The organism is Larkinella soli (assembly GCF_003703975.1).
GTDB classification, from domain to species: domain Bacteria; phylum Bacteroidota; class Bacteroidia; order Cytophagales; family Spirosomataceae; genus Larkinella; species Larkinella soli.
In genome coordinates, this window is sequence record NZ_ML112623.1 from 1 (window position 1) to 57,671 (window position 57,671).

Annotated in this window: 32 protein-coding genes (1 of these 32 running past the window's edge); 25 read left to right on the plus strand and 7 right to left on the minus strand. The window is 59.4% G+C overall.

Going from position 1 to position 57,671, the window contains the following annotated elements; translation table 11 throughout:
* The 6 genes from DX909_RS29425 to DX909_RS01475 all read left to right on the plus strand — a co-directional run.
* A partial coding sequence (locus DX909_RS29425; protein ID WP_164851167.1) for a fibronectin type III domain-containing protein occupies positions 1-5,228 on the plus strand: 5,228 nt, incomplete at its 5' end.
* Positions 5,229-5,230: 2 nt separating this feature from the next.
* A complete protein-coding gene (locus DX909_RS01455) occupies positions 5,231-5,851 on the plus strand; it encodes a hypothetical protein (protein ID WP_128543280.1) in 621 nt (206 codons plus the stop codon).
* A gap of 1,666 nt (positions 5,852-7,517) precedes the next feature.
* Positions 7,518-8,618 carry a hypothetical protein gene (locus tag DX909_RS01460; RefSeq protein WP_128543281.1) on the plus strand — a complete coding sequence of 367 codons (1,101 nt, stop codon included), beginning with the start codon at positions 7,518-7,520 and terminating at the stop codon, positions 8,616-8,618.
* Between the two features lie 8 nt (positions 8,619-8,626).
* Entirely contained in the window at positions 8,627-9,157 is a 531-nt protein-coding gene (locus tag DX909_RS01465; RefSeq protein ID WP_128543282.1) for a hypothetical protein, read from the plus strand.
* Positions 9,158-9,504: 347 nt separating this feature from the next.
* Positions 9,505-9,996, plus strand: coding sequence for a hypothetical protein (locus DX909_RS01470; protein WP_128543283.1), 492 nt, complete (start codon positions 9,505-9,507; stop codon positions 9,994-9,996).
* Positions 9,997-10,005: 9 nt separating this feature from the next.
* Positions 10,006-10,524 (plus strand): hypothetical protein, encoded by a 519-nt coding sequence (locus DX909_RS01475; RefSeq protein ID WP_128543284.1) that lies wholly within the window; start codon positions 10,006-10,008, stop codon positions 10,522-10,524.
* Positions 10,525-10,714: 190 nt separating this feature from the next.
* Here DX909_RS01475 and DX909_RS01480 read toward each other — a convergent pair whose 3' ends face one another.
* The 6 genes from DX909_RS01480 to DX909_RS01505 form a co-directional block, all read right to left on the minus strand.
* Positions 10,715-11,212: a vitamin K epoxide reductase family protein gene (locus tag DX909_RS01480; RefSeq protein WP_128543285.1), complete on the minus strand. Its 498-nt coding sequence runs from the start codon at positions 11,210-11,212 to the stop codon at positions 10,715-10,717.
* 79 nt (positions 11,213-11,291) lie between these two features.
* A complete protein-coding gene (locus DX909_RS29860) occupies positions 11,292-12,041 on the minus strand; it encodes an FG-GAP repeat domain-containing protein (protein ID WP_229310905.1) in 750 nt (249 codons plus the stop codon).
* An 832-nt stretch (positions 12,042-12,873) separates the two neighbouring features.
* Positions 12,874-14,679 carry a RagB/SusD family nutrient uptake outer membrane protein gene (locus DX909_RS01490; RefSeq protein WP_128543286.1) on the minus strand — a complete coding sequence of 602 codons (1,806 nt, stop codon included), beginning with the start codon at positions 14,677-14,679 and terminating at the stop codon, positions 12,874-12,876.
* Between the two features lie 20 nt (positions 14,680-14,699).
* Positions 14,700-18,338 (minus strand): SusC/RagA family TonB-linked outer membrane protein, encoded by a 3,639-nt coding sequence (locus tag DX909_RS01495; protein WP_128543287.1) that lies wholly within the window; start codon positions 18,336-18,338, stop codon positions 14,700-14,702.
* Positions 18,339-18,532: 194 nt separating this feature from the next.
* On the minus strand, positions 18,533-19,657 hold the full coding sequence (locus tag DX909_RS01500; protein WP_128543288.1) for a FecR family protein: 1,125 nt from the start codon (positions 19,655-19,657) through the stop codon (positions 18,533-18,535).
* A 1,050-nt stretch (positions 19,658-20,707) separates the two neighbouring features.
* Positions 20,708-21,274, minus strand: a complete 567-nt coding sequence (locus DX909_RS01505; RefSeq protein WP_128543289.1) for an RNA polymerase sigma factor — start codon at positions 21,272-21,274, stop codon at positions 20,708-20,710.
* A gap of 342 nt (positions 21,275-21,616) precedes the next feature.
* On the opposite strand from DX909_RS01505, the gene DX909_RS01510 reads away from it, so the two are divergent.
* The 19 genes from DX909_RS01510 to DX909_RS01600 all read left to right on the plus strand — a co-directional run bounded on the left by DX909_RS01510 (position 21,617) and on the right by DX909_RS01600 (position 57,483).
* On the plus strand, positions 21,617-22,873 hold the full coding sequence (locus DX909_RS01510; RefSeq protein ID WP_128543290.1) for a mandelate racemase/muconate lactonizing enzyme family protein: 1,257 nt from the start codon (positions 21,617-21,619) through the stop codon (positions 22,871-22,873).
* Between the two features lie 18 nt (positions 22,874-22,891).
* On the plus strand, positions 22,892-24,214 hold the full coding sequence (locus DX909_RS01515; protein WP_128543291.1) for an MFS transporter: 1,323 nt from the start codon (positions 22,892-22,894) through the stop codon (positions 24,212-24,214).
* 101 nt (positions 24,215-24,315) lie between these two features.
* Positions 24,316-26,766, plus strand: coding sequence for a TonB-dependent receptor (locus DX909_RS01520; RefSeq protein ID WP_128543292.1), 2,451 nt, complete (start codon positions 24,316-24,318; stop codon positions 26,764-26,766).
* 27 nt (positions 26,767-26,793) lie between these two features.
* Positions 26,794-27,627 carry a TspO-related membrane protein gene (locus DX909_RS01525; protein ID WP_128543293.1) on the plus strand — a complete coding sequence of 278 codons (834 nt, stop codon included), beginning with the start codon at positions 26,794-26,796 and terminating at the stop codon, positions 27,625-27,627.
* Between the two features lie 44 nt (positions 27,628-27,671).
* Positions 27,672-28,511 carry a phytoene/squalene synthase family protein gene (locus DX909_RS01530; RefSeq protein WP_128543294.1) on the plus strand — a complete coding sequence of 280 codons (840 nt, stop codon included), beginning with the start codon at positions 27,672-27,674 and terminating at the stop codon, positions 28,509-28,511.
* Between the two features lie 558 nt (positions 28,512-29,069).
* A complete protein-coding gene (locus DX909_RS01535; RefSeq protein WP_229310906.1) occupies positions 29,070-32,255 on the plus strand; it encodes a SusC/RagA family TonB-linked outer membrane protein in 3,186 nt (1,061 codons plus the stop codon).
* 18 nt (positions 32,256-32,273) lie between these two features.
* Positions 32,274-33,836, plus strand: a complete 1,563-nt coding sequence (locus tag DX909_RS01540) for a SusD/RagB family nutrient-binding outer membrane lipoprotein (protein ID WP_128543296.1) — start codon at positions 32,274-32,276, stop codon at positions 33,834-33,836.
* 9 nt (positions 33,837-33,845) lie between these two features.
* Entirely contained in the window at positions 33,846-34,271 is a 426-nt protein-coding gene (locus DX909_RS01545; RefSeq protein WP_128543297.1) for a RidA family protein, read from the plus strand.
* A 114-nt stretch (positions 34,272-34,385) separates the two neighbouring features.
* Entirely contained in the window at positions 34,386-35,606 is a 1,221-nt protein-coding gene (locus tag DX909_RS01550) for a selenocysteine synthase (RefSeq protein WP_128543298.1), read from the plus strand.
* A gap of 25 nt (positions 35,607-35,631) precedes the next feature.
* Positions 35,632-36,876: an amidohydrolase/deacetylase family metallohydrolase gene (locus DX909_RS01555; protein ID WP_128543299.1), complete on the plus strand. Its 1,245-nt coding sequence runs from the start codon at positions 35,632-35,634 to the stop codon at positions 36,874-36,876.
* A 673-nt stretch (positions 36,877-37,549) separates the two neighbouring features.
* Positions 37,550-40,747: a SusC/RagA family TonB-linked outer membrane protein gene (locus DX909_RS01560; protein ID WP_128543300.1), complete on the plus strand. Its 3,198-nt coding sequence runs from the start codon at positions 37,550-37,552 to the stop codon at positions 40,745-40,747.
* Positions 40,748-40,765: 18 nt separating this feature from the next.
* A complete protein-coding gene (locus tag DX909_RS01565) occupies positions 40,766-42,226 on the plus strand; it encodes a RagB/SusD family nutrient uptake outer membrane protein (RefSeq protein ID WP_128543301.1) in 1,461 nt (486 codons plus the stop codon).
* A gap of 6 nt (positions 42,227-42,232) precedes the next feature.
* Positions 42,233-44,002, plus strand: a complete 1,770-nt coding sequence (locus DX909_RS01570) for a tetratricopeptide repeat protein (RefSeq protein WP_128543302.1) — start codon at positions 42,233-42,235, stop codon at positions 44,000-44,002.
* 24 nt (positions 44,003-44,026) lie between these two features.
* Positions 44,027-44,905: a DUF1684 domain-containing protein gene (locus tag DX909_RS01575; RefSeq protein WP_128543303.1), complete on the plus strand. Its 879-nt coding sequence runs from the start codon at positions 44,027-44,029 to the stop codon at positions 44,903-44,905.
* A 661-nt stretch (positions 44,906-45,566) separates the two neighbouring features.
* Positions 45,567-48,734: a SusC/RagA family TonB-linked outer membrane protein gene (locus tag DX909_RS01580; RefSeq protein WP_229310907.1), complete on the plus strand. Its 3,168-nt coding sequence runs from the start codon at positions 45,567-45,569 to the stop codon at positions 48,732-48,734.
* Positions 48,735-48,742: 8 nt separating this feature from the next.
* Positions 48,743-50,356: a RagB/SusD family nutrient uptake outer membrane protein gene (locus DX909_RS01585; protein WP_229310908.1), complete on the plus strand. Its 1,614-nt coding sequence runs from the start codon at positions 48,743-48,745 to the stop codon at positions 50,354-50,356.
* 29 nt (positions 50,357-50,385) lie between these two features.
* A complete protein-coding gene (locus tag DX909_RS01590; protein ID WP_128543304.1) occupies positions 50,386-51,873 on the plus strand; it encodes an arylsulfatase in 1,488 nt (495 codons plus the stop codon).
* 223 nt (positions 51,874-52,096) lie between these two features.
* Complete coding sequence (locus tag DX909_RS01595) at positions 52,097-53,428, plus strand: sulfatase family protein (protein WP_128543305.1); 1,332 nt, start codon at positions 52,097-52,099, stop codon at positions 53,426-53,428.
* A 182-nt stretch (positions 53,429-53,610) separates the two neighbouring features.
* On the plus strand, positions 53,611-57,483 hold the full coding sequence (locus DX909_RS01600) for a PAS domain-containing protein (protein WP_128543306.1): 3,873 nt from the start codon (positions 53,611-53,613) through the stop codon (positions 57,481-57,483).
* A 12-nt stretch (positions 57,484-57,495) separates the two neighbouring features.
* Here DX909_RS01600 and DX909_RS01605 read toward each other — a convergent pair whose 3' ends face one another.
* Positions 57,496-57,671 carry the final stretch of a sugar phosphate isomerase/epimerase family protein gene (locus DX909_RS01605; protein WP_128543307.1) on the minus strand. It continues 646 nt past the right edge of the window, so only the last 176 of its 822 coding nucleotides appear in the window; its start codon lies beyond the right edge, outside the window — the gene reads right to left on this strand; the stop codon is at positions 57,496-57,498.

Below are 57,671 nucleotides of genomic sequence, written 5' to 3' on the forward strand. Positions count from 1 at the left end.
ACCGCGACCGCCAGCCCGTCTCCAATGCCGGTACGGCCCTGATGACGGTGCTGCTGCACTACCCTCCCCTTTTGACCTTCCCCGCCCCCGGCCAGACGTTGCCCCACCAGCCCCAGCCGGCGGTGCTGTTCCAGTGGACGCCCCGCAACGCCGGCACGGTGGCCTTCACGGGCCTGCCGCTGTACACCTTCCGGCTCTGGGAGCTGCGCGACGCAGGCCAGGACGCCAACGCCGTGGCGCTGAGCCAGCCGCCCCTCTATGAGGAGACGACGGCTCAGCCCAGCCTGTGGTATGGTCCGACGCTGCCGCCCCTGCAGGCGGGGATGCGTTACGGCTGGCAGGTGCAGGCTTTCGATGAGAAGGGGCAGGACCTCTACGTCAATCAGGGCCTGAGTCAGGTGGCTACCTTCACGGCCGGGCTGCCCCTTGCCGATTCGATGGCGGCTCCCTCCCCGACCCGGGTCGACTGGGCCGCCATTTTTAACCCGGAATCCTGTCCGGTCAATACCGTTTCCCCTTCTCCGGCGGACTCTACCCAAAGTCCGGCCGACCTGCTGCGCTCACCCGCCCTGACCCGGCTCCTGACCGACTCGACGCGGCTGCCCCGCTGTCCGGGCAGCGAGGTGTCCGGTTACAATTGTCAGGAAACGGTGGCGCTGCCCCCGCCCACCGGTGAACCGCAGGGCCGCCTGCAACCCGGCGAGGTGCTGATGATCGATCAGTATAAAGTATTGCTGACTCAGGTTTCGGGTGGGGCCGGGCGTTTCAGCGGGCAGGGGCTGCTGCCGTGGAACTTCGCCGGGGGCGCCTTCGTGCCGGTCGCTTTTGAAGACCTTCAGGTGGTGAAGGCGGCCAACACGACCGGCGGAGGCTGTGTAACCGGCGGCCGGATGACCAGCGCCAAAGCCGACGCCGGCCTGAGCGGACGGCTTCAGACCCTGCTGGCGAAGCCGACGGCTTTCGAGGGAACACTAGGCGAGGCCCTCGACAGCCTTCGCGGGGCAGCTCAGGGGACCGACGACCCCGCCACAAGCCGGTATCTGACGGCCGTACAAGAGGGCCTTGGGTGTTGGCAGCAGCGGCTGCAGACGGCCCGCACCGGCGTCGATTCGCTTAAAATCCGGCAAGCCCTGTCGAGCCTCGACAGCCTGCTGCGCGATCTGGGAACGGCCCAGACCTGCCTGACGGCCGGCTGTGTTCCGGACCGCACCCTGCTGACCGAGGGCACCCCGGACCGCATCGACCAGATTCTGGAAGTCCTGGAAACGAGCCTCCTGACCGACCCGCTGCCCAAGCCCGAACAACTGGCCTTTCAGCCCCTCGACAGTGCCGGGGTCCGCATCAGCTGGGCACCGCATGCCCGCCATCTGAGCTACCGGCTGACCTACCGCGATGCCCGGGGCCGGGAGCACACGCTGCTGCCGACCCGGCCGCAGGCGATTCTGAACGGTATCGAGCCCAACCAGCCTTACAACTACACGATCACCGCCTACGGCGACGGCTTCACGGTCAGCCCGCCGGCCCAGAGCGAATTTCACCTCGGCACCCGGTGTGAAGTTACCCTAACGGCTTCGGCCGCACGCATCGCGGCCGGGCAGGAGGTAACGCTGGCCGTCATCGGCTGTCGGAGCGAGCAGGGGCAGGCAGGTACGCTGCTATGGAGCGAGAACGGCCGGCCCCTGGGCACATTCACCCAGCGCAGCTTCCAGCCCCAGACGACCACCACGTACAGCGTTACCTGTCTGCTGGGCACTGATACCGGCGGCCAACCCATCGGCTGCGTCGACCAGCGGACAGTGACGGTCGAACCCGTCTGTGCGGGGGTGGTGGCCAGGGATTGTAGGCTGTTCCAGCTGGCGGCCAAGTCCATCGGGGCGGAACGGCGCCGGGATACGCAGACGCTGGTGGAGGCTGTCGGCTGTACCGGTACCGTTCAATGGGAAAAGCTGCGGGGGAATGCCAACCTACGGCTGGACGTACGCAACGACCACGTTGTCAACGTCACCAACATCCGCTACAGTTTTCAACTGGCGGTCACCTGCCCCACCACCGGATGCCGGGTGATCGGCGACTATCCGGCTCCGCCCAACGGCTCCGGTCTGAGCAATGCGCCGACACCCTACTGCAGCTACCAGCAGGTCAAGCTCGTTCTCACGAAAGAATCCAGCCAGTGGATCACCTTGGCCCTGGCTAACCCTACCCACCAGTCGATCGGCACCTTCCGCTGGGACGACCAACCCCTTGCCACAGAGCCGCTGCGTACCTTTCTCCGGCTCCGAACCCCGGCGGTCTTCCAGGCTACCTATCAGAACGGCAAATGCAAGGTGGCCTACATCTACGATCCCAAAGCCAGCGATAGTTTGGAGATCCCTTGCCCGAAGTTCGAGCTGAATCCAAAAGAACAGGTCGTACAGATCCCCTATAACCGTCCTTCCCAGGATCTGACGCTGACGGCTACCGGCTGCACCAACGGGGTTCAGTTGGCGCCCGTCACCTGGAATCTGATCGAAGGCGGGCGAATTACCGGGTTACGGACCGACACGACCGGGAAGTACACCTACCCCTTTACCGATGCGCAGGCGAACCAGAGCCTTCAGTTTCAGGCGGTTTGTAGCCTGTTTCCGACCCATCCGCAGCTGGCTACCGTTCGGGTGGAGAAAGCCCTGCCGCCCGATTATGAGCGGGCTCCGGCCGACCCCTGCAGTTTCTTTGTGAGCTGCCCCGATCCGGCTAACTTCTACCTGATGACGGCCCAGGCCCTGCAGCCGATGAGCTTCACCGTCAGCGGTGGCAGCCATATCACCGCCTACCCGCAGAACGGCGGGCCGGCTCTGGTGTCCACCCGGCCCGACGGAGCCGGGAATGTGGTCTGTCAGCTGGCGACGGCCACCGTGCCGGGCAGTTACAGCTACAGGATCGTCAATAAGCAGGACGACGGCCAGTTCTGTGTGGGCTATCTGACGCTGACGGTGGATTACCAGCGGGCCCCGCTGGTGACGGGCGTGCCCAACCAACCAACTTACGCGAAGCCGAAACAAGCCTCGAATCGCTGCGGGACGCTCTACCAGCTGGCGGGCCGGTCGGGCACCTTCGGCATTCCGCACAATGCCCCCCAGCACGCTTGGGACTATGTATTCAACAAAAATGCGCATCCGGGCCTGGGCGTGTTCGCGGCCGGATATACCCCCGGCAGTGACCAGACCTACGGCCTCTTCCGCGACCCGGATCAAATCGGGCTGGTCGACAAGGTGTGTGCCCGAACGCCGGGGGCGACCCTGAAGGTGTACAACTCGCGGGAGGTGAAAACCAAACAGACGGAGGTGGGCGCGCTGGCCGTTTCGCCCATGCAGCATGTGGCCGTCACGTTCAAAGCGCTGGATGGCATAAAACAATATTTTGGCCGCTGCACCTTCCCTGACGGCACCTACTGTGATTCGGAATTCACGATCGACCCGGGTCAGGTGGGCAGCGGGGGTGGGTCGGCGTTGGCCGATGCCACCCCCGCCGAAGCACCCGCCGATGCGGTCGGGGACGGAGGAGCGGGGGCGGGCGACGGCACGGCCTCGCAGCCGTGTGTATACGCCCGCCAGGAGGCCGTGCGGTTCCTGCTCGACGAGGTGCTGTGCCGGCGACTGAGCGCTGTCGCCGGGAGCAAGAAACCGCAACTGGAAGCGTTGCGGGCCGGTCTTGCGGAACAGGGACTGACCCTGCCCCCGGTCACCGACGCGATGGCTGCCGATCTGGACTCCGGTCGCTGCGCGCAGGTGGTGCAGGCCCTGACGGCGGGTCTGTCGGGCAACGCCCCGGTGGATTCGCTCAAAAGGCTGGTCAACCCCCAAACGGCCGAGGAGTTGGTCAGCCGGGTGCTGGAGGAGACGGAGGACGAAGTGATCGACTCGGATTTAGTAGAACGGGCCATTGAAGATTTTGGTGGATCAAGTGGGGCCCGGCTTTCTACTTTTGGGCTATGTCCTGCTTATTATTTTTCACCTGCCGGAAATCGGATTACTGTCCCAGATATACAAGGATGCGTTGTCAGCGTAAATGGAATTTTACTAAAATTTGAGCGAGCCGGAAAATCCTACGTGGCCTTGTTTAAACGGAAAGACAAAATTTTCATCGGATATCATGACGAAGCCCGGTTTCTGGCGGTAGCGAAGGCAGCGGCAGACGGTAAAGTCAAAATTGCAGCCAGGTCACAACTAAATACATGGGTTTCAGATTTAGGGTACCAGTCTGAAAAAACCGGGATCGAGCGATTTAAGGAGTTTATTAATTCAAACCGAACCGCTCCTGGACTGCTACGAAACTACTCTCCAGCGATCTATGAACAAATTCTCGTGAGTCTGAAAGATTGGCCCGAAGAGAGTTTTAGAAATGTGGAAGCAGAAGATAGTCCTTTCCGGTTTGACTTATCCAAGATCCTGGAAATGGTAAGTTCATACCTGATCAAGGACAGGATTCTCATTTCGGGCACTAAACCTTCCTATACTCCTACCGATAGCTGCGGAAATCGGAACAATTCAGCATTATATGAAATGTGCTTCGCCGATAACCCGCCGTTGTCTTGGTTAGATGAGTGTGCCAAGTATTACTATGACCAATACTCTAAAGCACCAATTGATGCAAGAAAAGACTTTGCAAGCCCATTCCGTAGCAAAGGGTTAGACTTCGTTCCAGACTATTTTTTGTCAGGATCAGGAGGTATCCTTGATCTAACTCAAGACTACAGAATTGTTGAATCTTTAAATGAATCTGCATCTTTCAACAACTTCCACCAGGCTTTATCAGAAAATATTATTAATATAATCCACCAAGACAGTCTAACTAAAATAGATGAAAGTTTATTAACACAAGGTGGTCGAAATATAAACTTTACTGAATGGGAAGTTAAGCCAGTAATTCCTACAAACCTTTATTTATGTATGGGAGGAACAAAATACCTCGAAATAAAAATTAATTTAAAAAAAGTATCTACTACCAATGAATTTTTCCTAACGCTTCATTATGAAATATGGGACACGTTTGGAGCTGATAGAGATGACATCCAATGCGAGGAACTAATTTCGGATGCAAGCCTATGGCCTCCGAGAGTAAAAGTTAACTTAAAATCTGTCATTTTGCCATTGAAAGCCTTTTTCCTTCTTCAACACTATAATAACATTGGAGGAAACTGCAGGCCGTTTATAACGAAACTTAAAGTAACAAAAATTATTAAGTTTAAATAAATATGAAAGCCTTGATCAAAAGCATTGCGGTAATTTTGACAGCTTTACCTCTATTCTGGATTGGAGGATTCTTTCTTTTACCAAGGATTGATCCCTATTATGAAGATCTAACATTGAAAAAAGATTATCGAATCTATTTCGTCACTGCAGAATCATTTGCAAAAGAATTTATTCTGAAAGAGACCTTCTCCATCTTAAATACCAAGTTCCTTGCAAAAGAGAACAAGAGGATCAAAGAAGTATACTTTAGTAGATGGCAGTCCCTTGAAGATGGTTATCCACATTCAGATATTTTCGCTATTTTCTATTTATGCCCAGGAAAAGCAAAAACACTTATTTGTAACCAATGCTGCTTTAATAGCTCACAGTATGATAAGCTTTTCAATCCTAGCGAAAAAATATTTCTAAGAAAAAATTACCTTTTACTAAAAAGTAATTATTCAAACAGCATAGGGTTCAATGAATACCAAAATTTATCATTTTTTACTTATTTATTTAGTTACCAAAAACAACATGAAGAATTTATATTTGAGTTTTATTTTCAAAAAAGGAAAAAGTCGATCATAATCCATTATTACCAATTTGGCTTAGGGTTTACTTCGGATATAATAGACAAACCTTAAAAATTCTTAATTTGTCAATTATTTAAGCTCAACAAATATCACACTTCAATGTTTTGAATTAGAAGCATTTTAACACCTAAAGGCGTAAAAACCGAGCAGAGCTGAGCGCAAAAGGAACTTCTCAGCATTTCAATAAATTAGATATCCCTAAACTGCATCATTGCTTAATTTTATAAAGCATAAAGTTCCTCCTTACTTTGATGCTTTAATTGGCGCCAATTAGCTACTCAACAAACAGGATTTAGCCAGAAACCAAGACGATTTGATATTGCCGTTTGCTGACCTAAAGCGCTTAACTACTCTTTGAAGTTCAGATCTCAACTATGTCATTCTGGTTGGCAGTCCGATTCCATCCAACAGTGAGTTGTTTAAAACGTTAAGCAATTATACCAGAGTAATCCGAATCGACATTCCAGATGATGAATTTAGCGATCCAATAATTCCCGGGACATTGTTATTTGGGGCGATCATGGCCAGATTTAAACAAGATGATCATCCTCATTTTGACTATGGGCGTCCAGGAACCCAAGCGGATTTAAATATTGAAAATCTTGTAAAGCAAGTTAAAAAGTTCTTAGACAATGAGATCATTAGATAAAAGTGCCTTAAAATATAGTTTTATTTTTTTTACATTATTACCAATAATAGAAATTTTATTGCTACCATTTGTTTCTGGATGGGAAGGAAGTGAACTAAAGTCTTATTTTTTAAGAAAAATTTATGTCACACTTCTTGGATTCCCATTTGACTATTTTGGGATAATTAAAATTTCTCTAGTATCAATTATATTAAATCACACATTCTGGACATGTCTATTTTACTTTATGATTTCTAATTTTAGAAGAACTAAAAAAAAAGAGATGCGCAATGAATAAGGATTTGAAAAAAGGTAGTATTAGTTCTGAATTACCTACCTTGTGCTCAAGCTATAAAACAGTAGCCTATTTTTAAGATTGCAAACTTTTCATCTTCTCGTTTTTAATACTACAGAACGCTAAGCGCCTATCTCAGAGTAATCCGAATCGATATTCCAGATTATGAATTTAGCGATCCTGCATTTGGGGAGATTTTAAGAGTATTTACAGCTTTATGGGATAGCAACTCCCATCACCACTTTGATTATGCCAGACCAGGCATGTCTGCAGATAAGGCAATAAAAAGTTTATCATTTACTGTTTACAATTTTTTACAAACCTTTTAAAATTTAGACGAGTTCTCCAATGAAAATTTTTAACAAGCAAGCAGTGAAGTACAGCTTAATTTTTTTTGCTTACTCCCACTTTTCGAGATATTAACGTTACCCCTTACTTTTTCTTGGGAAGGCTCCAAGCCAAAACTGTTATTTTTAAGGAATTTAGTAAAGCTAATTTTTGCCTATCCGGGGAATTATTTAGGGCAATTTAACAAAAATACTTTATGGTTTTATTTCTGCTGGCTATTGAATCATGTCATTTGGTCACTTCTTTTTTATGGATTCATCTTAATTTGGTTAGGAATGAAAGGTAGAGACAGAGGGTAACTCCAACCATGAATTGGCTAAATCCCTGCGGTTACTACGATTCAAACTCTGCTTAACCATTTAAAGGCCAGAGCCCCTCGAAATCGCCACCTCAACGACAACTGGCTGGGCACGATCAATCGCCAGCAACTGGCCGCCGACGGCACCGTGCAGCTGACGGCCCGCCGACTGATCACCGGCGATAACGCCACCTACGAAGTGACGGCCCGGCCCTACGACTACCTGCTGGTATCCTTCGAGAACGACTTCCAGATGGAAGGGACCGGTTTCGCCAAAGGAGAAGTGTATGCCCTGCCGGCCATTTACGTCTACGCCCTCTTCCACCAGTCGACGATGCAGAAGTGGAAGACCAGCGCCGAGGTCGGGGTTATGGCCGGTCTGAGTGTGCTGGGCGCGGCTGAAATCGCAGCCGCCGTGGAGAGCGGCTCGGCGGCCGGGTTCGTGACGGGGGCCATCGACCTGGGGCTGGGCATCGGCGATGTGGTGCTCAGCTCGGCCTTCCCCAACGAGGTGGCCGCGATCTATCCCAGGCTGGCCGAGAACTGGAGCAGGCTGGCGCTGTGCTGGGGAATCGGCCGGCTGGCCGGCACGGGGCTAAAATCCGCCTTTAAACAAACGTTTATCGAAAGTCAACTAGCCCGGTTTGATTTTCGACTATCGACGCAAGCCAAGGAAACTGCATCAAAAATTAAACAGGAACTTACTCGTAATGTTGCTCAATTTGCAGAATTTATTGATGAAACTGATGCCTTTGAAGAACAAGTTAGGTTACTTAAATTGTATCCATTTGTTGAGGGCAGGACATTGGATGCCGATGTCCTCAATTATGCTTATGTTGAGAGAAATGGTTTAGCACCATATCTTAAAAATTCTCAGGTTGTAGACCAAGAAGCTAAGATTGGAGGAAAAATATACTGTGTTGAATATCGGAGTCAGGCTGGACCTGGCAACTTTTTTACAGATAAGATATTCTCCAATGAAGCAGAAGCCAGAGAAGAACTTGCCTTAATTTGGGATTTCAAAAAATCCCATGATTTGGTTATCAGGGAGTATACTATTAAAAGTCCATTCATTTTTCATAAAGGTATAATCGGCCCACAATTTGATCCAACAATAAATAAAACATACAAAGGAAGTGGAATACAATTTGAAATCCCGGATGAAGTGAAAAATAATTGGCCAAACTATTTCGTAACACAAGATTTAAATCCTGAGAAGATAAGGGATTTTATTATTGAATTAAAATAAGCAAATAAATGAAGAATTTCACTGAAGTTGCAATTAAGGATAACGTAAGATTCAGATTTTCTGATACATTATCAGGAGAATCAAACATTAATCCAGCCAAAAACCCACTCAATTGGGAAGCAATTGAGTGGGAGGAAGCAGAACATATAGTCGAAATAAAGTTCGAAAAAGGTACTTTACTAAAGGCAATGATTGACGAAAATAAAGAAAAATGTTTAGCCGTTTATGAAAGAAGTAAAACGTATCCAATACCAAAAAATGGCGTTATATATAACTCAGACGGAAGTCTATTCAAAATCTTAGAACCTCCAGTTCTAGTTGGCAATATTGCACTAAGTATATCCGAAAATATTAAAGGAAATGGTTTTGGCGGCTTATATCCAACTTGGCTTTCTAACAGTAAAGGAGATAAAGTAATTGGAATTAGTATAATGTTTCCCCCTAAGTATCGAAACAGATATGGCGACTTTTTTGAAGTTAGAGAATTAGATCTGGAAACGGGTGAGTTTGGCGAAGTGCTTCAGGAGGGAGCAATTTAATTTTCGAAAACTGAAAAGAAATCTTTCCATTACTTTTGAAAATTTTTATCAACAATCATTACTATATATTTACAAGTTCAATTCTCAAATGTAGAGTAATAGCTTGAATATTCAGTCCTCTATTCGGTCTGAATTCCTTTGATCGGCTGGCCGGCACGGGGCTGGAGGGGCTCTACCGGCAGGCGTACGTAGAGAGTGAACTGGCCCGCTACGATTTCCGGCTGCCCGAACCAGCTAAACAGACCGCCGGCCGTCTACACGAGCAACTGCACACCAAGCTGCCGGAACTGCGGCCGGCCCTGCAGACGCTGGAGGCCGAGCTAAGCAGCCTCAAGGCCAGTCCCTGGGTGAAAGGGCGCAAGCTCAGTGCCGAAGCCGTCAATATGGATTTTGTCACCAAAGGGAATTATCCCCCTTATCAATTCGGGTCAATGGTCGAAGATATTGAGATTGGCGTTGGAGAACGATTGTATTGTATTGAATATTTGAACCTAACTCAAATGGGTAAACGCGATGCACCTGGGGCATGGATGGGCCGACAGCTTTTTAGCTCTGAACAAGAAGCTCGGGAAGCATTTTCCATTCTCCCTGAGTTCAAAGAAGTCGGCCAACCTTTAGTAATCCGAGAATACATCGTCAAGAAACCCCTTCAAGCCCGGTTGGGGATTGCCAGTTCGTTGCAGAGTCCTACCAATGGGCATCAGTATGCGGGGGGAGGCCCCCAAATTGAGCTCTTGAATCAGGTCAACTATGAACCCGCCTGGGTAGACTACTTTCAACATCAAGGCTTTACCGATAAGACCGAGACCATTAGGAACTACGTCAAGAAACTAAACTGAAGCCTTAGGATGAAAACCATCGAAATTGATGAACGGGGGTTTGCCTACAAGTTGTTGTACTCCTCCTCCGAATACGGCGGTTGGGCTCGGCAATATGTCATCGGCATCGAATGGCATTACCACGGGCAGCTAATCAGGATTGACATACAGAATGAAAGCCTTTTTAGAGAACAAGTCAGTCCCGACGGGCAGTACTTGGTGCTGATCTTCTACCAGAACAAGCAGTATCCTGACCCCTGCAACTGTGTGGTCTACAACCCGCAGGGGCAGATCCACCGCATCGTTTGCGCTCCCTATCTGGTCAGTGAACAAGCCATTGCCTATCATCAGGGCAACCGCCAGGTGCTGGGCCTGATTCGTGGAGCTTCGATACGTAAAAATGCCACTGGCGAAGAGGTCATGTTTCTGGGCATATACGATCCGGAAGAATATTATCATTCCCATGCCTTTTACTTTGAAAGTCGGGAGTTTAATCCAGAGACAGGGGAAATTGGCCCTTTACTGGGAGTGTCACTTGAGCTTCGATAATACAATTGAATTATGAATACATCGTCAAGAAACCCCTTCAAGCCCGGTTGGGGATTGCCAGTTCGTTGCAGAGTCCCACCAATGGGCATCAGTATGCGGGGGAGGCACCCAAATTGAACTCTTGAATCAGGTCAACTATGAACCGGCCTGGCGGGAGTATTTCGAAGTGCCACGTTCCATACCGCCCCGCCTATCCGAACAGCTTCCGAACCGCCTTCATCACTTCCGGGACCGCCAGAACGACGGTGGCCGCCGACACGACGGTCGCCATCTGGCAATAGAAGCACAGCTTTTTGTTCTCCTGCCATTCCTCTCGCGCCAGGGTCAGGTTCAGAGCGGTATCGGCCAGGGTTTTTACACCCATGGCGATCGGTACGCCCGGGTTGGTTTCGGCGCGGTCCTTTCCGCCGGCGCCCGCCAGCATGGCCGTGGTCGCGTAGTTCAGGATCATCATCAGCGCATCCGGGGTGTCGAGCCGCTTGTAGGCGTAGGCCGACGCATCGACCTTGTCCGAATCGAAGACGGAGATCGGGGGGTCGGGTAAATGTTTGATAATGCCTAACTGATACAAACTGACAATCTGCCCGATGGTGGCGCCCACCATCGACAGACCGGCAATCCAGCGTCTGCGGTTCAAATCCTCGGTCTGCCCTTCACGCAGTTCCTGACTCAGTTGTATGGGATTCATAACGTCGAGATAAAAGAAGTTTCATTGGTTAACCGGGCAATTCTCCTTTTGTTCCCGAAACCTCCCTCCTGCCCGGAACTCAGCGGGTCCGGTTTTCCAGCACGATCAGCGGCAGCGAGCGGTTCCAGACCGGCTCGAAACCGGGTTCGTTCAGGAAGCCCCGGGCATAGTTGCCCAGCACCAGATCAGGATCGCCGTCGTGGTCCCAGTCGCCCGCGTCCAGGCAGAGCCAGCGGCCGTAGGTATGCACCGGCACGGCGTGGGGCTGAAACTGCGAAGGGCCTTTCTGTTCGAAATATAAAAACGTCCGGTCCGGTTTTTCCTGAAAATCAGCGAAGAAGGCGATGGTGGCGAGGTCGGTATCACCGTCGCCGTCGAAGTCGGCGGCCACCGCTTTGGTACAGCCGTCGATGGGATAGAAATAGGTCTGTTTGAAACGGTTACCGCCCTGATTCGTGAACAGATACACGCCGTGGTACGGCTTCAGAATCCGCGAATAGTCGCTGTTGTCCCCGCAGGTGTAGACGATGTCCGGCAGACCGTCGCGGTTGAAATCGGCGAGCTGGAAGCTGGTGGAGCCGTAGACCGGCGGAAACGTCAGCAGGTTGCGCTCCCGGAAGCCGCCGTTGCGGTCGTTCGTGAATAGCCGGATGCCTTCGTCGGCGTGGGCGAACAGGGCCATGAAATCCGGCCAGCCGTCGTGGTTAAAATCGCCGGTGATCACCTGCGTAGCCCCCGGAATTGCCTTCACGACCTGCTTCTCGAACCGGCGTCCGGGTCGCTGCTTCAACAGATATAAACCGCCCTCGTTGTGGCCGAAACCACACACGATCCAGTCGGTCAGGCCGTCGCGATCCAGGTCGATGGGGGTGGTTTGGATGGGGCGCGGCAGCCGGCGGAACCGGAATACTGCCCGGCGAGTCCGGGTCCAGTTCGATCACCTCCCCAACGGGCTGATCTACCGCCCGGACGGTGCCGATGCAGGTCAGGACGGTCTGCGCGATCCCGGCCCGTTCGTTCTTCGGCACCGCCTGAACGGCCGGGGAGGGCAGCGTTAGCAGCCGGGTCGGCTTCAGGGCGGCATCCCATCCGTATAGCCCCGCGTCGGTTTCACTGCCCGACAGAATCCGGCGGTTCACGGAATCGAACACCACCATCGTCGTGGTGGCGACGGTCGGACCGGATTCGGCGGGTTTGACGACTCGGAAGACCGACCAGTCGGGGATCGGGGCGACGGGTGGGGCGGCTTTCCGGAGATGCTCCGGGGCCAGCTTCCGGTAATAGGCCACCAGCTTATTCCAGTCGGCGAGGGAGATGGCCGCGCCTTCCGGCTGGAAATAGTTTGTGCTCTGCCAGACCTCCAGACCGAGCTTCGGGGCCATGGCCGGCAGCACCCGCCGAGTCCAGGTTTCCTTGTCGAGGGCGCCGGGGTCGGGCGGCAGCTGCCACCTGCCGCAATACCGCTGCACCAGTTCCTCCTCTTCGCTCACCGGCGGGTAGTTTACCGTTTGGCCGGAACCGCAGCCGGAAAACAGGCCGGCCAGCACGACGGGCAGTCCGGAGAGCAGGACGCCCGAAATCACCTTTTTCAGTTGCATAGGAACAGAATCAATAAAAAGAGGCAGCCGAACGACTGCCTCTTTTCAGGATAGGGAAACCGATTAATTGTATCCCGGATTCTGGGTCAGGGCCGACTTGCCGCCCGAGGTGCTCAGGTCGATCTGCCGCTGCGGAATCGGGAAGTACTCATTCTTGCCGGCTACGAAACGCCCCCCCCGAATGTCCGTCGTCACGGTGCTTTCGTAGGCGATGTAGGCGTTCAGGACCTTCTCGGCGATGCCCCAGCGAACCAGGTCGAAGAAGCGGTGGCCTTCCATGGCCAATTCCAGCTTCCGCTCGAAATAGATGGCGTTCAGCGCGCCGTCTTTCCCCAGTGCCGCAAAAGTCCCCGCCGGATAAACCGTCAGCTTGTAGTTGGCGGCCGGGGTGGCCGAATAGCCCGTCAGCGGGGCGGCCTCGTTGGTGTACTTATACACGTAGTTTACCGGGTTGGCCGCCCGGGCGCGCACCTGATTGACGTAGGTCTGCGCCTTTTCGAAGTTGCCCAGCTGGGCTTCGGCTTCGGCCGCCATCAGCAGCACGTCGGCATACCGGATCACGTTCCAGTTGATGGCCGTTCCGGGCGCCCAGGAGTGCTGGTCGGCATACTGGTCCTGGGTGGTCTGCATGTAGATGTTCTTCTTGGGCGAATACGGCCCGGCGTAGGTCTGGCCCGGGCTGCGGATCCAGTCGGCGCCGGGGTGGTTGCCCCAGTCCAGATACGGAATCCCGCGACGGCCGATGGTCCAGTCGATGCGGGGGTCCAGCGGACCGGCGTCCGGCGTAAACGGCTGGCTCGACGCGATGCCCTGGTCATTTTTCACCGGGTGAGCGTTGTAGTCGTTCAGGTACGGAAGGCCGGTGGCGTCCGTCCGGTATGAGTTGGCCAGATCCTGCGAGGGCTGGAAGAAGCCGCAGCACCGGAACGGGCTGTTGCCGTACGGGAAGTTCAGCATGTCGCCCTGATTGGCGCTGGCAATGGTGCCGCTGCCGTCGTTGGCGACCATCTGGATGGCGAACACCGACTCGGAATTGTTTTCGGTAGCCGCATCGAAGTTATCGTGAAACCGGGTCACCAGGGCGTATTTGAACCCGTTGCTGGTGACGCCCTGCGTCGTGATCTGATCGAACAGCGCCCTGGCTTCGGCAAACTTATGCTCATACAGATACGTCTTGGCAAGGTACGAAGCCGCAGCCCACTTGTTCACCCGCCCGATGTCCGACTGCGTGGGAGGCAGGTTATCCATGGCGAATTTAAAATCGGCTTCGATGCGGGGCCAGATGTCCTCGGTGTTGGCCTGGGCACTGGCCGTCGGCGTTTCGATGGTTTCGTCGATCCAGGGCACCTTGTTGAACATCTTCTTCAGCTCGAAGTAGTAATGGCCGCGCAGGAAACGGGCCTGAGCCGCAATTCTGGCCTGGTCGGCTTCCGGAATGTCCTGTGCCTGGGCGAGCAGGCGCAGCACCGAGTTGGCCCGGTTGACGCCTTCGTAGACCGTCCGCCACTTGCTGTTGAAATAGCCGTTGCTGGGGTCGGCCGTGAATTTGGCGATGGCGTCGACGGCCGGCTGGTCGCTTCCGTCACTGCCCTTGTGGGCATCCCCGCCCGCGATGGAACCGTAGACCCAGTTGCTGGGCGATGCCTCCCAGGCGTTGCCGCTGGCGAGGTTGAGAGCGCCCCCGTTGTTGTACTGACCGTCGAGGGCGGCATAGGCCCCCACCAGTAGGGCGTCCACCCCGCTGCGGGTCGCCAGCGTCTGATCGCTCAGCGCCCCCTGGGCCGGAATATCGAGACTGTTCTGGCAGGAATCGAAGGACAGGCCGAGGGCCGTGACCGCGAGCACGGCGATATATTGTGGTATCTTCATGATTGTCAGGTTAGTAAAAATTAAAAGGTCAGGTTCAGACCGAACAGGAACTGGCGCTGGTTCGGATACACCCCCTCATCGATCCCGAAGGAGGTCGTCGTTGAGAACGACTGATTCAGGCTGCCGCCGGAACTGTTGTTGGTGTTGGCCGTCGTGCCGATTTCCGGGTCCAGACCGGAGTATTTCGTGATCGTGAACAGGTTGGCCGCCTGCACATAGACCCGCAGCCGCTCCACGCCCACCTTTTTGAGCGTTCCGGCCGGCAGCGTGTATCCGATCTGCGCATTTTTAGCCCGCAGGTAGGAGCCGTTCTCCACGAAATAGGAGTTGGGCACGTTGGCCGAACTGAACGAGCCGACGGTTTCCTGGATCGGCACCGCAGCGTTCTGATGCTCCGGCGTCCAGGAATCATACAGGGCGGTTCTGCTCTTGGCACCCTGGAAGTTGGCGTTGAAGTCCGTCCACCATTTGACGTTGTTCCAGATGTCGTTGCCCTGTGAACCGTACAGGAACAGGCTGAAATCGAACTGCCGGTACGTCGCACCCAGGTTCAGGCCGTAGGTGAATTTGGGGTTTGGGTTGCCGAGGAACGTCCGGTCGGCATCGGTGATCTGTCCGTCGCCGTTGGTGTCGGCATAGCGGAAGCGACCCACCGCCACGTCGCTCTGATACACCGCACCGGTGTTGCCCGTCGCCTGCTGTGCCTGGGCGTTGGCCTGGGTGATCTCCTCCTGCGAATTCCAGAAACCGGCCACCTTGTAGCCGTAGAACTGCCCGATGGAATGCCCCACGGCGTTCCGGACGATGTAGCTGCCGTTGAACCGCCGGCCTTCCTGATCGAAGTAGTCGATGCCCTCGGCCAGCGACACGATCCTGTTGTTATAAGTCGTGAAGGTCAGCGTGGCGTTCAGCTTCAGGTCGCTGGTGATGGCGAAGTTGCTAGACGCGGCCAGGTCAAGGCCCTGGTTCCGCATCTGGGCCACGTTGACGGCCGGAGCGGTTCCCAGACCGGCCGTACCGGCCAGTTCGAGCGTGTAGAGCAGGTCGCGCACATCCTTGCGGTAATAGTCGACGGTCAGGTCGAGCTTGCCTTTCCAGAGGCTGGCGTCGAAACCGATGTTGGCGTTGATGTTCTTCTCCCATCGGGCGTCCGGGTTCCCGATGCGGGTCCGCTGGAAGCCGAGCACGTTGGCCGAGTTCGACCCGTTGACGGCGTAGTACGACGAGGTCCGGTCCCCGCCGTAGGTGGTGTAGGCGTTGGCCGGATCGACGTTCAGCTGGTTGCCCATCACGCCGTAACCCCCGCGGATCTTCAGATCGTTCAGCCAGGTGAGGCCGTCCATGAAGCTCTCCTGCGAAATCCGCCAGCCCGCGCTCACCGCCGGGAACCAGCCGTACTGGTAGTTCAGGAACCGCGAAGAACCGTCGCGACGGATCGTCAGGCCCAGCAGGTACTTGTCCCGGAAGGTGTAGTCGGCCCTCCCGATCAGCGAGAACAGGGCGTCGGCGTAGCGGTTGCTGTAGTTGGTCGGCGTCCCGGCCCCGGTCGAGAGGTTCGTGAAGTTCGGGTCGAACGAGAAGTAGTTCTGCGTCGATCCGCCGACGTTCCGGCCCTGGTTCCGGTAGGCCTCCGTCCCGACGACCACCTTCAGGTCATGGGCATCGGCGAAGTTGTGCTGGTACTGGATCGTGTTGGTCCAGGTCCAGTTGAAACCGCTGAACGTGTTTTCCGTGTACGTATTGGTCGTCGTGTTCTCCTGGTTCTCGTAGGTCGGGTAGGAGAAGGATCGGAAGTTCCCCATGAAGATTTCACCCCCGAAGCTGGTGCGGGCGGTAAAGTCCTTCAGGAAATCCACTTCGGCGTACATGTTCCCGAACAGCCGGTTGTTCATGCCTTTGTTGTTGGCCGAGCGCTGCTGGATCGCCACCGGGTTGTTGGCGTTGCCCAGACCCTGGCCGAAGCCCCCGGCGTAGTTGCCCCGGATGTCGTATACCGGAATGATCGGCTGCTGACGGAAGGCATAGCCGATGGCGCTTCCCTCCTGAAGGGCGTTGATCCGCGGGTTGTCGGTCACCGAGAAGGCCAGGTTCTCGCCCACCCGGATGTTCTCCCGGATGTTGTACTGGCTGTTGGACCGGATCGTATACCGCTTCAGGTACGTATTGATCAGCGTCCCCTGCTGGTTGAAATAGTTGAACGAAAACAGGTAGTTGCCCTGCGGACCGCCCCCGCTCACGGCCAGGTTGTGGCTGGTGATCGGTGCCGGCTTGAACAGCTCGTGGAACCAGTCGGTTCCGGCCTTGTTGGCGCGGGTAATCCGGTAGAAGGCGTTGTACTGATCGGCGCTCGTATAGGTCGGGTTGACGTTGTATTTCGACGGATCGACCGAGGGGTCGCCTTCCTTCGCGCCCTGCGGAGCGATGTAGTCAGGCAGGACCGGATTGGGGCCGCGGCCGTAGAGCGGGTCGTTGATGACCACGTTCGGGTTCGAATTCCGCAGGGCGTTGAACTTCAGCTGCGCGGTTTCCTGCGGATCGAGCAGATCCCAGACGTTGCCGCTCTTCGGAAACTGCATCCCGAAATAGGCGTCATACTGCACCTTCACCTTGCCGGTTCCGCGCCGGGTGGTGATGATGATCACCCCGTTGGCCGCCCGCGACCCGTAGATCGAAGCCGAGCCGGCGTCTTTCAGCACCTGCATCGTAGCCACGTCGTTCGGGTTGATGTCGTTGATGTTCTGCGTCGGAACGCCGTCGACGACATACAGCGGCTGGTTGTTACCGAAGGTGTTCAGACCCCGGATGCGCACCTGCGGAGCTTCGCCCGGCTGGCCCGAGCCGAGTACGGTTACCCCCGACGCCCGGCCCTGGAGCTGGTTGGTGATCTGGGAGGTCGGCTGCTGCTGGAGTTCCTGCACATTGACCACCGACACGGCGCCGGTCAGGTCTTTCCGGCGCTGGGTTCCATAGCCTACGACGACCACCTCCGTCAGCGACTTCACGTCGGACGCCAGCTGGATGTCGGGCAGGGTCGTGCGGTTGCTGATGGGCACCTCCTGCGTCGTGAAGCTGATCGAGGAGATCACCAGCACGCCCGTGCCGTCGGGCACGTTCAGCGTGAAGCGGCCCTCGGCGTCGGTGGCCGTTCCGACGTTGGTCGATCCTTTCAGGAGTACCGTCGCGCCGGGCAGCCCCGTGCCTTTATCGTCGAGAACCCGCCCCGTGACGGTAATGGGAGGAACGGGTTTTCCGGCGTTTGGGCCGTTCACGGTGCTGGTGCGTCCGGAAGAGGTATCCGCAGCCCGCTTCAGGATGATGGCCGTACTGCCGACCTCATACTGAATGGAAGCCGGCCCCAGCACCCGGTCGAGCACGTCGGACAGCTTTTCGTTCGTGAAGGTCAGCGACCCGGTCCGCTGCTGCGGGAAAATTCTCGGGTTATACATGAACTTCACCTCGGCGGTTTTGCCGATCCGGCTGATGGCCTGTTCCACGGTCAGGTTGGAAAGCTGCACGCTGACCCGCCGGCCCAGCAACTCCTGGCCGAAGGCGTCGTCGGCCCGCACCGCCGTAGTGAAAACTGCCACGATGGTATATAGGTAAAAACTGGTCCGCATCATTTTAAGCAGCCCGTGCTGTATTTTTAAAGGAATTGTCATACTTTTGAATGGGTTGTCGGTTTCATATCGGCAAAAAAATTCCCTTACCCTGTCTCAGGGGGCTTTTTTTGAAGGAAGCATTTGGGGGAATCACTCGGGAGCCGGCGATGTAGCAGCATTGCCGGCTCTGCTTTTTATAGTCTCAACAGAGGTGTTTTTGGGTCATAGGCATCTTCGCTTGGGTTGAGTAGTTTTCATAGGCATCCTTTGCTGCTGATCAGTATTTTTCCTTCCATCTGCTCATACTGGGCGTCCAGCGTCCGGCAGATCATCGAGAGCTTTTCGAAAAGCGGCTCGTCGTCGAGGGAGGCCGTCAGGTAACAGTTCTTCATCACCTCCTCGTCGAACACGATCTCGATCCCGTAGGCTTTTTCCAGTGAAGCGAACACCTCCGAAACCGGCGTGTCGCTGAACGCGAACATCGAGCGCTGGATGGGCAGGTCCAGCAGCGTGGGCGAGTCGACCAGCGACCGTTCCAGGCGGCCCTCCGCCGGATTGAACATCACCCGCTGGTTGGGCGTCAGCACCAGGCCGATCAGCTGGGCCGACTCCTGCTTCTTCCGCCGTTCGTGGTCGAAGCGCGTAAACACCGAGACTCTCCCGGTCTTGACCGTCACGTGGACCTGGTCCTTCCCGTTGGCCCGGACCGTGAAGCTCGTCCCCAGCACCTTGGTAATCAGGTTGTCCGCGTAAACGAAAAACGGCTTCTCCGGATTTTTGGCGACTTCGAAAAAGGCTTCGCCGACCAGATACACCTCCCGTTTTTCGTGCCGATCGAACCCCTTCGGATAACTGATCCGGCTATCGGGCGTCAGCAGCACCGAACTGCCGTCGGCCAGCGTCACCAGCCGGTTGCGGTCCGAGGTGTTCGTCACCTCCGCCAGCGGCTGCCCGGATTCGGCGATGAGCCGGGTGTACATCCGCGTGGCCGGGTCGGGGGCCGGCCGGAAATAATGCCGTCCCATCCAGAGCAGGCTCAGCACCACCACCGCGGCCGCAGCCCAGCGCCAGAGCGCCGAACCCGGCCGGAGACGGACTTCGCCTTCGCTCCCGGTACGCGTCGGGTCGGCCTGATTGATGGTCTGCATGATCCGCCGGATGTTCTGACCCACGCGGGCGGGCGGCAGGGTGAAGGTGTCGCCCTCGAAGGCGAGGAGCGTTTCTTTTGCGGTATGAAAAGCACCGGCCCGCTCGGGAAACCGCTGCGGAAACTGTTCCCACGCGTCGGCTATTTCCGGCGTGGCCTTCCCGTGCAGCCAAAGTCGGAAAGACTCGTCTTCCAGAAAATCACGCAGCTCGGAATGGTTAAAGCTTTTCATATAAAAACGCTATTGTCGGCTCTCTATGTAGACAATGAGCGCCCCGGAAGAATATACCCTCCGTTTTTGAGCTTTTTTCGATTTTTTTGAAGAAATCGGAGAGCCTACGGGAAAAAGTAGCATACCAGCAGGGAAAGATTGCTGAAAGCCGAAAATGAACTGGGGAAGGCACACGCCTGGCGCAGGGGGCTTTCAAAAAACCTCGCCGTACCCCTTACCAAATCAAAAATTGTTTTTCTTTGCAGGGGAGAGAAAAGGGAGGTTCGGTCGAAAACTTTGCTTCGCCAATAAAACATATTCTGATTCATGAAAAGAACTGCATTGAGCCACGTGAGCGTGTCCACCATCAGGAAAGCGAACTCTGCCCTGGTCAGGAGCAAAGGCTCACTTAGTCGATTCCTGTCCGATCACATTGAGTTAAAATCAGGCGGCAGAACAAAAGTGATTTCCACGCACATTGAATCAGATAAGATCAAAGAAGCATGGGGTAAGGCCGTGAAGAATTAGAAAGTATAATTTTATCTACCGTAAACTGGTCACAAGCGACGACGACTTTGTAGGATTACTGGCCTACTCTATTTATAAAAAGCAGAAAATCTCTCATATTGAGGAGTTTAAAAGCCAAAACGGACATGATCCCAGTGACAGGGAGCTTGATAAGTTCCATCAATTTACTTCCTCGGATACGCAGCTGAAGCAGTACAGAAGCACTGCTGAAAAAGACCTGGAGGTTTTCCTGAATTTCGTATTGGAACAGAAAGCCCAGGAAATAGAAGCCTTCTATCGGGATGCCTTCAGGGAGGTGGCAAAGGAAAGTGGTCGCGGATTTTGGTACGGAGTTTGGCAGAGCCTTTTTTCGTCCTTTCTCTATACCGTTATCCTGGGATTGATTGTGCTGATTTTATGGTCGGCTCAATTAGGCCCAAAGGAGGTGATTGAAAAAGTGTTCAATGTAAAGATTACACTTGGTAGTACACACATACAAAAAGTTTCAACTGACAGGAAACCGGCATACTGAAATGGTATGCCATCGTTTATTTCCATTGATCGCTAACTGGTCAAACGATCCCAGTGGCTGCGGAGGAAGGACAGGGCCTTGTGGAGGTGGTTGGAAACCGACTGCCGGTTGATATTCATGATCTGGGCGATCTGGTCGACGTCCAGACTCTCGAAGTAACGGAGGTACAGGGCCTCCTGCTGGCGGACGGGCAGCAGATCGACGGCCTGCCGGATCCGGTCGCCGGTCAGTTGCTCTTTCTCCAGCACGAACAACACCTCCTGAAAATTCTGCTCGGAGGCCAGCCCGGCGGCTTCCTCCTCCCCGACCCAGCCCCGACGGTATACCCGCTGGAGTTCCAGGAGCATTTTGTGGCGGAACGCCTTGAAGAGGTATTTTCGAATGGAGTCGGTCCCGCTGAGTGCCCCGCGTTTCTCCCAGAGATACACGAAGAGGTCGTGGAGGCAGTCCTCGATCAGGCCGACATCCTTCGTAAACCGGGTGCCGAACCGGAACAGACTCGAATAATGACGTTCGATCACCTGCTCAAAAGCCGTCCGGTCGCCTTCTTTGAAGCGTTGCCAGAGTTGCTGGTCGGTTAAGAAAGCAGAATCAATCATCGAACGGTAATCTACTGGTATTTTAACGAGGGACAGAGGCAAAGATTGTCAAAGTAATCATTATGATACGAACAATCCCGCACCCTTCGCGAAAAGTGAGCGTATGACTTTTTCGGCTCCGGACTGAGCCTCTGCGCCTGAAAAACCGGTCCTTCTCAAAGAAGGGCAAAAATCGGCTCATCTGTCCCTTCACCCGAAACGTCGGCCCGGCCACGGACCACCCCTGAGGGCAAACCCAACGAAACGTACCGAAAAAGCCGCTTTGGTATCAATGGGTACACCACCACCTTTATATTTGTACTCTGCCACGATCTTTCAGGAATAAACCCTTTCTTTACCCGTATGCAACGAAGAAGTTTCCTCAAATCGGCCGCGCTCGGAACGGCCGGTCTCTGGGCTGGCCTGCCCGGGACCGGTCTGCCCCGGGCGGAGGCCGCCGGCCTGCCGAAGCTTAAAATCACCAAAATCCGGTATTACGGCGCGCCCGGCTACAACAAGCCGCTCTTCAATCAGGCCCGCGGCATCGTCGAGATCGAAACCGACGGCGGTCTGATCGGCATCGGGGAGGGCGGTTCGAAGGACATGATCGAGCAGTGCGCCCAGATGATGATCGGCGAAAACCCGTTCCGGATCGAACACCTCTGGCAGAGCCTTTACCGGGGTATGTTCTATCCGCCGGGCCGGGAGAAGCTGCACGCCCTCGGCGCCCTCGAAATGGCGCTCTGGGACCTCAAGGGCAAGGCCCTCGGCGTGCCGGTCTATGAACTGCTCGGCGGTGCCACCCGCGACTACGTGGAGTGCTACGCCACCGGCTTCCGGGCATCCAAAGCCAAAACCGAGGAAGACCGCGCCCGCGACTGCATCGAAGCCGGCCTGCGGTCCTACCGCATCGGCCCCACCGGCGGCAACGGTGAAACGCCCTTCGACTTCTACGAGAACGCCAAAAAAACCATCGACTTCTGCAAGCGGATCGACGCGGCCGTGGGCGGGGGCGGCAAGTGGGCCATCGACCTCCACACCCGCTTCGATACCACCGAGGGCGTCAAAATCTGCAAGGCGATCGAGAACCTCGAACCTTATTTCGTCGAGGACATCGTACGCTCGGAAAACCCGGCCGTCTACCAAACCGTGCGACAGATGACCACCGTCCCCATCGCGGTCGGGGAGCAGTTCGGCGACCGCTGGGACATCAACGAATTCATCGAGCAGCGGCTCATCGACTACACCCGCGTCACGCTGCCCAATACCGGCGGCATCACGGAACTCAAAAAGATCGCTTCCCTCTGCGAGACGCACTATGCCGGCATGATTCCGCACTTCACCGGCCCGCTCTCCACGGCGGCCCTGGTCCACGTGCTGGGATCGAGCAGCCCTACCCGCTGCCTGATGGAACTGGCCGGCGGGGAACCCGAACGCCCGGAATATTTCAACGAAGACTACGTCAGCTTCCGGAACGGCAAGCTGTATCTGAACCCGAACCCCGGCCTGGGGGTTACCTTCAACCCGAAGAAGGCCACCTTCATCATGGAGGTGACGACGAAAACGCAGTTTCCGCACCCGGTTCTGAAAAGCCCCGACGGCTCTATCCATAACTGGTAAACCCCGGCCGACCCCCGCATGATTTCGCCCGATACCCCCGATACCCTGACCCGGCCCGTTTCAAAAAACTACCGCTGGCTGATCGTGGCGCTGCTGTTCACGGCCACGACCATCAACTACCTCGACCGCCAGATCATCGGCCTGCTGAAGCCCATTCTGGAAGTGGAATTCGGCTGGACGGAGACGCAGTTTGCCGACATCGTCATCGCCTTCACGGCCGCCTATGCCGCCGGTCTGGCCGGGTTCGGCTGGTTCATCGACAAGGTCGGCACGAAAGCCGGCTATTCTATCACGGTGGTCTGGTGGAGTCTGGCCGGGATGCTCCACGCCGTGGCCCGCAGCGCGACCGGTTTCAGCCTGGCCCGGGCGGCCCTCGGCCTGGGCGAAGCCGGCAACTTCCCGGCGGCCGTCAAGACCGTGACGGAATGGTTTCCGAAAAAGGAACGGGCCCTGGCAACAGGCATCTTCAATGCCGGCACCAGCGTCGGGGTGGTGGTGGCGCTGTTCATCGTGCCCTGGATTCTGACGGGATTTGGCTGGCAGGAGGTCTTCTGGATCACCGGCGCCCTGGGGTTCGTCTGGCTCCTGTTCTGGCTCCTCCTCTACGAACTGCCCGCCCGCCAGAAACGGCTGAGCGCCGAAGAACGCGCCTATATTCTGCAGGGGCAGGAAAGCCGCACCGAAGAAAAAGTCCCGATCCGGTGGTTCAGGCTCTTCCGGCTGCCCCAGACCTGGGCGCTCATCGCCGGCAAGGGCCTGATCGACCCGATCTTCTGGTTTTTCCTGTTCTGGCTTCCCTCCTACTTCTCCTCGACCTTCGAACTGGACCTGAAAAAAATCAGCCCGGAGTTGATGATCATCTACACGGCCACCACGGTCGGCAGCATCGGCGGGGGCTACCTGTCGTCGTGGCTGATCCGGCGCGGCTGGCCGACGCTGAAGGCCCGCAAAACCGTCCTGATCGTCTTTGCCCTGCTGGAGATTTCGATTATCCTGGTGCAGTTCGCCCCGAACGTCTGGGCGGCCGTGGGCCTGATCAGCCTGGCGGTGGCCGTCCACCAGGCCTGGGCGACGAACGTATTTACGCTGGCCTCCGACCTGTTTCCGAAGCAGGCCGTCAGCTCGGCCGTCGGGATTGCGGGCATGGCGGGGGCGGTGGGCGGCATTTTTTTCCCGAAGCTGGTCGGCGGGCTGCTCGATGCCTACAAAGCCGCCGGGAATCTGGAGGGCGGTTATAACGTGCTCTTTACCCTGTGCGGATTCACTTACCTGACGGCCTGGCTGATCATCCACCTGCTCACCCGCAAACCGAAACCGGTCGATCTGAACCAGCTACTTTGATCCTTTTTTAAGTACATTAATAAACTTAATAAAAAAATTTAGTACAATATTAAACATATTTAAAGCCATGAAGGTTATGTTTGCATTCAACATCAACCTTCATGAAACCTGCCACTTCTTTACGTATCACTCTCGTATTAGCCTGGTTGTCCGTAGTCGCTTACGGACAGTCGCCCGCCGTCGTCTCGGGAATACTGACCGGGACGGTTCGTGACAAAAACACCCAGGAACTGCTCGTCGGCGTCACCGTCCAGGTCGAAGGCACGACCTCCGGCACCGTGACGGACACCGAGGGCCGGTTCCGGCTCAACCTGCCCGTCGGCAGTTACCGCATCCGGGCCAGTTATGTGGGCTACCAGCCGGTGGTCAAATACAATCTGGCCGTGACGTCGGGAAACGTCAGCGAAATCAGTTTCGAGCTGGCCGAGGAGAAGCAGAACCTGTCGGAAGTGGTCGTGAAAGCCAACCGGGCGGTGGCCGACGTTACCACCCTCGAAACGCCCAACTCCATCCAGCGCCTGACGACGGAGGAGATCAAGAGCAACCCCGGCGGCAACTTCGACGTCTCGCGGGTGATCCAGACGCTGCCGGGCGTGGGCGGCTCGGTCGGCGGACTGCGCAACGACATCGTCATCCGCGGGGGCGCCCCCAACGAAAACGTCTTTTATCTCGACGGCATCGAAATTCCGGTCATCAACCACTTCCAGACGCAGGGCGGAACCGGCGGCCCGCAGGGCATCCTGAACGTGTCGTTCATCGAGGACGTCACACTCTCGTCGAGCAGCTTCGACGCCCGCTACGACAACGCCCTGGCGTCGGTATTCCAGTTCAAACAGCGGGAGGGCAGCCGCGAACGACTCCAGGGCAACCTGCGCCTGAGCGCCACCGAACTGGCGCTGACCGGCGAAGGCCCCCTCGGACCGAAAACCACCTTCCTGGCCTCGGCCCGACGCTCCTACCTCCAGCTCCTGTTCCAGCTGATCGACCAGCCGATCCGGCCCAGCTACTGGGATTTTCAGTACAAGATCACCCACAAAATCAACCCCAAAACCACCCTGACGACCCTCGGCGTGGGGGCCATCGACGAGTTCGGCTTCTCCATCCCGTCGGAGACGACGCCGGAGAAGGAATACACGCTGCGGTCGGTGCCGTTCATCAACCAGTGGAACTACACCGTCGGAGTGGCGGTCCGGCGGCTCATCGAGCGGGGTTACGTCAACGTGGCCCTGAGCCGCAGTGCGTTCAACAACGCCATCGACCGTTACGAAGACGGCCGGATCGGGGATGCCGCGCGGCAGTCGCTTCGGACGCGCTCGCGGGAGACGGAGAACAAGCTCCGGGCCGATTTTAACCAGGTCTTCGGCGACTGGAAATTTTCGGCCGGGGGCGTCGTGCAGTACGTGCAGTTCGACAACCGGTTTTTCAGCCGCATCCGCAACGAGGTCCGCGACACGACCGGGGCCGTCGTTCAGCCGGCGGTGGACGTCCGGTCCGGCACCGACCTCGGATTCTGGCGGTATGGGGCTTTCGTGCAGGTGAACCGGAGTTTTCTGGGCGACCGGCTCGGCGTTTCGGCCGGGCTGCGGGCCGACGGCAACAGCTTTACCACCACCGGCAACGACCCCGGCCGCACGTTGTCGCCCCGGCTGGCGCTCTCCTACGCCCTCACCGACCGCTGGAACCTGAATGCCTCCGTAGGGCGGTATTACAAAATTCCGGTCTACACGATACTCGGCTACCGCGACGAGACGGGCCGGTTTGCCAACCGCGACAGCCGCTACATCCGCTCCGACCACCTCGTGGCCGGGATCGAATACCTGCCCAGCCCGACCACCCGGTTTACGGTCGAAGGTTTCTACAAGCGCTACAGCCAGTACCCGGTTTCGGTCCGGTCGGGCATTTCGCTGGCGAACCTCGGCACCGATTTCGACGCGCTGGGCAACGAGGACGTCCGCAGCACCGGCCGGGGCAGTACCTACGGCGTGGAGGTCTTTTTCCAGCAAAAACTGGTCAAAAACCTGTTTGCGGTGGTCTCGTACACCTTCGTGCGGAGCCGGTTTTCGGGCACCGACGGCCGGCTGATCCCTTCGGCCTGGGACAACCGCCACCTGCTGTCGGGATTGCTGGGGCGGCAGTTCGGCCGGGGCTGGCAGATGGGGCTGAAATACCGTTTTGCAGGTGGGGCACCCTACACGCCCTTCGATCGGGAAGCCTCGCAGCAGAACTACCTGGCGCTGGGGCAGGGCATCCTGGACTACAGCCGCCTGAACACCCTGCGGCTGAAGCCCTTCAGTCAGTTCGACTTCCGGCTGGACAAGAAATGGAATTTCCGGCGGCTGACGTTCGACCTGTTTCTGGACGTGCAGAACGCCTTCCTGACCAACACGCCGGGCTATCCGGAGTTCGTGCTGGCCCGCACCGACGACAATACCGGCTTTGCCACCACCGACGGACGCCCGCTGCGGCCCGACGCCGGCAACGGCATTCCGAAGATTCTGAGCAACGACGACCCCTTCGTGACGCCGTCCATCGGCTTTATCATCGAATTCTAATCCATTAATACTCAACTCCAACAGGTTATGAAAAATCGAATGCTTGAACAGTATGCCACGGCCGCCGTCGTAATCGGCAGCATTATCGGCACGTATTTCTTCAGCCGCCCCCGCCAGTCCGGCTTTCGGACGCGCCTGGACCGCGAACAGCAGACCGAACTGGACCGCAACCTCCTGACGCCCGCCAATGCCACCTTCGGGCTGGTCTGGCCGGTGATTTATTCGGGAACCGTCGGGCTGGCGGTGCATCAGGCCCTGCCCTCCCAGACCGATAACCCGCGTTATGCGCAGGCCCGGCCGTTGCTCTGGGTCAACTCGGCCCTCAATGCCCTGTTCGGGTACTTCTTCTCGAAATCCGACCGTGACAGCCGGACCGGGGCCGCCCTGACGACCATCGCCCTGCTGCCGGTTTCCCTCGGCCTGCACCGGAATCTGGAAATCGGCCGACAGGCAGTCCCGGAGCCGGAAAAGACCCTGCGCCGGTCGATCAGTCTGTATGCGGGCTGGCTGACGGCCGCGTCGGTGGTCAGCGTCGGAAATCTGCTGCTTCAGGCAGGTTACCGGGTAAGTCCCGAGTCGGCCACCCGCTGGGCGTTCGGGGTGCTGTCGGCCACTGCCGGGCTGGGCATTGCCGTGTCGAAGCGGCTGGACGATCCGTATTACCTGACCACGCTGATTGCGGCTTTTGCGGGCATCGCGGCCAAACAGACCGGCCGGAACGACGACCTGGCGCGGGTAGCCGCCGGACTGGCCCTGCTGCTGACGGGTGTCCTGGCCGATGCGCTGCGCCGGAAAAAGCCTGAACAACCGGCTGAAACCGCACCGGAAGCCGCCGAACCCGCCCTGCCGGTGCCGGCCTGAATCCGGCACCATCCTGTCCAAACCCATCGAACGCTCCTTCCACCATGTCAATCGCCCTTTTTCACCGCACGGCCGGGGCGTGCGGCCGGATCATCACCCGGGCCTACAGCACCTCGTTCTCGATCGGCGTCCGGCTGCTGGCGGCCCGCTTCCGCCCGGCCATCTACGCCATTTACGGCTACGTCCGGTTTGCCGACGAAATCGTCGATACCTTCCATGAGTACGACAAGGCGGAACTGCTGGAGCGGTTTCGGGCCGATACGAATCTGGCCCGCGAGCAGGGCATCAGCCTGAACCCGGTGATCCACGCCTTCACGCGGGTGATGCGCCACTACCGGATCGGCACCGACCTGCTCGACGCGTTTCTGGATTCGATGGCGATGGACCTGACGAACAGCACCTATCAGACCGGCGAATACCGGACCTATGTCTACGGCTCGGCGGAGGTGGTGGGGCTGATGTGCCTGCGGGTGTTCTGCGAGGGCGACGAGGTACTGTACGGGCGGCTTCAGGAACCGGCCCGGCGGCTGGGGGCGGCTTTCCAGAAGGTCAACTTCCTGCGCGATCTGGCGAGCGATTTCGGGGAACGGGGCCGACTGTATTTCCCGGGCGTGGACTTCGAGCGCTTTTCCGAGGCTGATAAGCGGCAGATCGAAGCGGAGATTGCGGCCGATTTCAAAGCCGCCCTCGCCGGCATCCGGGCTTTGCCGAAAGGCGCTCGACTGGGCGTATACGTCGCTTACCGGTATTACCTCGACCTGTTCCGGCAGTTATGCCGAGTCCCTCCGCGAACGCTGTTTACCCGGCGCATCCGGGTGTCGGACCGCCGGAAGCTCTGGCTGCTGCTGCGCAGTTCGGTACGGCATTACACCCTGCCGGTCTGAGCGTCGGCTTCAAAGGTGGTTTGGGGAAGGGTGCCGGACCACCCCCCGGCCCCCTCCTAAAACAGGAGGGGGTGGCTTCGCAGTTTGCTGAACATGGCGGAGCGCTTCCCCTCCTTGCTAAGGAGGGGGCCGGGGGTGGTCGGCGCGACGGCAAACCGGTCAGGGAGACACTTTCTCCCTTCCCCAAACCACCGCTTAGGCCGGTGGGTACGGATCTCTTTTAACCCGCTGTCGTCAGGGCAGCGGGTTTTTCTGTTTATCCCGGAAATGAACGGATGAGGGCCATTGCTGAAAATTTGCCGAAAAGATATTTCGTTAAAATAATTTTCTGAAAGAAAGAGTATCGGCCCAACGCGGCTGCATCTTTTGGCCAGTCGGAACAAACCATCCTTCCTCTGCGCCTATGGAAAAACGTCTGCCAGCCTATTAACAAAAAAGCCGGAAATGCGCCAACATTTCCGACCCCAATTTTCCCCAGTGTATGATCGCCATCATCTCCGCAAACCTGCGGACCCGGGATTTGTTTTGCCGAATTTTCACCCGACAAAAGCCAAAATTATGTCTAAACGACAACATTTTCAAAAAGCCCTGCGAAAAACCGCCCGCAGGAGTCTCTTCCCTGCCCTCCTCTCCGTCGTCCTGCTGACGCCCGCACCGGCCCTTGACCTGAACCCTCTGAAAATCAGCGCAGCGCCGAAAGAAGCGCCCCAGCGAAAAATAGGCGGGATCGCGCTGGACGAGAAGAATGCCGGCCTGCCCGGCGTCAGCATCGTGCTGAAGGGCACCCAGCGCGGCACCACCACCAGCGCCGACGGCCGGTTCTCCCTCGACATTCCGGACGCCGACGCCCAGGCGGTGCTGGTGTTCTCCTTCGTCGGCTACAAAAGCCAGGAGGTGCCTGTGGGCAACCAGACCGAACTCAGGGTGACGATGGCCCCGGAAGCCAGCACGCTCAACGAGGTGGTCGTGACGGCCCTCGGTATTTCGAAGGAAAAGAAAGCCCTGGCCTACGCCGTGTCGGAGGTAAAGGGCAGCGAGTTCACGCAGGCCCGGGAAACCAACGTCGCCAACGCCCTGACGGGCAAGATCGCCGGGGTGAATGCAACCGGGATGGCCACCGGCCCCGGCGGGTCGAGCCGCATCATCATCCGGGGCAACGGCTCGCTCAACGGCAACAACCAGCCGCTGTACGTCATCAACGGGATGCCGATGGACAACAGCATTCCGGGGGGCGGCACCACGGCCGACGGCAACGGGATGAACGTCGACCGGGGTGACGGGATCGGCGGGATCAACCCGGACGACATCGAGTCGATCAGCGTGCTGAAAGGCGGCCCCGCTGCGGCCCTCTACGGCGCCCGGGCCTCCAACGGGGTCATCCTGATCACGACCAAGAAAGGCCGCGGCCAGAAGGGGCTCGGCATCGAGATCAACAGCAACACCACCTTCGAGAACATCGCCGTGATTCCGAACTGGCAGTATGAGTTCGGCCAGGGGGTGGACGGCCGGAAACCGGCGACGGTAACCGAGGCCAAAAGCACCGGCCGGCTGTCGTACGGCGCCCGGATGGACGGCCAGCCGACGATCCAGGTCGACGGGCAGCTGCACCCCTACTCGCCCCAGAAAGACAATTTGAAGAACTTCTACCGCACCGGAACCAACTACATCAACTCGGTGGCTTTCACGGGCGGCAACGAGTCGGTCAACTTCCGGCTGGGGCTGAACAATACGCAGTCGAACAGCATCGTGCCGAACTCCTCGTTCACGCGCCGGATCGCCAACCTGAACCTGAACGCCTTCATCGGTAAGAAACTCAGCGTCGAGACGGTATTCCAGTATAACCTGGAGGAAGGCAAAAACCGCCCGAAAGTGGGGTATGCGGACATGAACCCGCACTGGGCCACCTACCTCGTCGCCAACGTGGTCGACATCCGCAGCCTCGCGCCGGGCTATGACCCCGCTACCGGCAAGGAGATGGAATGGAACCCGGTTCCGGCCGCGCCGAACCCGTATTTCGTGATCAACAAGTTCAAGAACGACGACGTCAAACACCGGTTCCTGAGCCAGGGAAGCCTGCGCTACGACATTCTCGACAACCTCTATCTGAAAGGGAGCGTCAGCCAGGATTACTACAGCTTCCAGTCGGAATACGTCCAGCCGACCAACAACGCCTTTCAGCCGCTGGGAACCTACGACGCCCGCCGGGTGACTTCCTCGGAAACCAACGGCATGCTGACGCTGAACTACAACACCACCTTCTTCAGCGACCTGACGTTCTCGGCTATGGCGGGCGCCAACGCCCAGCGGGCCATCTACGACCAGACCCGCATCGAGGGCAGCGAGTTTACGGTGCCGTATTTCTACAGCTACACGAACCTGGCTACCTCCACCACGACGCCGACCTACATGAAAAGCGCCATCAACTCGGTGTTCGGGTCGGTCGACTTCGGGTTCAGAAACTTCCTGTACCTGACCCTTTCAGGCCGGCAGGACTGGTTCTCGGTGCTGAATCCGAAAAGCAACAGCATCTTCTACCCCTCGGTGGGCGGTTCGTTCATCCTCTCGGACGCCGTCCGGCTGCCGAAGGCCATCAGCTTCGCCAAACTGCGGGCCTCCTGGGCGCAGGTGGGCGGGGCCACGGTGAACGCCTACCAGATTTACCAGTATTACTCGATGCAGCAGGGCGGCCACAACGGCCGGCCGGTGCAGGTGCTGTCGTCGTCGCAGGTGCCGAACCCCGATCTGAAGCCGCTGACCTCCACCACGTATGAAGGCGGTATCGAAGCCCGCTTCCTGAACAACCGCCTGGGCATCGACCTGACGCTCTACAACCGCAAAACCACCGACGACATCGTGACGACCAACATTGCCCTCGCGTCGGGCTACACCTCGGCCCTGCTGAACGTGGGCGAGCTGAGCAACAAGGGGATCGAACTGCTGCTGACCGGCACACCGGTGAAGAGCGGAGACTTCGGCTGGGAGGTGAGCTACAACATGGCCTACAACAGGAGCAAGATCGAGCGGCTGGCCGAAGGGCTGACCGGCATCGACATCGGCACCGGGGTCGGCGGGGGTCTGGTCCGCAACGTGCTGGGACGGCCCTACGGCACCGTCTGGGGTTACCGCAAGAAAACCGACGCGAGCGGCAACGTGGTCTTCAACACCGCCAGCGGCTATGCCGTCCGGGGCGACCTCGAAGAGATCGGCCAGGGCACTCCTCCGCTGACGATGGGCATCACGAACAACTTCCGGTATAAGAACTTCTCGCTCAACGTGCTGGTCGACGGCAAGTTCGGGAGCATCGTCTACTCGAACCTGTACCAGTATGCGTACCGCTTCGGGCTGCCGCAGGAAACCCTGCCGGGCCGCGAAACCGGGGTTACCGTGACGGGCGTCACCCCGGAAGGCAACCCGTTCACGAAGACCTGGAAAAAGGAAGACGTCGATACCTACTACGACAACGACAAGAACTACACGGCGATGTTCATGTTCAACAACGACTTCGTCAAGCTGCGGCAGGTCGTGCTGAGCTACAACCTGCCGACCGGTAAACTGTCGTTCCTGAAGCTGCAGGGGGCCTCGATCTCGCTGGTGGCCCGCAACCTGGCGATTCTCTACAAGGATAAGAAGAACCAGTATTTCGATCCGGAGTCGGGCTACACCAGCACCAACGCCCAGGGCCTCGAAGCCTTCGGGGTGCCCCGGACCCGCAGCATCGGCGTCAACTTAATGGTGAAATTCTAACCTCCCCTCTTCATGGCTATGAATCGTATTCTGAAAACCATATTGTGCTCGGCCCCTCTCTTCCTGACGCTGACGTCCTGCGACAAAGGCTTCGAGGAAATGAACGTGGACCCGAACAAATACGCCGAAGTCGTTCCCGAATACCTGTTTACGCGGGCCCTGCTCGACGGCGTCAGCACCAACTTCACGGGAGCCGCCTACCTGACCATCGGCCAGTCGATGCAGCACTTCGCCACGTACAAGGAGGTGCCGGCCGCCGGGGATAAGTACTTCAATTTCAGCTACTCGACGGGTAACTGGAACGCCTTCGCCGGAACCGGCGCCGGGCAGGGCTCGGTGATCTCGATCCGCCAGGTGATCGACGCCGTGTCGGAGAACCCGGCCAACGTCAACAAGCTGTCGGCCGCCCGCATCTGGAAAGCCTACATCTTCCACCGCCTGACCGACCTCTACGGCGATATCCCGTATTTCGACGCCGGGAAAGCGCTTTCGGGCAAAAACTACGCTCCGAAATACGACACCCAGCAGGCCATCTACGCCGACCTGCTGAAGGAACTCGACGAGTCGATCAAAGCCTTCGACGCGACCAAGCCCACCTTCGGCAATGCCGACCTGATGTACGGCGGAGACGTGAACAAGTGGAAGAAGTTCGGTTACTCACTAATGCTGCGGCTGGGCATGCGCCTGACCGAAGTGGACCCGGCCACGGCCAAAACCTGGGTCGAGAAGGCCATTGCCGGCGGGGTGATCCTGGACGACGCCGACCGCGCCGTGATCGCCTACGTGGACGGTTCGCAGACGGCCAGCCGGAACTTCATCGCCAGCGGCCTCCTCAGCACCGACTACATCACGCCGGGGGGCGACAACGTCGAGGGCGGCAAACTCGCCAAAACGCTGATCGACTACCTGAAAACCACGAAAGACCCGCGTCTGAACGTGATCTCCATCGTCTGGACCACCACCGACAACAAGACGTTCACCGCCGACACGACCACCGCCCTCCAGAACGGGATGCCGAACGCGGCCTTCAACAGCCTGCCGGCCAGCTTCAACACGTTCTCAGAGCCGAACCCGGCCACGCTCCTGCGCTACAGCGCCCCGCTCATCGTGCTGGGCAACGCCGAGACGAATCTGCTGCTGGCGGAGGCTTCCGTGCGCGGCTGGGCCGGCGGAACCACGGCGGCCACGGCCTACGGCAACGCCGTCAAAGCCGGGATGCGGCAGTGGGCACTGTTCGGCAGCGGGGGCGTTATCTCCGACGCAAAGATCAACGCCTACCTGGCGGCCAATCCGTACCGAACCGGCGGCACCGTGGCCCAGCAGATGGAGCAGATCCAGACGCAGAAATGGGTGTCGCTCTTTCTGGAGGACGAATACGAAATCTTCGCCAACTGGCGCCGGACCGGCTACCCCGTGCTGACGCCGACCAACTACCCGGGCAACCTGACCGGCGGCAAGATTCCGACCCGCTTCGTCATCCCGGATTCGGAGGAAACCTACAACCGGACGAACTTCCTCGAAGCGCGTACCCGGCAGGGCGGAACCAACACCCTCTCCAGCACGGTCTGGTGGGATAAATAAACCGAAACGATGCCAACCGAACGCCGATCTCTTCTGAAACGACTCCTCGGCCTGCCGGCGGCTCTGGCCGGGCTGACCGAAACCGAAGCCGCCTTGCCGGAAACCCGCCAGGACGTACCTCTCTATCAGGGCCATACGCGCCTGGGCAACCTGATCTTCATCTCCGGCGCGGGCGCCCACTTCGAGGGCGACATCCGGTCGCATACCGACCACGTGCTGAAGGAGATTGAAAAGGAACTGATCAAAGCCGGTTCGTCGATGCAGAAGGTGCTGAAGGTGTCGGTGCTGCTGCACGACCTCAGCGACTATCAGGCCATGAACGAGGTCTACCGGGGCCGGTTCGGCAACAAACCGCCCGTCCGGACCACGGTGGCCGTGCGCGCCGGAGTGCCCAACGACTCGCTCGTCGAGATCGACTGCATCGCGTATATTTAAGTGCGTCGGCCTCACCGGTATCCGTCGGTGAGGCCGATTTTTTCCGTAGATTAACCCTTCAGCTTCAACCCCATAAAATCAAGGGCCCCGAACGGGCCAAAACCCTGATCCGTCATGCTCAGCAGAAGAAAACTGATTCAGCGCCTGTCGACGATGCCCCTGCTCGGCGGGGTGCTCGGCGGCCTGCCGCCCCTGCAAACCGCCCTGGGCGCACCCCAGGCGGCTTCCCGAAACCTGCTCAAGGAACTCGGCCTGCGGACCTTCATCAATGCCGCCGGTACCTATACGGCCATGACCGGCTCGCTGATGCACGACGAGGTGCTCGAAACCATCGGCGCGGCCTCGAAGGAATTCGTGATGCTCGACGACGTGCAGACGAAGGTCGGTGAGAAGATCGCGGCCCTGACCCATGCCGAATCGGCGGTGGTGACGGCGGGCTGTTTCTCGGCCATGACCCTCGGGCTGGCGGGCGTCCTGACCGGCATGGACCCGAAAAAGGCCGAACAGCTCCCCCACCTCCAAGGTACCGGCATGAAGTCGGAGGTGATTGCCCAGAAAGGTCACAATGTGGGCTACAACCACGCCCTGACCAATACCGGCTGCAAGATCGTGGAGGTGGAAACCATCGAGGACGTCGAGAAGGCCATCAACGCGAATACCGCCCTGCTCTGGTTCCTGAACATCCAGGCCGACAAGGGCAAAATCACGCACGAGCAGTGGGTGGCGCTGGGCAAAAAGCACAACATCCCGACCATGATCGACATTGCCGCCGACGTGCCGCCGGTCGAGAACCTCTGGAAGTTCAACGACATGGGTTTCGACCTCGTGTGCGTGTCGGGCGGGAAAGCCATGCGCGGGCCGCAGAGCGCGGGCCTGCTGATGGGTAAAAAGGACCTGATCGCGGCCGCCCGGCTGAGCATGCCGCCCCGCGGTTCGACCATCGGCCGGGGCATGAAGGTGAACAAGGAGGAGATTCTGGGCATGTACGTGGCGCTGGAGAAGTTCGTCAATACCGACCACCAGAAGGAATGGAAGATGTACGAAGACCGCGTGGCGACCATCGCCGGGGCCGTCAAAAGCGTGGCCGGCGTCACCACCGAAACCTTCGCGCCCCCGCTGGGCAACCACACCCCGACGCTCCGCATCGCCTGGGACCCGGCCAAAGTCCAACTGACGCCCAAAGTGCTTCAGGAGAACCTGCGGAACGGCAACCCTTCCATCGAGATCGTGAGCGAACCGGCCGGCATCAGCCTGACCGCCTGGATGCTCAAACCCGGTCAGGAAAAAATCGTAGCCGCCCGGCTCAAGGAAGAATTTACGAAAGCGTCGGTCTGATGGTCAGCCTTTTTGCCCAATCCCCATGAAAAGACTATTCCTGATCCTTTTCAGTCTGTTTACCCAAACCCTTTTTGCCCAGAACTACAGCATCGTCATCAAGGGCGGCCACCTGATCGACCCCAAAAACAACATCGACGGCCCGATGGACGTCGCCGTCACCGACGGCAAGGTGGCCCTCGTGGCCCGCAACATCGACCCCAAAGGCGCGAAGCAGGTCGTGAACGCCAAAGGGATGTATGTGATGCCGGGCCTGATCGACATCCACGGCCACGTGTTTCAGGGTACCGAACCGAACAACTACCTCAGCAACGGGCCGGTCGCCCTGGCGCCCGACGGCTTCACGTTCCGCGTGGGCGTGACGACCATCGTGGACGCGGGCGGTGCCGGCTGGAAGTCGTTTCCGGCTTTTAAGAAAAACATCATCTACACCTCCAAAACGCGGGTGCTGTCGCTGATCAACATCGTCGGGGAGGGCATGCGCGGAGGGGCGTGGGAGCAGGACACCGCCGACATGGACGCCCGGATGGCCGCGGCCGTGGCCCTCGCCAACCCGAACGACATCGTGGGGTTCAAGGTCGCTCACTTTCAGGGGCCGCTCTGGACGCCCGTCGACCGGGCGGTGGAGGCCGGAAAGCTCTCGAAGCTGCCGGTGATGATCGACTTCGGCGGCAACGTGCCCCCGCTGCCGCTGGAGGAGCTGTTTCTGAAGCACCTGCGGCCGGGCGACATCTTCACCCACACCTACACGCTGCTGGAGGGCAACGTCCGGGAGCCGATCGTGGACGAGGAAACCGGCAAGGTGAAGCCGTTCGTCTGGGAGGCCCGCAAAAAAGGCATCGTGTTCGACGTCGGCTACGGCGGGGCCAGCTTCAACTACTCGCAGGCCATCCCGGCCCTGAAAGCCGGCTTTTACCCGACTACCATCAGCACCGACCTGCACACGGGCAGCATGAACGGCTCGATGAAGGATATGCTCAGCATCATGTCGAAGTTTCTCGGCATGGGCATGGCGCTTCCGGCCGTGATCAGGGCCGGCACCTGGACACCCGCGCAGGTGATCCACCGGGAGATGCTCGGCCACCTGTCGGTCGGGGCGATTGCCGACGTGGCCATCCTGACGCTGCGGGAAGGCAACTTCGGCTTCTACGACAAAACCGGCTACCGCGTGGAGGGCAAAAAGAAGTTCGAATGCGAAATGACCATCAAGGGCGGCCGGATCGTGTATGACCTCAACGGCATCGTCCACCCGATCGTGGTGCAGCCCTGAGAGGTTGTTTTGGGAAGTGTTTTTGCCTTTCAGTCGGCTTTCCATCCGGAGCTACGAGGGGTACCCACCACCCCCCGGCCCCCTCCTGTTTTAGGAGGGGAGAGTGCGCTGCCACTCTTCCTGCCTGCGGAGCCACCCCCTCCTTATCAAGGAGGGGGCTGGGGGGTGGTCAACGCCCTGGCAAACCGGTCGGGAGAGCCTTTTTCTCCTTCCCCAAACAATCTCTGAGAGCGGTTTTCCGCCCGAATCCCCCAGCCCCGCCGACCATCGGCGGGGCTTATTTATTGCAGAATGAAAAGCAGAAATTGCAATAAAACGGAAATTTGATAAAATCTATCGGACAAGTTTGCTTTTCTAAAAACGGCGGTTCTATCTTTGATCCGTCTTACAATTACTGCCTGCAAAGTAGTTGTGGATTTATAGACCCTATAAATTTACAACCATGTTTACGCTCCGAATTTCCTGTTGCCCCGACACGTTTTCCTGCACCTGCGATCCGTTCGGTGCGCTCTGTTGTTGCTGGTAATTCCTGACAACACTCCCTTTCATTTCCGGTTGTCCGTCCGTCGCCCGTAAGGGTCTGTCTGTCGTCATTCCCCTTCCGGAATGGTTGCGCAAATTTTATCTACTTAATCAATAGAACAAATATTTTTCTATCCAAACCGTTCTTCGTATGCGTTTTCTTTACGCTTCCCATCCATTGCTTTCCCGCCTTCCCCTCCTGCTCCTGCTGGTGTTCGTGACCGGATCGGCCCTCGCCCAGAACCGGGTGGTTCGGGGCCTCGTTACGGGCAAGGAAGACGGCCTGGCCCTTCCCGGCGCCAACGTCGTGGTCTCCGGAACGACGGTCGGCACCCAGACCGGCGCCGACGGCCGGTTCACCCTCCAGATCCCGGCCGGGGCCGCCAGACTGGTGGTTTCGTCCATCGGGTTCGCCAATCAGGAAATTCCGCTCGGCAACCGGGAAAATTTCGAAATCGTGCTTTCGCCGGATACCCGCCAGCTGAACGAGGTCATGGTGATCGGCTACGGCACCCAGACCAGGGAAGAATTTACGGGTTCGGCCGTCCGGGTGAAGGGCGACGTCATCAGGGAACTGCCTGTTCAGAGTTTCGATCAGGCGCTGGCGGGCCGGGCGGCCGGGGTCAGCGTGGCCCAGCCCAACGGGGTCCTCAACAACCCGCCGGTTATCCGCATCCGGGGCGTTAACTCCATTTCGCTGAGTTCATATCCCCTCGTGGTGGTCGACGGTATTCCGATCAGCACGGGCAACGTTTCGGCCAGCACGGCGGTCCCGAACAACCCGCTGGGCGACATCAACCCGGCCGACATCGAATCCGTCGACGTGCTGAAAGACGCGGCTTCGACCTCCATCTACGGCTCCCGGGCCGCGGCCGGGGTGCTGCTCATCACCACCAAACGGGGCAAAACCGGCAAGCCGCGCATCGCCTACGACGGCTGGGCGGGCGTCTCGGAAGTAGTCCGTCTGCCCGAACTGCTGAACGCCGATCAGTACATCGCCATCAAGAACGAAGCCGTCCTGAACGCCAAGGTTCTGGGCGGCAATGCCACCAACGACAAGGTAGCTTCGGCCCTGTTCTTCCCGAACCACAACCCCGACGGCTCGCCCGTCGACACCCGCTGGTACGACTACGTCTACCGGACCGCCACCGCCCAGAACCACAACCTCAGCGTGTCGGGCGGCACCCCGTCCACCAGCTACTACTTTTCGGCCAACTACAGCAAGCAGCAGGGCTTTCTGAAGGGCAACGACTTCAACCGCAAGTCGGTCCGGTTCAACATCGACCAGGAGGTGACGCCCTGGCTGAAGCTGCGGGGGAACGTTTCCTACAATACCAGCTTCAACGGCTCGCCCTACGCCGGTTCGCTGCCCGGCTCGAACTTCTTTCTGGTGGGCGTGGCCCGGCTGGCACTGGCCCTGCCGCCCAACGTGCCGGCCTTCCATCCGGACGGTTCCTACAACATCAACCCGGCCAGCCCGAACAGCATCGGCGTCGGCAACAACCAGTATGTGAGCACCTTCGGCAACCCGGCGGCCCTGATCGACCAGAACCGGTATACGTCGGAGAACGACCGCATCATCGGCAGTTTTGCAGCCACGGCCCGCATCCTGAAGGGACTGGAATTCGTGACCTCCTACGCCGTGGACCGGCTCCGGACCGACAACGTCAGCTTCGACAGCGCCCTCCAGGGCAACGGTTACGCCAGCCGGGGCCAGGCCAGCAACATCACCGCCCTGCGCGACAACTGGAACTGGACCAACACCCTGACCTACACCCGCAGTCTGGCCGGGCGGCACAACGTCTCGCTCCTGGGCGGCTACGACGTGCAGAAGTTCAACAACTCGGCCTGGGGCGCCAGCCGGACGCAGGGCTCCGACCCTTTCTTCCAGAACTATCAGGGCAACTGGGGCGCCATCTCGGCCACCGGCAACGAACTCGATGAACGGGCCTACGTCTCCTTCTTTTCGCGGCTGACCTACGACCTGAGCAAGAAGTACTTCTTGACGCTGAACTTCCGTCGCGACGGCAACTCGGCGCTCGGGGCCGGGAAGAAATACGGCAATTTCGGCGGGATTTCGGGCGGCTGGGCGCTGTCGGAGGAATCATTCTACAAGAACGGGCCGCTGGCGTCGGTGCTGAGCAACGTCCGGCTGCGGGCCAGCTGGGGGCGGGTCGGCAACGGCAACCTGACCAACGCCTTCAGTTCGCTGGAACTGTACAGCGGCTCGCTCTACGGCAACGCGGCCACCTGGGCCATTTCGCAGGCCGGCAACCCGAACCTCGGCTGGGAAACCAGCGAGCAGACCAACCTCGGCGCCGACCTCGGTTTCCTCAACGACCGCATCCAGGCCGAGATCACCTTCTTCAACAACAACGTGAATGGGCTGATCCTGAGCGCTCCGCAGGCCGTCTCCAAAGGCATTCCGAACAACTCCATCCTGAGCAACGTGGGGTCGATGTATAACCGGGGGCTCGAACTCGGCCTGAACGCGACCCTGCTGCGCACCGGCAATTTTTCCTGGAACGCCACGCTCAACATCACCAGCCTCAACAACAAGGTGACGGCCCTGGCCGACGGCAATACGGACATTGTCGGGACGACGCACGTGGCCTATGAGACGACCAACATCACCCGCGTCGGGCATTCGGTCGGGAGTCTGTACGGGGCCAGAACCGCCGGGGTGAATCCGGCCAACGGGAAGCGCATCTTCATCAACGCCAAAGGCGAGCAGGTGCAGTACAGCCAGGTGGCCCCGCCGGGCGGCAGCCAGTGGACCTACCTCGACGGCGAACCCGCCCCGGCCATCACCGGCGCCGACTACTACCTGATCGGCAACGCCCTGCCCAAGTGGTACGGCGGTTTCATCCACTCGTTCCGGTTCCGGAGCTTCGACGCCGGGCTGAACTTCACCTTCTCGGGCGGCAACCTGGTCATGAACGGCACCCGGGCGACGCTCCTTGACCAGCGGGCCTACAACAACTCCACCGAAATCCTGAACCGCTGGCAGAAACCCGGCGACCTCACCGACATCCCGCGGCTGGTCTACAACGACCAGACCTCCAGCGGCTCGTCGTTCCCGGTATCGACCAACGCCGAAAAGGGCGACTTCCTGCGGCTCCAGAACGCTTCGGTCGGCTACCGGCTGCCGGCGCGGCTGTTCGGGCGGTCGGGCATCAGCGCGGTGCGGGTCTACGCGCAGGGTGCCAACCTGTTCCTGCTCACCAAATACACCGGCACCGACCCCGAATCGTCGGTGAACGGCAACTCCAACACGACGCCCGGCGTCGAGAAAAACTCGGTCGGGCAGGCCCGCACCTTAACCCTCGGTCTGAACGTCAGCTTTTAACGGAATTTCCTCATGCTTATGAATACGTATCGTATCCCTCGTTCTATTCCCCGCTTCGGTCGGGTGCTGCTGCTGGGCGGGCTGCTGACGGCGGCCGGCTGCGACCAGCAGGAACTGCTCAACCCGGTTCCGCAGACCTCCATCACCGGCGACAACGCCTTCTCCTCGCCCGAGCGCGTGCAGGGGCTGGTCAACGGGATTTACAAAGCCATCAAGGCCGGTAACTATTACGGCGGCAACTACCTGATCTACTCGGAAGCCCGCGGGGAGGAGTTCATCAACCGGACGAGCAATACCTTCACGGCCTACGAAGCCTGGAACCAGACGCTCAATTCCGGCTCCAACTTCGTAGCCGGCTTCTGGGCGGCCGCCTACGCGGCCATCAACAACGCCAATATCCTCATCCAGGGGCTGGCCGACCACCCCAACACCGTCTCCGAAACCCTGCGCAAACAGTATGTGGCGGAGGCAAAATTTGCCCGGGCGCTGGCGTATTTCAGCCTCGTCACGCTCTATGCCCGGCCCTACAACGAGGATAAGGGCGCATCGCCGGGTCTGCCGCTCCGCCTGAAAGCCGAAACCACCACCGCCGGCAACGACCTGAAGCGGAGTTCGGTCGCCGAGGTGTACGCCCGGATTCTGAAAGACCTGGACGAGGCCGAAGCCGACCTGCCGGCCGGCTACACCAGCGCCCTGCTGAACACCACCCGGGCGCACCGCAACACGGCCGTCGCCCTGAAAACCCGGGTGTACCTGAACCAGGGCAACTACGCGAAGGTCATCGAGGAAGCCCGCAAGATCGTTTCGGATGCGGCTCCGTTCTCGGCCGCTTCGGGCGTGGCTCACCGGCTCCAGAACATCGTGGAGATTTTCACGACCAACTACACCAGCACCGAATCCATTCTGTCGGTGCCGATGACCGAGCTGGACAACGTGACGGGGCAGTCGTCGTTTGCCTACGTCTTCAACGCCAATTCGGAATACCACCTGAACCCGAACGGCATCTGGGGCCATACCGACTGGAAAACCGGCGACCTGCGCCGGACCTTCTCGCGGACGGCCTCGGGCGTGCAGTTCCTGACCAAATACGGCAAACCGTCGCCCTTTCTCGACTATATCCCCATCCTTCGTTACGCCGAAATACTGCTGAACTACGCGGAAGCCGCGGCCCGCACCGGCGATCTGCCCAAAGCCCTCGCCCTGCTGAAGGCCGTCCGGAACCGCTCCGACGCGGGCTATGTGTTCCCCGAAAGCGCGGTTTCGACGCAGGCGGCCCTGGTCAGCACCATCCTGACCGAGCGCCGGATCGAGCTGCTCGGCGAAGGCTTCCGGTCCAATGACCTGCTCCGGAACGGGCTGCCCCTGCCGGCCAAGGCCAGCGCGTCGAATACCGCCCCGGAGGTGAAGCCCTCACAGAGCAACTACATCTTCCCGCTGCCTAATACCGAAATCGTCACCAATAAACTGCTGCTGGAGTAAGCCCGCATGAAAACCCTCCTTCTTTCCTTCTTTTGCCTCCTTTGGATCGGGGCGACGGCCCAGCGGGTCCGCCGGCCGGAATCGGTGGCCGGCGGGCACAACCACGGCCAGAGCCGGCACGAGGCCCACGACGGCTACAGCCATGACCACCTGACCCACATTCTGGATTACCGACGGGAAACCGCCTACGTGCCGAACCTGCCCCCGCCCCCGGTGCTGGACGGCATTGGCCGCTCCGGGCTGAAGATCGCCACAAAGTCGGCGAAGGCGCAGCAGTTTTTCAGCCAGGGGGTGGCGCTGCTGCACTGTTTCTGGGACTTTGAAGCCTGGCGGGCCTTCCGGGAAGCCGTCCGGCAGGATTCCACGGCGCTGATGCCCTACTGGGGGCTGTACAGCGCCATCGGAGCCATCGAAGGCAACGAGTTCCGGGCGGACCGCGAACTGGCCGTCCGCAAACTCAACGCCCTGAAGAACACCGCTTCCGAACACGAAAGGCTCTATGCGGAGGCCATCCTGCTGCGCGATGCCGACCCCGAAAACGGGAAGGATGCCTACCAGCGCAAACTGGAAGTGATCGTCCACAAATACCCGGAGGACGTGGACGCCCGGCTGTTTCTGGCCCTCAGCAAAATGAGCGGCTACGACCCCGACCTGAACCCGCGCGACGGGCAGATTTACGCGGAATATCTGATCCGCGACCTGCTCCGGACCCATCCCGACAACGCGGCCGCCCACCACTACTGGATTCACCTGATGGAGAACTGCTGCCCCGGGCAGGCGCTGGAAAGTGCCGCGAAGCTGCCCCGGCTGGCACCCGGTTCCAGCCACATGGTCCATATGCCGGGGCACGTCTACTACAAGGTGGGCGACTACAGGCGGGCGTACGACGCCTTTACGGCTTCGCTGGCGGTGGATTCGGTCTATATGAAGCGGCAGAACACCCCGGAAGTCGATACCTGGAACTATATCCACAACATCAACTACCTGCTCTCCAACTGCGCCGAGGACGGTCGGTATTCGACCGCGCTCTACTACGCCGAGAAGCTGAAGAACATGCCCGCCACCCGCGAGCGGAAGCAGAAATATGAAGGGCGATTTTTCTATCAGGGCGTCATCGCTCCGGCCAAAATGGAAATCTGCTTCGGGTTTTACCGGAAAGCCGCCGACCGGCTGGCCGAAATCCGCATCGACCGCGACAGCCTCTACACCGCCAAAGCCTTCGCCTACAAGGACGGCCTGTTCTACTTCGCGTCGGGCATGGACGCGGCCCTCAACAACCGGCTCGACGAAGCCCGGCAGTATGCCGACGCGCTCGACGCCCTGCTCTGGCGCAACAGCCGGCAAAGCCCGGCCGCCGACGGCATCAATGCCCGGCGTCAGAGCGAGCTGAACGTGGCCTCGCTGGAATTGCAGGGCGTGATTCTGAGCCGGCAGAACCGCCATGCCGAAGCCGTCGCCCTGCTCGAAACCGCCCGGAAAAAGGAGGACGACCTCGGCTACAGCGAACCGCCCTCCTACGCGCGTCCGGTGCTGATCAGTCTGGCCGAAGCCCACCGGCGGGCCGGAAAGCCCGATCAGGCCGTGGCGGCTTATAAGGACCTGCTCAAACGCCACCCGAACTCGGCCAACGCCTACTGGGGGCTGTATAAAACCTACCGCCAGCAGGGCGACCAGGCCCGCGCCCGCGAGGCCGCCGACCGGCTGCGGCAGGTGGCCCAGTACGGCGACAAGGGGCTTTTTCCGCTCGACGATCAGGCCCTTCATCAACCCAGATAAGCGTTCACCAACCCCAACTTCCGTATGAAAAAGCACGTAAAACACCTCTCGCTGCTGGTGCTGACCGCACTGGCGACGGCCTTCACGGCCGACAACTCCTATGAGGAAGAAATTCAGGACTGGCACAGCAAACGGGTCGAGGCCCTGAAACGCGAAGACGGCTGGCTGAATCTGGCCGGGCTGTACTGGCTGAAGGAAGGCGAAAATACCCTCGGCAGCGACCCCACCGGCGCCGTCGTCCTGCCCGCCGACCGGAGTGCCGCCCACCTCGGCAAACTCATCCTGAAAGACGGAAAAGTGACCATTCAGGCCGAGGCCGGCGCGGAAGTCTACGCGGGCGACCAGCCGGTGCAGACGCTGGAGATATTCCCGTACACCAAACCGGTGGTGCTGAAACACCGCTCTCTGCGCTGGTTCGTCATTCAGCGGGGCGACAAATACGCGGTGCGGCTCCGCGATCTGGAAAGCCCCTATCTGAAGGGATTTCACGGCATCGAGCGGTTTCCGGTCCGCCCCGACTGGCGGGTGAAAGCGCGGTTCGTGCCGACGGCCGGGAAGAAGATCTCCATCCTCGACATCACCGGCCGGACCTACGAGCAGGAGTCGCCGGGGCAGCTGGTCTTCACGGTCGACGGACGGGAATACCGCCTGGACGCGACCGGAACGAACGAGCGGCTGCACTTCGTCTTCGCCGATCTGACCAACCAACACGACACGTATGGCGGGGGCCGTTTCCTCGACGCGCCGGGGCCGGACGCCGAGGGATATACGTACCTGGATTTCAACAAGGCCTATAACCCGCCCTGCGCTTTTACGCCCTACGCCACCTGCCCCACCCCGCCGAAGCAGAACCGGCTGGCACTGGCCGTCACGGCCGGAGAAAAACGATACGGCGATCACTGATTCAACGACCCTTCAGGTGATTGTTTGGGGAAGCGTTTTGTCATCCCGACGCAGGAGGGATCTCGGGGCTCGACGCTCCGGATGGCGGGTCATTCAGCCACCAGATCCCTCGTTCCTCGGGATGACAAGCCGCCCGGAAGGGCAAAAACCCTTCCCAAACAACCTCTCAGAGTTGTTTGGGAAGGGAGCAAGGGGCTTTTCTGACCGGTTTGCCGGCGTGTTAACCACCCCCCGGCCCCCTCCTTGCTAAGGAGGGAGTGCCTTCGCTGATTGCTGAACATGGCGGAGCGCTCCCCCTCCTTAGCAAGGAGGGGGCCGGGGGGTGGTCCGGCCAGGGGGTGGTCGGCGCCCCTCGTTCTCCGGAATGAAGGCTTCCTCAAACCACCCTTCAGCGGGCGGGCCTGAACCGGTTCAGGCCCGTTTTTCGTTTATAACGTTAGCTATATTTTGTTGCAAGTTTTGAATTTTTTAGCCCCTGCGGTTCTTCATGTTTTTTGAAGATTCAAAGATTTGACCATGTTTGCGGAAGATTAGCCGGAGCCCAGGCACTCCGGCTGTGTTTTTAGCTTATTTTCCTATTATTTCCATAGACTTAGAATTTAATAAAGTAACCATCTCTGCACGGAACGGTATTTTTTTATGCCATAACTCTACAAAATCTATGTACCCAATTCTATTCGATCCGAACAAGCGAAACCGGACCCGTCCGGGCCTGATTCTGATGAGCGCCCTGGTGCTTTGGTCCGGCGCCGGGTTTGCCGGGGTTCCGGAAGACAAGGCGCTGAAACGACCCGCCCGCATCGCGGGCGACTACCGCCCGCCGGTGACCGTAAAGGGAAAAGTGACCGACGAGAAGGGCGAGGGACTGCCCGGTGTGAACGTCATCCTGAAAGGCACCGACAAAGGCACCTCCACGGATGCCAAAGGCGAATTTCAGCTTGCCGTGCCGGACGAAAACGCCTTTCTGGTGTTCTCCTTTCTGGGCTATAAGCGGCAGGAGGTGCGCGTGGGCAGCCGGGGCACGGTGACCGTGCAGCTCGAACCCGACCAAAGCCAGCTCGACGAGGTAGTGGTGGTCGGCTACGGCACCCAGAAGCGCAACAGCCTGACCAACTCGGTGTCGCAGATCGGGGGCGAGGAAATCACCCGCCGGCCGGTGTCCAACATCCAGCAGTCGTTTCAGGGCCTGATGCCGGGCGTCACCGTGCAGGACCTCGGCGGCTCGCCGGGCAAGTCGAACGCCAGCATCCGGGTGCGCGGCATCACCACCTTCAACATCAACAGCGCCAGCACGAGCGGCTTCGACCTCGGCAAGAACGACGCCCTCGTCATCGTCGACGGCATCGAGCAGCGGCTAAGCGACATCAACCCCGACGACATCGAATCGGTCTCCATCCTGAAAGATGCCTCCTCGACGGCCATCTACGGCTCCCGGGCCACGAACGGGGTCGTGCTGATCACCACCAAACGCGCCAAAGGCGGCAGGGTGCAGGTGGATTACCACGGCTACTACGCCATCCAGAAATCCACCAACGTACCGAAGATGATGGGGCTGGAGGACTATATGCGCATGCAGGTGGCGGCCTACACCAACGCCGGAACCACCCTGCCCGCCCGCTTCACGGAGGAGTCCATTCAGGCCTATATCAACGCCACCGACCGGCTGAAATACCCGCTGCCCAACACCTGGTTCGAAACCCTGCTCCAGCCCGCTCCGCAGCAGAACCACACGCTCTCGGTGGCCGGCGGCACCGACGTACTCCGGACCCGGCTCAGCATCCGCTACAACGACCAGCAGGGCGTCATCAAAGGCGATTATTCCAACAAAATCGGCGAATTCCGGCTGAATACCGACTACACGGTGACGCCGAAGGTTCGCGTCAGCGCCGACCTCAACTACCGCTACAGCAAGGCCGTCAACCCGACCTTCAACAACGGCGGCATCATCCCGGGTCCGCTGAACAGCTTTTTCCACGGCTCGCTCTGGGCGGTTCCGAAATACCCCGACGGCACCTACGGCCTCAGCACGCAGGGCAACAACCCGCTGATGTTCAACGAAATCGGCGGCCTCTCGCGCCAGAACACCGACTACCTGGCCGGCTACGTGAAGGGCGAATGGGACATCATGGACGGCCTGACCTTTTCGACGCAGATCGCCGGGCGGGGCACGTTCGTCTATCAGAAGAACTTCACCAATGCGTACACCAACGTCGACAAGAATACGAACATCACGAAGACCATCGCGATCAACTCGCTGACCGAGGTGCGGAACTCGCTGCGCGAATACACGATCAACAGCCTGCTTAACTACGAGAAGAGTTTCGGTTTCCACAACCTGAAGGCGCTGGCGGGCTACTCCCAGATCGGCAACACGCAGAATTTCCTGTCGGCCTACCGGGAGCGGTTCTATAACAACGACATCGGCTCCATCGGCCAGGGCGCCAATGACGGCACCAGGAGCAATTCCGGGAACGACGCCCAGTATGGCCTGCGCTCCTATTTCGGCCGGGTAAATTACGACTACCAGGAGAAGTACCTCTTCGAAGCCAACGGCCGCTACGACGGCTCGTCGAAGTTCACGGGTAACAAACAGTACAGCTTCTTTCCCTCCTTCTCGGCCGGCTGGCGCATCTCGAAGGAGAATTTCTGGCAGGGGCTGTCGCAGACCGTCAACGACCTGAAACTGAGAGGTTCGTGGGGTGTTACCGGGAATCAATCGGTGGACCTCTACAGTTACTACTCGGCCCTGACGGCCAACGGCTATACCTTCGGCGGGCTGCCGGTCCAGGGCTACCGCCCCACCACCCTCGCCAACACGAACCTCGGCTGGGAGTCGACGACCCAGCTCGACCTCGGCCTCGATGCCTCGCTGCTGAACCGCAGCCTGACCCTCACCGTCGACTATTACCGCAAGCGAACCGACGACATCCTGCTCAACCTCGACATCCCGGCGACCATCGGGCTGATCGCCCCGCCCCAGAACGCCGGCTCGGTGGAGAACAAGGGCTGGGAGTTCAGCGCAAGTTACCGGGCGCGGCCCGCGCCCTCGGGCTTCCGCTACGGCCTCCGCGGCAACCTGAGCATCAACGAGAACAGGGTCGTGGACCTGAAAGGAACGGGGCCGTACATCACCGGCTCCGACATCGACCCGCGCTACATCATCGCCAAAGGACTGCCGATCAACACCCTCTGGGGTTACCAGACCGCCGGGCTGTTCCAGTCGCAGCAGGAGATCGTCGACTACAGGGCCACCCTGGCGTCCAACACCAAGCCGGGTGACGTCAAATACGTGGACCGGAACGGCGACGGCAAGATCAGCGCCGACGACATGACGAGCATCGGCAACTCCTTCCCGAAATACACCTTCGGTTTCAACGGCGACTTCTCCTACCGGAATTTCGAGCTGAACATCCTGTTTCAGGGGGCCGCCAAAGTGGACGCCCGGCTGGCGGGGGCGCTGGCCGAAATGGGCAACCAGGAAGGCTTCACGCACGAGATTTACGCCGGGAACTACTGGACGCCCGAGAATCCCGGCGCCCGTTTCCCGCGCCCGCTCAAGTTCGACCTGCGCAACGTGGCCACCTCCGACCGGCTGGTTATCGACGGCTCCTACCTGCGGCTGAAGAACGTCCAGCTGGCCTACACCCTCCCGGCTTCGCTGGTGAACCGGGTGAAACTGAGCCGCGTACGCGTCTATACCTCCGCCACCAACCTGTTCACGATTTCCAAACTGAACGAGTGGAACCTGGACCCGGAAGTGCCGTCGGGCCGGGCCGTCTATTACCCGCAAACCGCCCTGTATACCCTCGGTCTGAACCTTCAATTCTGATTTTTGCCATGAACCGCATAGCCATAACTATACAATCGATAAAAACCGCCGTGGTGGCCGGGCTGGTGACCGCGGCCGGCCTGGGGCTGACGGCCTGCGACCGCGAGCTGCTCGAAACCGTGCCGAACGACCGCCTTTCGGTGGATATTTTCTGGAAAACCGAGTCCGACGCAAAGCTGGCGGTCAACTCGCTGTATACCGACCTCGACAGTACGAACCTCATTTCCTGGGACGGGATGACGGATATCGCGCACATCAATACCAACTTCAACGTCGAAGCCTTCATCGAACTCGGCACCTATGACGCGACCAGTTCGAAAATCTACGGCGAATGGCGCCGGGCCTACCGGGGTATCCGGGCGGCCAACTATTTCTTGGAGAACGTCGACAAAGTGACCTCGACCAACCCGACGCTCATCAATCAGTTCAAGGGGGAGGCCCGAACCCTGCGGGCGTACCAGTATCTGAAACTGGCCGGGCTGTTCGGTTCGGTGCCGCTGGTGACGTCGTCCATCTCGATCGAGGAAGGCCGGGCGCTGAAGAACGCCCCCGTCGAGGAGGTCTGGAATTTCGTAGAGAAGGAACTCACCGAAGCCGCCGGTCTGCTCCCGGCCACCTACCCGGCCGCCGACCGGGGCCGGATCACCAAGGGGGCGGCCCTGGGGCTGCTGGCGCGGGCGAGCCTCTACGCCGGGAGGTATCAGAAAGCCGCCGAAGCCGCCGATCAGGTGATCAAACTGGGCGTCTACGGCCTCTATGAATCCTACGAAAAGCTGTTTTCCTACGCGGCCGAAAACAGTAAGGAAGTGATTCTCGACAAGCAGTACCTGAAAGACAGCTACTCCAACAACGTCTTTGCCTACATCGGCCCCTACAGCCAGAAAAACAGCAGCAGCAACATCGTGCCGACCAAAGTGCTGGTCGACACCTACGAAACGCTCGACGGCAAGAAGATCACCGACGCGGGCAGCGGCTACGACCCGGCCAAACCGTATGCCAACCGCGACAGCCGCCTGCGGTTCTCGGTCATCCTGGAAGGCGACGTGCTGCCGAGCGGCATTACGTTCCAGCCCCGGCCCACCAGCGGCACCGCCGACGCCATCGGGAGCACCTTCATCGCGTCGACCACCGGGTTCAACATTAAAAAGTACATCAATACGGAGGATTTCGCCAACCCGGCCAACGGCGGGATCAATATCATCCTGCTCCGCTACGCCGAGATCCTGCTGACCTACGCCGAGGCAAAAATCGAACTGAATCAGATCGACCCCGGCGTGCTCCAGGCCATCAACCTGGTCCGCAACGGCCGAAACGATGTGAAGCAGCCCGCCGTTACGACGACCGCCCAGGCGGCCCTGCGCGAGATCGTCCGCCGGGAGCGCACCGTCGAGCTGGCCTTCGAGGGGCAGCGGCTGTTCGACATCCGGCGCTGGAAGATTGCCGAGACGGTCATGACCGGGCCGGTTTACGGCATCACCTACCCCGACGCGACGGGCAAGCTGGTGACGGTGCAGGCGGTTTCGTCGAACCGCGTGTTCGATAAAAGCCGGCATTACCTCTGGCCGATTCCGCAGAAAGAACGCGATCTGAACCCGAACCTGACCCAGAACCCGAACTGGTAAACCGGCTTCCGTCCTGAACCCCTGATTCGATGAGACTGCACCGACCGCCGCCTATTTCTTTATGTTCCCTTCTGGTCGTCACCCTGGCCCTGCTCACGGCGGGCCGGGGGACGGCTCAGAAGAAGCCCAACATCGTCTTCATTTACGCCGACGACCTGGGCTACGCCGAACTGGGCTGTTACGGACAGAAGAAAATCCGGACACCCCACCTCGACCGCATCGCCCGCGAGGGCATCCGGTTTACCGACTATTACACGAGCACGCCCGTCTGCGCGCCCTCCCGCTGCCAGCTGCTCACCGGCACCCACGCCGGCCACTCCTACATCCGCGGCAATTTCGAGCTGGGCGGCTTTGCGGATTCGAGCGAGCGGGGCCAGATGCCGCTGCCGCCGAACACCCGGACCATCGGCACGCTGCTTCAGAAAGAGGGCTACCAAACCGCCTGCATCGGCAAGTGGGGCCTCGGCATGGGCAGCAACACCGGCGACCCGAACCGCCAGGGCTTCCATTACTTCTACGGCTATTACGACCAGAAACAGGCCCACAACTACTACCCGACGCACCTCTGGGAAAACGGGAAATGGGACACGCTGAACAACCCGGTGATCGACGTCCACCGTAAACTGGACCCGCGCACCGCCCGGCCCGAGGACTTCGACTACTACCGGGGAAAGGACTACGCCATCGACAAAATGACCGAAAAGGCCCTGAAGTTCGTCCGGGACAACCGCGACCGGCCCTTCTTCCTGTATCTGCCCTTCACCATCCCTCATGCCTCGCTTCAGGCACCGGAGGAGGTGGTAAAGGAGTACGTCGGGCAGTTCGACGAAAAGCCGTATTACGGGGATAAGAATTATGCCTCCACGCCCTACCCCCGCTCGACCTACGCGGCCATGATCACCTACATGGACCGGAAGGTGGGCGAGGTCATGGCGCTGCTGAAGGAGCTGGGGCTGGACGACAATACGCTGGTCATTTTCACCTCCGACAACGGCACTACCTTCAACGGCGGAACCGACCCGAACTTTTTCAACAGCGTGGGCGGCTTCCGGGGCCTGAAGATGGACGTCTACGAGGGCGGGGTGCGGATGCCGATGGTGGCCCGCTGGCCGGGAAAAATTCCCGCCGGAACGACGACCGCCCACGTCGGGATTCACTACGACGTGCCGGCGACCCTGCTCGAAGCGGCCGGGGGAAAACCGGTCGAAACCGACGGCATCTCGTTTCTGCCCACTCTGCTCGGCCGGGAGAAGAATCAGAAAAAACACGAATACATTTACTGGGAATACCCCGAAAAGGGCGGACAGTTGGCCGTTCGGATGGGTCGCTGGAAGGGCGTCAAAACCGACCTTCGCGCCAACCGGGTCGCCCGCTGGCAGCTGTTCGATCTGGAAAAGGACCCCGGCGAAACCACCGACCTGGCCCCCGCCCACCCGGCCATAACCGCCCGCTTCGACGCCATCGTACGGAAGGAACACCAGCCCTCACCAGTGGAAGCCTGGCGGTTTCTGGAGTAGGTGGTTTGGGGAGGGGGGAAGTGCCTGAAGGCACTTTCCCCTGAGAGGTGGTTTGGGAAGCGTTTTGTCATCCCGACGCAGGAGGGATCTTGGGGCTGGGGTGGTCAACAGGATGACAAGCCGCCCGGAAGGGCAAAAACCCTTCCCCTAACTACCACTAAAGCCCCGCCGGATCAGACTCCCCCTGTAGGGGCCCTGGGGTAAACCTCTAAAACGTTCAACCATGAAATTTCGCATTATCAGCCTGCTGCTGACCGCCCTGCTCCTGACCGGGGGCGTGGTCCGGGCGCAGCAGCGGCCCAACATCATCTTCGTGCTGGCCGACGACCTCGGCTACGCCGACCTGAGCTGCTACGGCAACCCGGTCATCAAAACGCCTTTCCTCGACGGCATGGCCGCCAAAGGACTCCGGGCTACCAACTACGTCGTGACCAGCCCGGTCTGCACCCCCTCGCGGGCCGCCCTGCTGACGGGCCGGTATCCGTCGCGCATGGGCCACCGGCCGGGCATCGACTGGGGCATTCCCGATCAGGAGGTCACGACGGCCGAAATGTTGAAAACAGTCGGGTATAACACGGCCTGCATCGGCAAATGGCACATCGGCGAAACCGGCAAACGGGCGTCGGAACTGCCCAACGGCCAGGGCTTTGACCTGTATTACGGCCTGCTGTATAGTCATGACTATAAAAAACCCTATGTACAGCGGCCGTATGAACTCCGGCTCTGGCGCAACACCACCCCCGACGAGTTTCCGGCCGACTCCTCCCTGACGGAACGATATACGGCCGAAAGCATCGCGTTCATCAAAAAGCAGACGAAGGGCAAACCGTTCTACCTGCACCTGGCCCACAACATGCCGCACCTGCCGCTGGCCTCCGCCGGAAAGCACCGGGGACGGTCGGCGGGCGGGCCGCTGGGCGACGTCATCGAGGAGATGGACGAGGGGCTGGCGCGCATCTGGAAAGCCCTCGAAGCACAGGGGCTGGCCGACAACACCATCTTCATCTTTTCGAGCGACAACGGCCCCTGGATCAACTACCCGCCCCGCATGGCGGCCGACAGCGTGACGCGGCCGTGGTTCGTCGGCAGCGCCGGGCCGTTCCGGGGCAGCAAGTCGGAGACCTACGAGGGCGGCCACCGTGTCCCGTTCATCGTCTACTGGAAGGGCCGCACCCCGGTCGGGCAGGTCACCGGCGAGCTGCTGAGCTGCGTGGACGTACTGCCTACCTTCGCCGAATGGACGAAGGCCCCGCTGCCGGGCGGACGGACGCTCGACGGCCAGTCGGTGTCGGACGTGCTGCTGGGCAAACCCGGCAAACACCCGCACCGGGAGGTTTATTACGTTCACAACGCCGTGTGTCAGGCCGTCCGGCGGGGCGACTGGAAATACCGGGAGGTGCAGAATACGGTCGACGGCCGGCCCCAGACCCGCATCGAGCTGTTCAACCTCGCCCGCGACCCGGCCGAACGCGCCAACGTCCTGAACGAATACCCCGAAGTGGCCCGCGACCTGAAGGAACTCTTCGACCGCTTCCCGGGTGCCGCCGAGAACTGAGACCGGTCGCGTTTCCCGTCACGGCCCTCCGCGCAGGTGGAGGGCCGTTTTGTTGACAGGCCGACGGAGCAACCGGGGGATCAGTCCGCCGGTACTGGCTCGTACTTTTTGGAATTACTTGCACTTGCCGCCGTTTTGTCGTATCGTTATCGGTGTATCGGCTACGGCCCTCCTTCCGCCCCATGAATCAGCCAACCCAACTCCTGTTCACCCTTGACCGGAACCTTTCCCTGCCGGCAAACGGAGTTGTGACCTTCAGCGCCGTTCGGGACGCGAACGGAAAGGTTTCGGACCTGTGGCTCACGTCCTTCCACGTTCAGAACGGCCCCCACAGCCCGGGCCTGCCCGACCAGACCTCCGGCCTGACGATGTCCGGCCTGCTTCGGGAACTGCATCCTGACGAGGAAGCCGCCCTGCTGTTTCGGCAGTGTGTCGAGGTCGTCGAAACCCGGCGGCAGATCAGCCTGCGGCAGGGGTTCCATACCCCGGCCGGCATCCGGTTCTTCGAGTGGTCGGTCTTCCCGCAGGGCGACGGCCTCCTGATCCTCTACAATGAGACGCCGGCGGCCGGCCGGCCGCCGACCCTGACCCCGTCCGGCGACGGGCTGCTGAGACGCCTGCTGGATACGGCCACCTGCGGTCTGGTTTTCAGCCGCCCGCTGCGCGATTCCGAAAACCGCATCGTCGACTTCCAGGTCGAGGAGTGCAACGAAGCCATCTGCCGCATGACCGGTTTCCCGCGCCACCGGATGCTGACCGAAACCATGCTTACCTGCGACCCGCTCGGGCTGGAGAACGGTATTTTCGAGCGATGGGCCGGGGTAATCCGGACGGGCCAGGAACAGGAGTTGGACCATTTTTTCGAAGGGGCCGGGCGGTGGCTGCGGCAGAAACTGACGCCCTGGGACGGAGGCATCCTGGCCTCTTTCGAGGATATAAGCGACGAACGGAGAAGCCGGCAGGCCGACCTGCTGGAGCAGGTGTTCAACAACGTCTATACCGGCATCGTAGTCTATGAGGCCGTGCGCCGGCCGACGACGGATCAGGAACCCGGCCCCATCGTCGATTTTTACATCCGGCACATCAACGAGACGGCCGCCCGGATGCGTGGTCTGCCCGCCGACCGGATCGTGGGCCGGCTGGCGTCGGAACTGTTTCCCGAACAGAAATCCAAAGGACTCTTTCACCCCTTCGTACAGGTCTGCGAAACCGGCAAACCGATCCGGACCCAGAAGCATTACGCCGACTTCGGGGTGTGGGTCGACGTCTGCATTACGCGCCAGGACGACGGTCTGGTGGTGACCTTCTCGGATATCACCGCCCAGCGAAAAGCCTCGGAGGAACTACAGCGGCAAACCCGCCTGCTCCAGACGATCGTCGACCAGACCCAGGCGGGCATTTCGCTCATGGAACCGGTGTACGATGAGGCCGGGGACGTCACCGACTTCCGCATCGTGCTGGTCAACCAGTATACCGCCCGAACGTTCGGGCGGTCGGTGAAGGAACTGACCGACGGGCGGCCGCTGGGCGAAATCATGGTCGGCTGGCAGGAGACGGAGCGGTTTGGGATTCACCGACAGGTGCTGGCCACCGGCGAACCCCACACGGCGGTTCTGTATCACGACAATTTCGGGTTCAGGGGCTGGTTCGAGGTCAGCATCGACCGGGTCGGAAACCGCCTGCTCCATACGCTGGTAGACATTACGGCCATCCGGCAGGCCGAAGAAGACCAGCGAAAACAGTCGGAACTGCTGCAGACGGTGGTCGATAACCTCAAAGCCGGTCTGCTGCTGCTCGACGCCGTCCGCTCACCCGGCCCCAACGGCGAGCCGGGGCCCATCGTCGATTTCCGCTACCGGCTGACCAATGAATACAACGCCAGTCTGGGCCGCAAAACCGCCCTCGAACTGACGGGGCGGCTCGTGGCCGAAGCCTTCCCGGGCTGGCAGGAAACCGAACTGTTCCGGCGCATGGTGGAAGTAGTCGAAACCGGCCGGCCGCAGACGAACGTGGCACCCTACGGCGAGTACGGCTGGGACGGCTGGTTCGACGGCAGCTATATCAAAATCGGCGACGGGCTTCTGTACACCTACGTGGACGTCACGGCCCTGAAAGAATCGGAGATCGACGCCCGCCGGAAACAGGAACTGCTCGACAGCATCCTGAACGCGTCTCCCACGGCCATCATGGCCTGCGAAGCCGTTCCGGGACCGGACGGCAGCCTCCCCGACTACCGGTATGTGGCGGTCAATGCGGTGGCCGCCGGGCTGTTCGGCCGGCCCCAGGGCGAAATCGTCGGACGCACTCTAAAAGAACTGTTTCCCAACGCCGGCCAGGCCGACTTTCTCGAATACTGGCAGCGGGCCTACGAAACGGGCGAACCGCAGCAGTTCGAAACCCACTATCCGTTCGACGGCTACGATGCCTGGTACGAGATGAGCGTCGTCCGCTGGGGAGACGGGCTGGTCGTCGTCGGTTCGGACATCACCCAGACCCGAAAAGCCCAGCAGGAAAAGCAATACCAGGCCGAAACCTTCAACGCGGTTCTGTCTTCCATGCTGCACGGCATGGCCATCTTCCGCCTGGAGCGCGACGAGCGCGGAGAAGTCATCGACCTGCGCTACGAATACGTCAGCGAACAGGTGCTGCACGACACCGGCCTATCGCGCGGGCAGGTGATCGGCGAATCGGTGCTGCGGCTGTTTCCGGGCCTTCCGAATTCGGGATTCTGGCCCGCCTACCGGATGGTTCTGGAGGCCGGCGCTCCGCAGCAGTTTGAAGATCATTACATCTGGGACGGGGTCGACAACTACATACTGGGGCAGGTGGTCCGGATCGACGAGAACCGCATCGTGATGACCTACCAGATCCTGAACGAACTGAAAAAGGCGCAGAAACAGTCGGAGGAACAGACCCGGCTGCTGCGGTCGGTGCTGGACGGGTCCCAGAACGGCATCATCGCCTTCGACGCCGTCCGGAACGACCAGGGCGCCGTCGTCGACTTCCGGTATATCCTTCAGAATGAGGCCAACCGCCAGCGGGTCAGTCGGACCGACGAGCAGGTGATCGGCCGAACGATGATGGAGTTCTTCCCGGACGTGCGCGACAACGGCCTGTTCGACCGGTATGTAGAGGTGGTCGAAACCGGGAAACCGTTCCGGGCCGACATCGAATACAATTACGGGACCGGCCTGGGCTGGTTCAACCTCTCAGTGGTCAAACGCGGGGACGGCATCGTGTTGACGGTCATGGACAAAACGGCCGAAAAGCGGGCTGAAGAAAACCAGCGGACCTACCAGCGCCGGCTCGAAGCCGCCAACGAGCAGCTGATGGAGTCCAACGAAAACCTCCAGTCGTTCGCCTACGTGGCTTCGCACGACCTTCAGGAACCCCTGCGGAAGATTCAGGCCTTCGGTGACGTGCTGGTGACCCGCTACCAGAGCAACCTGCCGCAGGAGGCCCAGGATCTGGTCCGGCGGATGCAGGTGGCCTCCGCCCGGATGAGCGACCTGATCCGCGACATCCTGGCCTACTCCCGCATCTCGACCCACGGGAAACCGTTCGAGCCGGTGCCGCTCGGCCGCCTGGTCGAGGAGATCCGGACCGACCTGGCCCACCGCATCGCCACGGCCGACGCCCGGCTGGAGGTCGGCCCGCTGCCCGAAGTCGACGGAGACCGGAGCCAGCTCTGGCAGCTTTTCAGCAACCTCCTCTCCAACGCCCTGAAATTTAACCGGCCCGGCCACCCGCCGGTGGTGGTCGTCCGCGCCGTCCGGCTGACGCCCGATCAGGCTCCCGGCCCGCTGAAGTCCCGCAATGTCCCGGGCTGGTGGGAAATCGGCGTCCGGGATAACGGCATCGGCTTCGACGAGAAATACCTTGAACGCATCTTCCAGCTCTTCCAGCGGCTGCACGGCAAAAACCAGTATCCGGGCAGCGGCATCGGGCTGGCCATCTGCAAAAAAGTGGCCGAACGGCACGGCGGCTGGCTCACCGCCGGCAGCAAACCCGGCGAGGGCGCCCATTTCAGGGTTTATCTTCCGGCCCGGAACTGAGATCGGCGGGTTTCAGACCGGCCCGGCATACCGCGCCTTCAGCAACTGCATCATGTAAACGTTGATCTCCCACTGGTTGGCGATGGGCATATTCGTGAACGGCACGGGCGGCATATAAGGCGCCGGACCGAACTCGGCGGTGATCGTCAGTCGGTCGGCCCCCGCTTCCCGGCGGTTTGCGACGATGG

What these genes read in the sequence shown, in the direction of transcription:
- DX909_RS01510 (WP_128543290.1), top strand. Translation starts at nt 21,617, where the DNA reads ATGCAACGAAGAAGTTTCCTCAAATCGGCCGCGCTCGGAACGGCCGGT.
- DX909_RS01540 (WP_128543296.1), top strand. Translation starts at nt 32,274, where the DNA reads ATGAATCGTATTCTGAAAACCATATTGTGCTCGGCCCCTCTCTTCCTG.
- DX909_RS01515 (WP_128543291.1), top strand. Translation starts at nt 22,892, where the DNA reads ATGATTTCGCCCGATACCCCCGATACCCTGACCCGGCCCGTTTCAAAA.
- DX909_RS01475 (WP_128543284.1), top strand. Translation starts at nt 10,006, where the DNA reads ATGAAAACCATCGAAATTGATGAACGGGGGTTTGCCTACAAGTTGTTG.
- DX909_RS01535 (WP_229310906.1), top strand. Translation starts at nt 29,070, where the DNA reads ATGTCTAAACGACAACATTTTCAAAAAGCCCTGCGAAAAACCGCCCGC.
- DX909_RS01580 (WP_229310907.1), top strand. Translation starts at nt 45,567, where the DNA reads ATGTACCCAATTCTATTCGATCCGAACAAGCGAAACCGGACCCGTCCG.
- DX909_RS01550 (WP_128543298.1), top strand. Translation starts at nt 34,386, where the DNA reads ATGCTCAGCAGAAGAAAACTGATTCAGCGCCTGTCGACGATGCCCCTG.
- DX909_RS01505 (WP_128543289.1), bottom strand. Translation starts at nt 21,274, where the DNA reads ATGATTGATTCTGCTTTCTTAACCGACCAGCAACTCTGGCAACGCTTC.
- DX909_RS01520 (WP_128543292.1), top strand. Translation starts at nt 24,316, where the DNA reads ATGAAACCTGCCACTTCTTTACGTATCACTCTCGTATTAGCCTGGTTG.
- DX909_RS01585 (WP_229310908.1), top strand. Translation starts at nt 48,743, where the DNA reads ATGAACCGCATAGCCATAACTATACAATCGATAAAAACCGCCGTGGTG.
- DX909_RS01480 (WP_128543285.1), bottom strand. Translation starts at nt 11,212, where the DNA reads ATGAATCCCATACAACTGAGTCAGGAACTGCGTGAAGGGCAGACCGAG.
- DX909_RS01455 (WP_128543280.1), top strand. Translation starts at nt 5,231, where the DNA reads ATGAAAGCCTTGATCAAAAGCATTGCGGTAATTTTGACAGCTTTACCT.
- DX909_RS01600 (WP_128543306.1), top strand. Translation starts at nt 53,611, where the DNA reads ATGAATCAGCCAACCCAACTCCTGTTCACCCTTGACCGGAACCTTTCC.
- DX909_RS01575 (WP_128543303.1), top strand. Translation starts at nt 44,027, where the DNA reads ATGAAAAAGCACGTAAAACACCTCTCGCTGCTGGTGCTGACCGCACTG.
- DX909_RS01490 (WP_128543286.1), bottom strand. Translation starts at nt 14,679, where the DNA reads ATGAAGATACCACAATATATCGCCGTGCTCGCGGTCACGGCCCTCGGC.
- DX909_RS01590 (WP_128543304.1), top strand. Translation starts at nt 50,386, where the DNA reads ATGAGACTGCACCGACCGCCGCCTATTTCTTTATGTTCCCTTCTGGTC.
- DX909_RS01560 (WP_128543300.1), top strand. Translation starts at nt 37,550, where the DNA reads ATGCGTTTTCTTTACGCTTCCCATCCATTGCTTTCCCGCCTTCCCCTC.
- DX909_RS01555 (WP_128543299.1), top strand. Translation starts at nt 35,632, where the DNA reads ATGAAAAGACTATTCCTGATCCTTTTCAGTCTGTTTACCCAAACCCTT.
- DX909_RS01595 (WP_128543305.1), top strand. Translation starts at nt 52,097, where the DNA reads ATGAAATTTCGCATTATCAGCCTGCTGCTGACCGCCCTGCTCCTGACC.
- DX909_RS01465 (WP_128543282.1), top strand. Translation starts at nt 8,627, where the DNA reads ATGAAGAATTTCACTGAAGTTGCAATTAAGGATAACGTAAGATTCAGA.
- DX909_RS01565 (WP_128543301.1), top strand. Translation starts at nt 40,766, where the DNA reads ATGAATACGTATCGTATCCCTCGTTCTATTCCCCGCTTCGGTCGGGTG.
- DX909_RS01530 (WP_128543294.1), top strand. Translation starts at nt 27,672, where the DNA reads ATGTCAATCGCCCTTTTTCACCGCACGGCCGGGGCGTGCGGCCGGATC.
- DX909_RS01525 (WP_128543293.1), top strand. Translation starts at nt 26,794, where the DNA reads ATGAAAAATCGAATGCTTGAACAGTATGCCACGGCCGCCGTCGTAATC.
- DX909_RS01545 (WP_128543297.1), top strand. Translation starts at nt 33,846, where the DNA reads ATGCCAACCGAACGCCGATCTCTTCTGAAACGACTCCTCGGCCTGCCG.
- DX909_RS01570 (WP_128543302.1), top strand. Translation starts at nt 42,233, where the DNA reads ATGAAAACCCTCCTTCTTTCCTTCTTTTGCCTCCTTTGGATCGGGGCG.
- DX909_RS01500 (WP_128543288.1), bottom strand. Translation starts at nt 19,657, where the DNA reads ATGAAAAGCTTTAACCATTCCGAGCTGCGTGATTTTCTGGAAGACGAG.
- DX909_RS01495 (WP_128543287.1), bottom strand. Translation starts at nt 18,338, where the DNA reads ATGACAATTCCTTTAAAAATACAGCACGGGCTGCTTAAAATGATGCGG.